Annotated in this window: 46 protein-coding genes and 2 pseudogenes (1 of these 48 running past the window's edge); 30 read left to right on the top strand and 18 right to left on the bottom strand. The window is 72.3% G+C overall.

The genetic code is table 11. The features are described 5' to 3' along the window. The 4 genes from KDL28_RS26005 to KDL28_RS26020 all read left to right on the top strand — a co-directional run. Positions 1-150 (top strand): arginine deiminase family protein (locus tag KDL28_RS26005; protein ID WP_252442644.1); only part of this gene is annotated, 150 nt, incomplete at its 5' end. 45 nt (positions 151-195) lie between these two features. Further along, entirely contained in the window at positions 196-1,731 is a 1,536-nt protein-coding gene (locus tag KDL28_RS26010) for a basic amino acid/polyamine antiporter (RefSeq protein WP_252442487.1), read from the top strand. 10 nt (positions 1,732-1,741) lie between these two features. Then, a complete protein-coding gene (nhaC, locus tag KDL28_RS26015) occupies positions 1,742-3,241 on the top strand; it encodes a Na+/H+ antiporter NhaC (RefSeq protein ID WP_252442489.1) in 1,500 nt (499 codons plus the stop codon). Between the two features lie 91 nt (positions 3,242-3,332). Continuing rightward, the gene (locus KDL28_RS26020) at positions 3,333-4,400 is read left to right on the top strand and encodes a S1C family serine protease (protein WP_252442491.1); all 1,068 of its coding nucleotides are present in this window, start codon (positions 3,333-3,335) and stop codon (positions 4,398-4,400) included. Positions 4,401-4,465: 65 nt separating this feature from the next. On the opposite strand, the gene KDL28_RS26025 is transcribed toward KDL28_RS26020, so the two are convergent. From KDL28_RS26025 to KDL28_RS26035, 3 genes are all read right to left on the bottom strand, one after another. Further along, complete coding sequence (locus KDL28_RS26025) at positions 4,466-6,187, bottom strand: alpha/beta hydrolase (protein ID WP_252442493.1); 1,722 nt, start codon at positions 6,185-6,187, stop codon at positions 4,466-4,468. Positions 6,188-6,816: 629 nt separating this feature from the next. After that, positions 6,817-7,119 (bottom strand): MBL fold metallo-hydrolase, encoded by a 303-nt coding sequence (locus KDL28_RS26030; protein WP_252442495.1) that lies wholly within the window; start codon positions 7,117-7,119, stop codon positions 6,817-6,819. Between the two features lie 364 nt (positions 7,120-7,483). Next, the gene (locus tag KDL28_RS26035) at positions 7,484-7,969 is read right to left on the bottom strand and encodes a hypothetical protein (RefSeq protein WP_252442497.1); all 486 of its coding nucleotides are present in this window, start codon (positions 7,967-7,969) and stop codon (positions 7,484-7,486) included. A 284-nt stretch (positions 7,970-8,253) separates the two neighbouring features. Between KDL28_RS26035 and KDL28_RS26040 the strand changes: the two genes are divergently transcribed. From KDL28_RS26040 to KDL28_RS26060, 5 genes are all read left to right on the top strand, one after another. Next, complete coding sequence (locus tag KDL28_RS26040) at positions 8,254-9,216, top strand: LacI family DNA-binding transcriptional regulator (RefSeq protein WP_252442499.1); 963 nt, start codon at positions 8,254-8,256, stop codon at positions 9,214-9,216. 369 nt (positions 9,217-9,585) lie between these two features. Next, positions 9,586-10,566, top strand: a complete 981-nt coding sequence (locus KDL28_RS26045) for an ABC transporter substrate-binding protein (protein ID WP_252442646.1) — start codon at positions 9,586-9,588, stop codon at positions 10,564-10,566. A gap of 771 nt (positions 10,567-11,337) precedes the next feature. Then, the gene (locus KDL28_RS26050) at positions 11,338-12,393 is read left to right on the top strand and encodes a family 43 glycosylhydrolase (protein WP_252442501.1); all 1,056 of its coding nucleotides are present in this window, start codon (positions 11,338-11,340) and stop codon (positions 12,391-12,393) included. Positions 12,394-12,588: 195 nt separating this feature from the next. Continuing rightward, the gene (locus KDL28_RS26055; protein ID WP_252442503.1) at positions 12,589-13,662 is read left to right on the top strand and encodes a glycoside hydrolase family 43 protein; all 1,074 of its coding nucleotides are present in this window, start codon (positions 12,589-12,591) and stop codon (positions 13,660-13,662) included. A gap of 437 nt (positions 13,663-14,099) precedes the next feature. Then, a complete protein-coding gene (locus tag KDL28_RS26060) occupies positions 14,100-15,002 on the top strand; it encodes a glycoside hydrolase family 43 protein (RefSeq protein WP_252442505.1) in 903 nt (300 codons plus the stop codon). A gap of 1,334 nt (positions 15,003-16,336) precedes the next feature. On the opposite strand, the gene KDL28_RS26065 is transcribed toward KDL28_RS26060, so the two are convergent. The 6 genes from KDL28_RS26065 to KDL28_RS26090 are packed head-to-tail and all read right to left on the bottom strand — an operon-like array spanning position 16,337 to position 24,903. Next, on the bottom strand, positions 16,337-17,569 hold the full coding sequence (locus KDL28_RS26065) for an aminotransferase class III-fold pyridoxal phosphate-dependent enzyme (RefSeq protein ID WP_252442507.1): 1,233 nt from the start codon (positions 17,567-17,569) through the stop codon (positions 16,337-16,339). Then, entirely contained in the window at positions 17,566-18,600 is a 1,035-nt protein-coding gene (locus tag KDL28_RS26070) for a transketolase family protein (protein WP_252442509.1), read from the bottom strand. Before KDL28_RS26070 ends, KDL28_RS26065 begins: the two co-directional genes overlap by 4 nt. Then, on the bottom strand, positions 18,597-19,436 hold the full coding sequence (locus KDL28_RS26075; RefSeq protein WP_252442511.1) for a transketolase: 840 nt from the start codon (positions 19,434-19,436) through the stop codon (positions 18,597-18,599). Before KDL28_RS26075 ends, KDL28_RS26070 begins: the two co-directional genes overlap by 4 nt. A 9-nt stretch (positions 19,437-19,445) precedes the next feature. Beyond that, on the bottom strand, positions 19,446-21,623 hold the full coding sequence (locus KDL28_RS26080; protein WP_252442513.1) for a N,N-dimethylformamidase beta subunit family domain-containing protein: 2,178 nt from the start codon (positions 21,621-21,623) through the stop codon (positions 19,446-19,448). Beyond that, entirely contained in the window at positions 21,620-23,860 is a 2,241-nt protein-coding gene (locus tag KDL28_RS26085; RefSeq protein ID WP_252442515.1) for a N,N-dimethylformamidase beta subunit family domain-containing protein, read from the bottom strand. The genes KDL28_RS26080 and KDL28_RS26085 overlap by 4 nt, the downstream gene beginning before the upstream one ends. Then, entirely contained in the window at positions 23,857-24,903 is a 1,047-nt protein-coding gene (locus tag KDL28_RS26090) for an extracellular solute-binding protein (RefSeq protein WP_252442517.1), read from the bottom strand. The genes KDL28_RS26085 and KDL28_RS26090 overlap by 4 nt, the downstream gene beginning before the upstream one ends. Positions 24,904-25,156: 253 nt before the next feature. Between KDL28_RS26090 and KDL28_RS26095 the strand changes: the two genes are divergently transcribed. From KDL28_RS26095 to KDL28_RS42200, 7 genes and pseudogenes are all read left to right on the top strand, one after another. Further along, positions 25,157-26,056: an ABC transporter permease gene (locus KDL28_RS26095; RefSeq protein WP_252442519.1), complete on the top strand. Its 900-nt coding sequence runs from the start codon at positions 25,157-25,159 to the stop codon at positions 26,054-26,056. Next, positions 26,053-26,841 (top strand): ABC transporter permease, encoded by a 789-nt coding sequence (locus tag KDL28_RS26100; RefSeq protein WP_252442521.1) that lies wholly within the window; start codon positions 26,053-26,055, stop codon positions 26,839-26,841. Before KDL28_RS26095 ends, KDL28_RS26100 begins: the two co-directional genes overlap by 4 nt. Further along, the gene (locus KDL28_RS26105) at positions 26,834-27,943 is read left to right on the top strand and encodes an ABC transporter ATP-binding protein (RefSeq protein ID WP_252442523.1); all 1,110 of its coding nucleotides are present in this window, start codon (positions 26,834-26,836) and stop codon (positions 27,941-27,943) included. Before KDL28_RS26100 ends, KDL28_RS26105 begins: the two co-directional genes overlap by 8 nt. Continuing rightward, the gene (locus tag KDL28_RS26110; RefSeq protein ID WP_252442525.1) at positions 27,940-28,587 is read left to right on the top strand and encodes a class II aldolase/adducin family protein; all 648 of its coding nucleotides are present in this window, start codon (positions 27,940-27,942) and stop codon (positions 28,585-28,587) included. Before KDL28_RS26105 ends, KDL28_RS26110 begins: the two co-directional genes overlap by 4 nt. Then, positions 28,584-29,525: a carbohydrate kinase family protein gene (locus tag KDL28_RS26115; protein ID WP_252442527.1), complete on the top strand. Its 942-nt coding sequence runs from the start codon at positions 28,584-28,586 to the stop codon at positions 29,523-29,525. The genes KDL28_RS26110 and KDL28_RS26115 overlap by 4 nt, the downstream gene beginning before the upstream one ends. A 33-nt stretch (positions 29,526-29,558) precedes the next feature. Continuing rightward, positions 29,559-30,335 (top strand): IclR family transcriptional regulator, encoded by a 777-nt coding sequence (locus KDL28_RS26120; RefSeq protein ID WP_252442529.1) that lies wholly within the window; start codon positions 29,559-29,561, stop codon positions 30,333-30,335. Between the two features lie 48 nt (positions 30,336-30,383). Next, a pseudogene (locus KDL28_RS42200) lies at positions 30,384-30,620 on the top strand (helix-turn-helix domain-containing protein); the annotation flags it as partial. 97 nt (positions 30,621-30,717) lie between these two features. Here KDL28_RS42200 and KDL28_RS26130 read toward each other — a convergent pair. From KDL28_RS26130 to KDL28_RS26150, 5 genes and pseudogenes are all read right to left on the bottom strand, one after another. Then, positions 30,718-31,287, bottom strand: coding sequence for a hypothetical protein (locus tag KDL28_RS26130; protein WP_252442648.1), 570 nt, complete (start codon positions 31,285-31,287; stop codon positions 30,718-30,720). Between the two features lie 795 nt (positions 31,288-32,082). Further along, on the bottom strand, positions 32,083-32,673 hold the full coding sequence (locus KDL28_RS41695; protein ID WP_252442531.1) for a KH domain-containing protein: 591 nt from the start codon (positions 32,671-32,673) through the stop codon (positions 32,083-32,085). 368 nt (positions 32,674-33,041) lie between these two features. Further along, positions 33,042-34,295, bottom strand: a complete 1,254-nt coding sequence (locus KDL28_RS26140; RefSeq protein ID WP_252442533.1) for a glycosyltransferase family protein — start codon at positions 34,293-34,295, stop codon at positions 33,042-33,044. A 238-nt stretch (positions 34,296-34,533) separates the two neighbouring features. Then, positions 34,534-35,314 (bottom strand): annotated as a pseudogene (locus KDL28_RS26145) (IS3 family transposase); the annotation flags it as partial. Positions 35,315-35,400: 86 nt separating this feature from the next. Beyond that, positions 35,401-36,201 carry an IclR family transcriptional regulator gene (locus KDL28_RS26150; protein WP_252442535.1) on the bottom strand — a complete coding sequence of 267 codons (801 nt, stop codon included), beginning with the start codon at positions 36,199-36,201 and terminating at the stop codon, positions 35,401-35,403. 116 nt (positions 36,202-36,317) lie between these two features. Here KDL28_RS26150 and KDL28_RS41700 point away from each other — a divergent pair, with 116 nt between their 5' ends. From KDL28_RS41700 to KDL28_RS26175, 5 genes are all read left to right on the top strand, one after another. Continuing rightward, the gene (locus KDL28_RS41700) at positions 36,318-37,109 is read left to right on the top strand and encodes a hypothetical protein (protein WP_252442537.1); all 792 of its coding nucleotides are present in this window, start codon (positions 36,318-36,320) and stop codon (positions 37,107-37,109) included. Continuing rightward, positions 37,102-38,808 carry a thiamine pyrophosphate-binding protein gene (locus tag KDL28_RS26160; protein WP_252442539.1) on the top strand — a complete coding sequence of 569 codons (1,707 nt, stop codon included), beginning with the start codon at positions 37,102-37,104 and terminating at the stop codon, positions 38,806-38,808. The genes KDL28_RS41700 and KDL28_RS26160 overlap by 8 nt, the downstream gene beginning before the upstream one ends. A 23-nt stretch (positions 38,809-38,831) precedes the next feature. Then, positions 38,832-40,202: a sodium/glutamate symporter gene (locus KDL28_RS26165; RefSeq protein WP_252442541.1), complete on the top strand. Its 1,371-nt coding sequence runs from the start codon at positions 38,832-38,834 to the stop codon at positions 40,200-40,202. Then, positions 40,199-41,521, top strand: coding sequence for an aminotransferase (locus KDL28_RS26170; RefSeq protein WP_252442543.1), 1,323 nt, complete (start codon positions 40,199-40,201; stop codon positions 41,519-41,521). The genes KDL28_RS26165 and KDL28_RS26170 overlap by 4 nt, the downstream gene beginning before the upstream one ends. Before the next feature lie 334 nt (positions 41,522-41,855). After that, complete coding sequence (locus tag KDL28_RS26175; protein WP_252442545.1) at positions 41,856-42,887, top strand: IS110 family RNA-guided transposase; 1,032 nt, start codon at positions 41,856-41,858, stop codon at positions 42,885-42,887. 112 nt (positions 42,888-42,999) lie between these two features. Here the strand turns inward: KDL28_RS26175 and KDL28_RS26180 are convergent, their stop codons facing one another. Together KDL28_RS26180 and KDL28_RS26185 are read right to left on the bottom strand one after the other, a co-directional pair. Further along, positions 43,000-43,170, bottom strand: a complete 171-nt coding sequence (locus KDL28_RS26180) for a hypothetical protein (protein WP_252442547.1) — start codon at positions 43,168-43,170, stop codon at positions 43,000-43,002. 340 nt (positions 43,171-43,510) lie between these two features. Then, on the bottom strand, positions 43,511-44,407 hold the full coding sequence (locus KDL28_RS26185) for a LysR family transcriptional regulator (RefSeq protein ID WP_252442548.1): 897 nt from the start codon (positions 44,405-44,407) through the stop codon (positions 43,511-43,513). A gap of 237 nt (positions 44,408-44,644) precedes the next feature. Here KDL28_RS26185 and KDL28_RS26190 point away from each other — a divergent pair, with 237 nt between their 5' ends. The 8 genes from KDL28_RS26190 to KDL28_RS26225 all read left to right on the top strand — a co-directional run bounded on the left by KDL28_RS26190 (position 44,645) and on the right by KDL28_RS26225 (position 53,174). Further along, on the top strand, positions 44,645-45,781 hold the full coding sequence (locus KDL28_RS26190) for an ABC transporter ATP-binding protein (RefSeq protein WP_252442550.1): 1,137 nt from the start codon (positions 44,645-44,647) through the stop codon (positions 45,779-45,781). A 23-nt stretch (positions 45,782-45,804) separates the two neighbouring features. Further along, complete coding sequence (locus KDL28_RS26195) at positions 45,805-47,196, top strand: ABC transporter substrate-binding protein (protein WP_252442552.1); 1,392 nt, start codon at positions 45,805-45,807, stop codon at positions 47,194-47,196. Then, positions 47,193-48,047, top strand: coding sequence for a metallophosphoesterase (locus KDL28_RS26200; RefSeq protein WP_252442554.1), 855 nt, complete (start codon positions 47,193-47,195; stop codon positions 48,045-48,047). Before KDL28_RS26195 ends, KDL28_RS26200 begins: the two co-directional genes overlap by 4 nt. Next, a complete protein-coding gene (locus KDL28_RS26205) occupies positions 48,044-48,979 on the top strand; it encodes a carbohydrate ABC transporter permease (RefSeq protein ID WP_252442556.1) in 936 nt (311 codons plus the stop codon). The genes KDL28_RS26200 and KDL28_RS26205 overlap by 4 nt, the downstream gene beginning before the upstream one ends. Next, complete coding sequence (locus tag KDL28_RS26210) at positions 48,976-49,794, top strand: carbohydrate ABC transporter permease (protein WP_252442558.1); 819 nt, start codon at positions 48,976-48,978, stop codon at positions 49,792-49,794. Before KDL28_RS26205 ends, KDL28_RS26210 begins: the two co-directional genes overlap by 4 nt. Positions 49,795-50,283: 489 nt before the next feature. Continuing rightward, complete coding sequence (locus tag KDL28_RS26215) at positions 50,284-50,841, top strand: hypothetical protein (RefSeq protein WP_252442560.1); 558 nt, start codon at positions 50,284-50,286, stop codon at positions 50,839-50,841. 175 nt (positions 50,842-51,016) lie between these two features. Beyond that, the gene (locus tag KDL28_RS26220; RefSeq protein ID WP_252442562.1) at positions 51,017-51,931 is read left to right on the top strand and encodes a TIGR03619 family F420-dependent LLM class oxidoreductase; all 915 of its coding nucleotides are present in this window, start codon (positions 51,017-51,019) and stop codon (positions 51,929-51,931) included. A gap of 379 nt (positions 51,932-52,310) precedes the next feature. Next, on the top strand, positions 52,311-53,174 hold the full coding sequence (locus KDL28_RS26225; protein ID WP_252442564.1) for an alpha/beta fold hydrolase: 864 nt from the start codon (positions 52,311-52,313) through the stop codon (positions 53,172-53,174). A 728-nt stretch (positions 53,175-53,902) separates the two neighbouring features. Here KDL28_RS26225 and KDL28_RS26230 read toward each other — a convergent pair. Then, complete coding sequence (locus tag KDL28_RS26230) at positions 53,903-54,499, bottom strand: TetR/AcrR family transcriptional regulator (protein ID WP_252442566.1); 597 nt, start codon at positions 54,497-54,499, stop codon at positions 53,903-53,905. Between the two features lie 62 nt (positions 54,500-54,561). Here KDL28_RS26230 and KDL28_RS26235 point away from each other — a divergent pair, with 62 nt between their 5' ends. After that, the gene (locus KDL28_RS26235) at positions 54,562-55,650 is read left to right on the top strand and encodes an amidohydrolase family protein (RefSeq protein WP_252442568.1); all 1,089 of its coding nucleotides are present in this window, start codon (positions 54,562-54,564) and stop codon (positions 55,648-55,650) included. Positions 55,651-56,707: 1,057 nt separating this feature from the next. Here KDL28_RS26235 and KDL28_RS26240 read toward each other — a convergent pair. Continuing rightward, positions 56,708-57,671: the 3' portion of a sensor histidine kinase gene (locus KDL28_RS26240; protein ID WP_252442570.1), read on the bottom strand. It continues 614 nt past the right edge of the window; the window shows 964 of its 1,578 coding nt (coding positions 615-1,578); its start codon lies beyond the right edge, outside the window; it ends in the stop codon at positions 56,708-56,710.

Consider the following 57,671-nt stretch of genomic DNA (forward strand, 5'->3'; position numbering starts at 1 on the left):
TTCGCCTACGACCGCAACACCTACACGAACTCGCTGCTGCGCAAGGCCGGCATCGAGGTCATCACCATCGTCGGCGCCGAGCTGGGCCGGGGCCGGGGCGGCGGGCACTGCATGACCTGCCCGATCACCCGCGACGCCGTCGACTACTGAGACGTCGACTACCGAGCAGCCAGTACCGAAGGGGAGTAGCTGACGATGGTTGACACGGCTTCCCGGGTCGCCGGGCCCACCGATCCCAGCGAGCCCAGCGGGCCCAGCGGGCCCAGCGGGCCCATCGACCCCACCGGGCCCACCGATCCCCCGGTCGAGACCCCGGGCAAGATGAGCCTGCCCACGCTGACCGGCATGGTGGTCGGCAGCATGGTCGGCGCGGGCGTGTTCTCGCTACCGGCGCGCTTCGGCGTGGCGACCGGCATCCTCGGGTCGCTGATCGCCTGGGCGGTCGCCGGGGCGGGGATCCTGATGCTCGCGTTCGTCTTCCAGAACCTCGCCATCCGCAAGCCCGACCTCGACTCCGGGGTCTTCATCTACGCCAAGGCCGGCTTCGGCGACTACGTCGGGTTCAACTCCGCGATCGGCTTCTGGGCCAGCGCGATCGCCGGCAACGCCTTCTACTGGGTGTTCATCACCGCGACCCTCGGCGCGTTCTTCCCCGCCTTCGGCGACGGCGACACCATCCTCGCGGTGGCGGTGTCCACGGTCGGGGTCTGGCTGTTCCACTACCTGATCGCGCGGGGCGTGCGCGACGCCGCGGCGATCAACCGGATCGTGACGGTCCTCAAGATCGTGCCGATCCTCGTCTTCATCGTCGTGCTGCTGCTCGCCTTCGACGCCGGCGTGTTCGCCGACAACTGGATCGCCACCGGCTACGGCGACCTCGGCTCGCTCGACGAGCAGATCCGCAACACCATGATCATCACGACGTTCGTGTTCCTCGGTGTGGAGGGCGCGAGCGTCTACTCCCGCTACGCGAAGAAGCGCGAGGACGTCGGCCGGGCGACCGTGCTGGGCTTCCTGAGCGTGCTGTCGATCTTCGCCCTGGTGACGCTGGCCAGCTACTCGGTGATGGCGCAGCCGGAGATCGCGGCGACCCGCCAGCCCTCGATGATCGGCCTGTTCGAGCACGTCGTCGGCGACTGGGGCCGCTGGTTCATCAGCGCCGCGGTCATCATCTCCGTCCTCGGCGCCTACCTCGCCTGGACCCTGATGGCCGCCGAGGTGATGTACATGCCGGCCCGCAACGAGGACTTCCCGGCGTTCCTCGGGCGGGAGAACGAGCAGAAGACGCCGATCACGGCCCTCGTCGTCAGCTCGCTGGCGGTCCAGGCGCTGCTCGGCGCGACCCTGGTCCTGACCGACGCGCTGAACTTCATGCTCGACCTGTCCACCAGCCTGGCGCTGATCCCGTACTTCTTCGCCGCCGCGTACGCGCTGAAACTCGGCCTCACCGGCGAGTCCTACGAGGGCGTGGCCCCGCGGACGCGCCGCAAGGAGGCGATCATCGCGGGGATCGCGACCGCCTACACGTTGTTCCTGTTCGAGGCCGCCGGCCTGCAGTTCCTGCTGCTGTCCGCGGTGCTCCTCGCGCCGGCCACGCTGCTGTACGTCAAGGCGCGCAGCGAACGGGGTAGGCGGCTGTTCAGCCCCACCGAGATCGCGCTCTGCGCGGTGATCGTGCTCGGCGGGATCACCGGCGTCGTCGGTCTGTGGACCGGCTTCATCGCCATCTGACGCGCCGTCCATGACCGCCACCGAGGGCGACCGCACCGTCCGCGATCCGTCGCTGGCCGACGCGATTCTCCCGCTCGTCACGCTCGTGGTGCTGATCGGCGGGTCGCTCGCGCTCTTCGGGCTGGACGCGCTGGACGGCCCGATCCAGGTCGCGCTGGTGATCTGCGCGATGATCGCCGCGCTCATCGTGCTGAAGAACGGCCACCCGTGGGAGAACGTCCAGGCCGCCGGTCAGCGGGCGGTGGCCTCGATCACGAGCGCGGTGTTCATCCTGCTGGCGGTCGGTGCGCTGATCGGCACCTGGAACATGTCCGGCACCATCCCGACCCTGGTCTACTACGGGATCCAGGTGCTCTCGCCCACGTGGTACTACGCGGCGACGGCGCTGATCTGCGGGATCGTCGCGATGTCGATCGGCAGTTCGTGGACCACCGCGGGCACCATCGGCGTCGGGCTGGTCGGCATCGCGGCGATGCTGGGCATCTCGCCGGGGATCACGGCCGGGGCGGTCATCTCCGGCGCCTACCTCGGCGACAAGCTCTCGCCGCTGTCGGAGACGACCGTCCTCACCGCGCAACTGGTCAAGGTCGACGTCTACCGGCACATCAAGCGGCAGGCGTGGACGTCGGTGCCGGCGTTCCTGATCGGGTTCGTGCTGTTCGGGCTGATCGGGCTGTTCTGGGGCCCGGCGGCGACCGACGCCGGCGACACCGGCAGCGAACTCGGCGCCCTCGGGGACATCTTCTGGATCACCCCGCTGAACCTGCTGCCGCTGGTGCTGCTGGCCGTGCTGTCGATCCGCAAGGCCCCGGCCTCGATCGCGCTGATGATCTCGGCGATCTTCGCCGGCGTCCTCGGCGTGTTCACCCAGTCCGACGTCGTCCGCGTCTTCATCGCCGAACCCGGTCTCAACGGCGTCCTCGCCGGGATCAAGGCCGTGTGGCAGGCGATGGCGACCGGGTTCACCATGGACTCCGGCATCGCCGACATCGACTCCCTGCTGTCGCGCGGCGGTATGGACAGCATGCTGCTCACCCTCTGGCTGATCATCGGCGCGGTCACGTTCGGCACCCTGCTCGAGGAGTTCGGGCTGATCAGCCGCCTGATCGACCCGATGATCCGGGCCGCGAAGGGCACCGGACGGCTGTTCCTGACGGTGTTCGCCACGGCGTTCGGGCTCAACGTCGTCGCCGGCGACCAGTACATCGCGCTGGTCATGCCCGCGAAGATCTACCGGGCCGAGTTCGCCCGCCGCGGCCTCGCCCCGACGAACCTGTCGCGGCTGACCGCCGACAGCGGCACCGTCACCTCGCCGCTCGTGCCGTGGAACTCCTGCGGCGCGTTCATGGGCGCCGTGCTCGGCGTGCCGACGCTGGTCTACCTGCCGTTCTGCTTCTTCAACATCGCCAGCCCGCTGCTTTCGGTGATCTACGGGTTCACCGGGTTCAAGATCGAGAAGGTGGAGCCGGTCGAACCCGAACTGCCCGGCACCGATCCGGCCGGAACCTGAACGAGGCGTCGTGGTGACCACCGGAAACGGGGCGACCGCGGCCGCGCGGCCGACACGCCGGAGAATCCACCGGGGTGGGGTCCCGTCCCGGGTGTCGGTCCTCGTGATGGGTGTGGTCACCGTGATCGCGTTGGTCGTCGGTGTCGTCGTCGGCATGGTCGTCGGGCCGTCGATCGGGGTGGGGGCCACGACTGACGGACCACCTGCAGCGTGCTCGGCGACGGCGGTGGCGGCCACCGGCCTGCCGTCCGTGGTGACGGTCGCGGCGCAGACGAGCACGGGGGCTACGGGCGGAACCGGCTCCGGCGTGATCGTCCGGCCGGGCGGGGTCATCGTGACGAACGACCACGTGATCTCGCCCGCGCTGAACGGCGGCTCCCTCGTCGTCCGCTACAGCAACGGCCGCTCGTCCCCCGCCGCGGTCGTGGGGCGTGACGTGCTGACCGATCTGGCGGTCCTCAAGGCTGCCGACCAGGCGAGTGGTCTGCCGGTCAGCGCGCTCGGCTCGTCGCAGAACCTCCTGGTGGGCGAGCCCGTGGTGGCCCTCGGTGCCCCGCTCGGGCTGGTCGACACGGTGACAGCGGGGATCGTGAGCGCATTGGACCGCGAGGTCGCGGTCCCCGCAGCGGACGGGCAGACAGCGCATCTGGTGGGTGCGATCCAGACCGATGCCGCCATCAATCCGGGCAACAGCGGCGGCGCCCTGGTGAACTGCCGAGCCGAGCTGATCGGCGTGAACACGGCCATCGCGACTGTTCCCAACGACGCCGGTGAGGGCGGCGGAGGCAGTGTCGGCCTCGGCTTCGCCATCCCGGTCGATATCGCCATGCCCATCGCCGAAGAGCTCATCTCAACCGGCACGGTCACCCACTACACCGTGGGTTTGCAGGTGCAGGCCGTGCCAGCCGCGATCGCCGAGCAGCTCGGCCTTCCCGGCCGGCTGCTGGTCGGCTCCGTCGCCAGCGGTGGCCCGGCCGACCTGGCCGGGCTACGGCCCAACGACGTGATCACCCAGGTCAACGGACAGCCCGCGGCAAGCGTCGAGCAGATCACCGTTGCCGAACTCGGGGCCCGGTCGGGCCGCCCGGTCGAGATCGCTTATCTGCGCGGCGCAACGCCCATGACGGTCACCCTCGTGGCCGTCCGGGTACAGCCATGACCCGCCGCACCGCACCTCCGAGACGAACGTCAAACCCTCGGCCCGCCCTGCGGGAACGCGGACGTTCAGGGCTCTGACTCTCCTGCTGTTCCCTGGCCGAGGAACTGCTCCAGGCGTTCTTTGTCGGCGTCGGTCCAGCCATCGGGGGGCAGGACCTGTGCCCACCCGCTGACGTAGTCCGTTGCGTAGTCATGTCCGAAGCCCGGTGGCGGGCTGAGCTGGAGGACCAGATCGCTGACTGCCTGGACCGCGGTGACGATCGGGAACCAGCGGGCGCTTTCCGGTACGTCGTACCCGCGGGGTCGATCCATCCATTCCGGGGGCCGCCAGAGTGCCTCGACACCCCAGAAGGACACCGGGTCGGAGGGGTGCTGGAGGTAGCAGATCCGGGGGGCCGACCAGGCACCGCCGGGCGGGCGCTGGTTCGGGTCCCGATTGAGGAACCGCACGGTGCGCCCCTGGTCGAGGATCGGCTGCCAGACGGGCGATCCGGGATCCCGGGCATCGGTGATCTGGGAATGGATCGGGTTGACGTGTTTGGCGCCCACGATCAGGGCCCCGTCTGTCCGGGCGACCAGGTTGCCGATCGATGACCGGGCGTCGACGGCGGCGAAGATCGCCTCGACCCCGGCCGTGCCGAGGCTCTTGCCGAAGAGCAGCAGCCGCGGGCGCCTGTCGGACGGGAGCTGGTTCCAGTGCGCCTCCACTGCGTTGAACAACGCGGATCCCGCCTCGACCGCCAGCCCGTCGTCCAGGAACACCGAGAGGAGGCTGGGCAGGTAGGAGTACTGGATGCCGACGATGGCGGTGTCGCCGTCGTACAGCTGCTCGAGCGCCTCCGCGGCTTCGGGGATCATCCAGCCCGTGCCGGTGGGCACCCACACCACCAGGACCTCCCGGTCGAACCCGCCGGCCCGCTCGAGCTCGCGCACGGCGAGCTCGGCGCGGGCGTCCAGCGAATCCGCGGAGCGCACGCCGACGTACACCCTCACCGGGTCGACCGGCGGGCCGCCGGTCCCGGGGAACGCGGCGAGCTCGTCGGCGGTGGTGACCCCGGCGACGAAGTCGCGGCCCATGCGTCCCAGCGTCTCCCAGGGAACCAGCGACTGAGGGCTACCGGAGACCGTTGCTCCTTCGGGTCTGACGATCCCTTCCGCTGTCTCCTCGTTCATCGCGCCGTAGGCGGAACTCGCGAGCTCGGTGACGCCGCGGAAGGCCAGTCCGCCGAAGAGGAGGACCGCCAGCACCACGCCGAGCAGGATGGTGGTCGGGGCCGCCAGGCGTCCCGGGACGCGGCGGCGGATGCGCCGGTCGAGCGCCCGCAGGCCCTTCTGGATGGCCCGACCGACCACGACCAGCAGCGCCGCGAGTACGGCCGCTCCCGTCACCATCGGCACGACGTCCGACCAGCCCACCGGCGGCATCCCCATCAGGGTGCGTTGGTCGTTCTGCCGGTCGAGCCAGAGAACCGAGCCACCGAGGACTCCCGCCGGCCACCCGACACCGAGGAGGAGCCACGACCACGACCGGGTCCTCGGGCCCGGCGAGTCACCCCACCGGACCAAGGCCCGCTGTACCCCGTGTCCGACCAGAGCGCCGATCCCGTACCCGACAGCGATACAGACACCGCTGACCGCCGCCTGGGCCGCCCAGGGCCGGGGAACCAGCGTCGGCGTGAGCGACTCCCACCAGAACAGCAGCGCCAGCAACACGCCGCTGAAGGTCGGAGCTGCGAGGACCGACCCGTGCCGGCGAGCCACCGTGCCCTGGTTGTCGAGGTCCGGCATCGATCTACCACCCTCGCTCGAGATGTTCACGGCGGTTCATCGTGACGCTCGGCGGCTGCCAACGTCCATCCCGGCGTCCTTGTGCTGACGGGCGGCCGTGCGGCCATTTCGCGTCTGGGCTCCCAGGGCGGCCCTCATGGCGAGGATTCGAGGTTGAGTTGGTGGTCCCTGGGAGCGCTGGTGCGGTGGGTGCGAAGTAACTCGACGAACGCAGTCGTGGTCGCTGCCCTTGTTCACCTCCCAGGACGCGCGGGCGTAGCCCAGCGGCGACGGCGCGGATCAGCAGCGCTCGTTCGAGGTCTTGTTCGGCCAGGTCGATGCCGCAGGTTCGCGCGGCGAGGTCGATCAACCACGCAGCCGAGCCGGTCCTCGTGGCCGGTGCTGGGTTGGCGTGAGCGGTTGGAGGGTGGGGACCCTCCTCGGCTCGGCTCAGCTACCGGTGACGAGGACCTGAACTTCTCCAACCGCGAGGGACGCCTCGCTGGTGATCCGGGCGATCTCGCTTCCTGCGACTGGCGCGCCTGCTGAGGTCCCTGCGAACCGCCGCGGTTACCGCTCCGGTGAGCTCCCATCCACGCCGCCGGAGCCGAGGGACTCGGCCGGGTGATCTCGCCGGGCCAGGCCGGTCCTCACGCGCCGACCGTGACCCGGGTGCCGAGCGGGAGCCACCGGAAGCCGCGGGTGAGGTCCGCCGGTGCCCGGGCGAGGTCGCGCTCGATGGCGGCGCGGTTTTGCCGGAAGTGGCGCCATCCCTCGTAGTGGACGCGTACCGCGGTGCGAGGACGGAGCAGTCCGCAGAGTTCGTCGGCGTCGGCGCCGGTCATCGTGTAGCGAAGCGGTCCGGTCAGCGGGAACCGCACCCCGCCCAGGTGCAGGCTCGCGACGTCGACCTCCACCATGTCGGCGACCTTCCGGACCCCGTCGTACAGCACGGTGTCACCGGAGATCCACAGGACACCGTGGCGCTGGCTGTCCCAGCGCAGCGCGAACCCGACGACGTCACCGACGACCGGGTGGCTCAGTGGTGGGCCGTGCCGGCAGGGGGTGGCCGTGACCTCGATCGTCGGGCGGCCGGGCGCGTCCAGTGTGGTGGTGGCCCACGGGACCAGGCCCCGCGCTCGGCCGCCGAGCCTGCCGGCCCCGGGACGGGGTGGTGATGACGACGGGGGCGGACGGGAGCAGGGCGCGTCCGGCCGTGTCGAGGTTGTCGCCGTGGTGGTCGTGGGTGAGCAGCACGGCGTCGATCGGGGGGAGGTCGGCGACGGCGACGGCGGGGACGATCGCCCGTCGAGACGCCTACGCCTGCTGGACCACGACGCTGACCGTCCGGTTCACGGCCGGGTCGTCGCCGGGCCGAACCGGCCGGCCGTCGGTGGTGGTGGTGGGGAAGTCGCTCAGCGGCCGCGAGCCGGCCTCGGCCAGTTCGTGGGCGGCCGCTTCGGCCCGCCGCAGCCCGATCCCGCGGTCGTCCTCGCCGCCGGTCGTGCCGGTGACGTCGGCGGTGTGGCCCACCACGACGAACCGGACGGTGGTCCCGGCCGCGCCGAGCCGGGTGCCGACCTCGCGCAGCCGGGCCCGGGCGTCGCCCGCGAACCGGACGCTGCCGTCGAACAGGCCGACGGGGAAGGTGAGCACCAGCCGGTCCGACAGTTGCTCGACGGCAACCGGCGCGCCGTCCAGCGCCCGCACGACGGCGCCCAGGGCGGGTGCCCCCGGATCCTGGCCGGCCCGATCCAGCTCGGCAAGTCGGCGGGCGAGGTCGCGGTGCTGGTCGGGCCACATTGTTAACGTCAATATTCTCTGCGGTCAAGCCGCCTTGAGTAATGACTTCGAGCTGGCGGGAAGGCGTCAGAGACGACTGTGAACGTCAACAAGAGCTGCCCCCAGTGAGGAGGAGGCGGGCGGTTGCGGCTCGGCACGGGGGTGACGAGCTGGAGCCGTATTAAGCTCCGGTCGGGCGCGCGGCCGCCCTGACAAGGCGACGACATCGATCGGTGGTGGGGATGGGCGTGGAGGCCGGACCTGCGCGTGAGCCGTCCATCATCGACGTGGCCCGGCGAGCCGGGGTGTCGCACCAGACCGTGTCGCGGGTCCTCAACGGTCACCCTCACGTCCGGGAGGGCACCCGGCACAAGGTCCTCTCCGCCATCGGCGAGCTCGGCTACCGGCCCAACCGGGCGGCCCGGGCGCTCGTCACCGGCCGCTCCCAGGTGCTGGGCGTGGTCGCCCCGCGGACGACGCTCTTCGGCCCCGTCTCACTGCTGGCGGCCTTCGAGGAGCAGGCCGCCGAGGCCGGCTTCACCGTCATCGTCGCCCGCCTGCGCACCTTCGACCAGGCCTCGACCGGCAACGCGGTGCGGCGACTGCTCGATCAACGCGTCGCCGGCATGGCGGTGATCGCGCCGGTCGCCTCGGCGATCGACGCCCTGCGCGAGCTGCCGTCCGGCGTCCCGATCGTCACCGTCGACAGCGGCCCCGACCGCCTGCGGCCGGCCGTGAACGTCGATCAGGCCGAGGGGGCCAGGCTCGCCACGCAGCACCTCCTGGACGCCGGGCACGCCACGGTGTGGCACGTCTCCGGCCCCTCGGACTGGTTCGACGCCGCCGAGCGGATGGCCGGGTGGTCGGACACCCTGCGCCGGGCCGGGCTCGAACCACCCCCGGTCGTCCCCGCGGACTGGACGTCCGCCGCCGGGTACCGGGCCGGCCAGCTGCTGGGGCGGATGCCCGAGGTCACGGCGGTCTTCGCCGCCAACGACTCGCTCGCCCTCGGGCTGCTGCGGGCCCTGCACGAACTGGGTCGCAGCGTTCCGGACCAGGTCAGTGTCGTCGGGTTCGACGACATTCCGGAAGCGGAGTTCCTGGTGCCGCCGCTGACCACCGTGCGCCAGGACTTCGAGTCCGTCGCCCGGCAGGGTCTGGACCTGCTGCTCGCCCAGCTCGAGCTCCGCGACGGGCAGGAGAGCCGGATCATCGCCCCGGTCCTGGTCGAGCGGGCGAGCGTCGCTCCGCCAGCGGCCCAGGGCTGAGCTCCGGGCACGTACTCCGCACTGCGGGCCGGCGGTGCCTCACTCCCACCGGCGCCGCCCGCCGAGGTTCGCGCGCGTTCGGCTCCCGTTGGGAGAGCGTTGATTGAACGCGCTTCGTCGACCCTTGACACTGCCTCCACGCGCAATCATGATGGCGCGAATCTTCGGTGTGATCGTTAACATGCTGCTTCCGTCGGACGCCCTCCCCGCGTCCAGCGCCTTACTCAGTGGAGAGTGAGTCCGCATGCCCCCGACGGCATGATCGACCCAGCGGGCCGTTCCGTGGCAGCGACGACCGACAGGTCGCGCACAGCTCGACCGGCCTCGCTGCGCCGAGCGCGATCCACCCATCCCTTTCAGGAGACACGCATGCGCGTACCACGGAGGTTCGCTGCGGCAGCCGGGTTGTTGGCACTCGCCCTGGCTGGATGCGGAGCGGACACGGGCACAGCCGTCGACGCCTCGGACGCCAGCCCGATCACGATGGGCTTCTCACAGGTCGGCGCGGAGAGCGAGTGGCGCGTGGCCAACACCAGGTCGGTGCAGGAGGCCGCCGCTGCTGCCGGCATCGAGTTGGTGTTCTCCGATGCCCAGCAGGACCAGGACCGGCAGATCGAGGCCATCCGCTCCTTCATCGCGAAGGGGGTGGACGTCATCGCCTTCAGCCCGGTCGTCGAGACCGGGTGGGACCCCGTGCTGCGGGAGGCCAGGCGGGCCGGCATCCCGGTCATCCTCACGGACCGGGCGATCCGGACGGCCGACCCCGGCCTCTACCGGACCTTCCTCGGCTCGGACTTCCTCGAGGAGGGCAACAAGGCGGGGACGTGGCTGGACGACCGCCACATCCGGGCCGAAGAACCGGTTTCGATCGTGGAGATCCAGGGCACGGTGGGCTCCGCCCCGGCGATCGAGCGCCAGCTGGCCTTCGCCGAGGCCATCTCCTCGAACCCGCAGCTGAAGATCGTGGCCTCGACGTCCGGCGACTTCACCCGGGCCGGGGGCCGCGCGGTGATGGAGGACTTCCTCGCCGACCTACCGGACATCGACGTCCTCTACGCGCACAACGACGACATGGGGCTGGGTGCGATCGAGGCGATCGAGGCGGCCGGCAAGGTGCCGGGGCGAGACATCGAGATCATCTCCGTGGACGGGGTGCGGGAGGGGTTGCAGGCCCTGATCGACGGAAAGATCAACTACATCGTGGAGTGCAACCCGCTGATCGGCGAGCAGCTGATGGAGCTGGCCGTGAAGATCGTTGCGGGGGAGCAGGTGCTGTCCCGGGTGGTCACCAAGGAGACCGTCTTCGAGCGATCCGCAGCTCTCGCGGCGTTGCCGGACCGCCGGTACTGAAGCCGCGGGATGCCGAGTTCGGGCCCGAGTCGATCCTGGTCGCGGTGGTGCCGCTGGCGGATCTCAGCCGCCGCACCGTCATCGATCGCTCAGGCGAGGAACGCCCCGAGCTGACAGCTGTCGATCTTTCCGGTGGTGCCGGTGCACCGGCGCTGCACCCGCGGAGCGGCGACCCTGCTTGATGGGCTGGTCTCATCGACCACGAGTACCTGGCCTCGGGGTGGCTCAGGTGGGCCGGTGCCGTAGCCGCGGACGTCGGCTCGGACACCCTTGACGCTCCGGTCCGCGATGCGCAGCAGCCGCTGCATACCGTTCGGGCACGCCGCGCCGGCCTGCTCGGCCAGTGTCCGCCGGGCTCAGCATTCCACGGACGCCGCGAAACCCGCCGCTGCGCGAACTAATCAACATCAACTGGCCTCTGCCGATGGCCGGCCTTGACAAACCGAGTGTTAACGTTAACATCTTTGTCACCGAACTGAATCCGAGGATGCCATCATCCGGCGCCGGGATCCCTGTGGAGTGGAAACCCCTGGCTCCCCGACCTCTCATCGGTCAACGTACCGAACGCAGCCCTGTTGCCAATCGGTCGGTGCCGCGACCGGCACTCGGTTGCCGATTTCTCCGGTCCATCAACCGCCGTTCCAGCTCTGGCCTGACCCTGGCGACTTCGGGGCGGCGGTATGGGCTCGTCGTCTACAGCATCCCGACGGCGCATCTGCAGTACGTACCTGTCGCCCGAATGACCACCCCCAACTCGATGGAGGTCATGCCATGAGCAGTCATCGCCCCACGATCTCAGGCCCACCGGCGCAAGGTGAGGCCAACGCACGACCCACCGAGAAGGTGGGACTCGCTCCGAGCTCGGCCGCGCGACCCCGGCACATGACGCGTCGGCGTGCCTGCGGGTACCTGCTGACAACGACTCTGGCGACGACGGTCGCACTGGTCGCCGGGCCCGCCACGCCCGCACAGGCGGCGAACCCGCTCATCCAGCGCTTCGCCGCGGACCCCTCGATCCTCGTCGCCAACGGCCGCATGTACATCTACGCCACCGATGACCAGGGCAACAGCGGCACGTACTGGGATTCCAGCGCCTGGCGGGTGTTCTCGTCCAGCAACCTGGTCGACTGGACCGACCACGGCGCACCGTTCTCGGTCAGTGGATTCTCCTGGGCGACGCAGTACGCCTGGGCGCCTTCCGCGGTGCAGCGCAACGGCACCTACTACCTGTACCTCCCGACCGACCGCACCAAGATCGGTGTCGCTCGCAGCAGTTCACCCACCAGCGGATTCAGCGATGCTCGGGGCAACCCGCTGATCGAGCGGGGACGCGACGCCAACACCGGCGATGAGCCGATCGACCCGGCCGCATTCGTGGACGACAACGGGCAGGCGTACCTCTACTTCGGAGGCGCCCGCGCCCCGAAGGTGGTTCGGCTCAACTCCGACATGACCTCTACTTCCGGCGCCGTCCAGAACGTGGTCATCAACGGCGGCAGCGCTTACGCCGAGGCCGGACACATGCACAAGCGCAACGGGCTCTACTACTACTCGTACTCCACCGGCTGGCCCGGCCAGATCGCCTACGCCACGTCCAGCAACCCGCTCGGCCCGTTCACCTACCGCGGCGTCATCCTCGACTCCGTCAACATCAACACCAACCACCAGTCCATCGCCGAGTACAACGGCCGCTGGTACATCGCCTACCAGCGCAACGCCCGCCCCGGTGGCGGTAACTACCGGCGATCCCTGGCGATGGAATACCTCAACTACAACTCCGACGGCACCATCCAACGGGTGGCCCAGACGAGCAACGGCGTCGGCTGACCTACGAGCAGGATCGTATCCCGGGATCGCTCCGGGAAAGTATTCAGGCGCAACACCCCGGAGGCGGTGTACGCAGTCTCGAAGGTTACGTTGACGATCACCGTGCCTCGATGAGAAGCGTCACCGCACGCACGGACCGGTCTCAGGCCGACGACGCCGCTCATCCCTCGGCGCAGTCCCGAAGAAGGGAATTCCATGCTGGACAACCACGGACGGAGAGCGGCGCGGCTGCTGCTCGGCTTAGCCGGCGCTGCCGTGCTCGCGGTGGGCCTGGGCGTTGCGATCCCGGCCTCCCCGGCGCGCGCAGCGCCCGCAGCGCCCGGGCCGTCGTTCACCAACCCCCTCGTTGGCACCCCCAACAGCGCGGACCCCTCAATCGCCTACTCCAACGGCAACTGGTACTACGTGGCCACCACCTGGTCCAACAGAATCATCATGCGCAGGGCATCCACCATGGCCGGCCTGAAGACCGCGGCGGAAAAGACGATCTTCACCCTGAGTGCGGGGCCCGGCTGCTGCACCATGTGGGCCCCGGACATCCAGTTCACCAACAACAAGTGGTACATCTACTTCTCGGCCGAAGCCTCTCCGGGTCAGGGTGAACGCCGCACGTCGGTGCTGGAGAGCAACACGACCGACCCGTACGGTGCCTACACCTACCGGGGCATCCTCAATCTCGAGCCCGACAACGGATGGGCGATCGACGGCAGTGTGGTCCGGTTCAACGGCCGGCCGGACCACTTCGTCTACTCCGCGTTCCGCGGCGGGGAACAAGGACTGTTCATCGCTCCGATGTCCTCGCCGACACAGGTCTCGCGCAACGGCGTGCGGATCTCGTCACCGACCCTGCCATGGGAACGGCAGGGCGGAGCGGTCAACGAGGGCCCGTACGCCATCTACAACGCCGGCAAGACATTCCTGACCTACTCGGCGAGCTCCTGCCAGACACCCGACTACAAGCTCGGGCAGCTGACCTGGACCGGCGGCGACCCGATGTCGGCCAGCTCGTGGACGAAGAAGCCGACCCCCATCTTCGAGCGCAGTGACGCCAACGGCGTCTACGGCCCGGGCCACGCCTCCTTCGTCAGGTCACCCGACGGTGCGGAAACGTGGGTCGTCTACCACGCGAACTCTGCCACCAGCCAGGGCTGCGGCACCACCCGTACCACCCGGGCACAGAAGATCAACTGGAACTCCGACGGCTCGCCCAACTTGGGAACCCCAGTCCGAACCGGAGTCTCGATCGCCGGCCCCTCCGGCGACTCGTAAACCACCACCTGTACAGCCTCGGCGGGAAGCTCCGTCAGGGGCGCCCTACCGGCGAACCCGGCCAGCCCCGGAGCAGGGCGGCAGCCATCACGTCAAATAGGACAGTCGATCTTACTGGGCGGGCTCTGCAGAGCTGGTTGATCCAGGTCTGCTCGGGCAGGCGCGGTGGGCGGCCCGGCGTGCGAACCGCGCTCGAATTGCTGCGTGTGAGCCGGTCGAAGGTGGCCTGACGGTGGGCCTGACCTGGAGCGCGGTACGAAGTAGACCGATGTCGAGGAGCCGCTTCCGGCCGGTCGGATCGAATTTGTTCCGACATTCACCCGCATCTCCGGTTCGCACGACTCATCCCGGGAGGGAATGAACGCCGCTGCGCCTCGCTGTAGCGGTAACAAACCGGTCGACCAGCCCTCCGGTCGGCCCGACGGTAAGGAGAGAAAATGAAGTCCTGGAAGGAACGGACGGCGACACGCCCCCGCCTGGTCGTTGCGGTGCTCGGCGTCGTCGCCTTCATCCTCGGCGGCTTAGCGCTGCCGCAGTCGGCGTCCGCTCAGCCGGCAGCTGCGGCGACCACGATGATCTACGCGACGTTCAAGGGTGACGCGGCTGCGGACCAGGAGCTGTGGATCTATCAGTCCACCAACGGGGGCACGAGCTACAGCGTCCTCCACGACACGAACTTCCGGGGTCCCACGGGCGTGCTCCGCGACCCGAGCATCGTGAAGCGGGGTAGCGCCTACTACATCGCGTACACGGTGCAGTCCTGGACGACGAACTCGACCTACTTCGCCGTCGCACGGAGCACGGACCTGCGGAACTGGACGAACATCGCCACCGTCCCGTCGGGCCTTTCCAACACCCAGAACGTCTGGGCGCCGGAGTTCTACATCGAGGGCAGCACGGTCCGGGTCATCGTGAGTGTCCGGCAGACGACGAACTCGAGCGGTTTCCGGCCGTACGTCTACACCGCACAGAACTCGGACCTCACGTCGTGGAGCGGCCCGCAGCAGATGGGTGGCCTCGGCTACAACTATATCGACACCTACGTCGTGAAGTCCGGCAGCACCTACCACGCCTTCACGAAGAACGAGAGCACGAAGTACATCGAGCGCTGGACGAGCAACAGCCTGACCAGCGGCTGGGCTCGCCAGGGCACTCTGTGGAGCTCCGGCTACGAGGGTCCGTCCCTCGTGCGGCTGGACAACGGCCAGTACCGGATCTACGTCGACAAGTACACGAACGGTGGTATCTGGACGGCGACGAGCTCGGACCTCACGTCGTGGACCGGCCTCAGCTCGGTGGGCTGCTCCGGCTGCCGCCACGGCACGGCCATCCCGAACTGACCTGACGGGGTCGTCAACGGACTCGCGAAACCCCCCAGCGCAGCGTCGACCATCGGCGCTGCGTTGGGGCAGGGCTTCCCGACTGCCGGCATGGCCGAACCGGTGTGACCCCTGCTGCCGGACACAGATGTCCGACAGCAGGGCTCACGCCGGACCCCGACGCTGCCAGCGGGTCGCCACCGCGCCGCAGTCGGACACGGAGGACCACGGTGCGGCCCGCGTCGTCACCCGCTGCTCTGCACCGAGCAAGGACGCACCTCGACGCGTCGTCCACGTAGTCGTCATCGCCTCAGCTTGATCTTCAACCTCTGAGGGTTCGACGCCGTTGGCGAGGTCGGTGTCCTCCCAGCGGAGGGCGGCGATCTCTCCACGGCGCATCCCGTAGACGAGTGCGAGGGTGAAGAACGGGTGTGCGGCGTCGGCGGCCGCGAGGATCGCGCGGGCCTGCGCGGCGGTCCAGGCTGTGCGTCGGGATCGCTGCTGGGCGGACAGGGTGGTGAGCGACGTCGCGGGTGATCGGTTCCTCGCGAACGGCGCGGCCGAGCGCGGAGCTGAGCACCTCGCGGATCATCCGCAGCTTCTGTACCGAGTCACCTGCCGCCCGTCGCGCATTGAGGTAGCGCTGCACGGTCGCGACGGTGAGCTTGTCCAACCTTTGGCCCCAGCCCGGGGCGGAGGTCGAGCTCTGCCGCCGTGCGGTACTTCGCGACCGTCGTAGGGCGGAGTTCGGCCCGGGCGGTCAGGGTTGGCCCGTCCTACTCACACGTGGACGGGCAGAGAAAGCCCGTTTGTCCGCGCCGGGCCGGCGGTACTCAATCCGTCGAGTCGATTCGATCGGCACGGGGAGGTGCCGCGGTGGGTGATCGACCGGTCCTGGTGGGGCTGCTCCACTACGTCGCCATCGCGGTCGCCCCGACCGTGGGTCCTCTGGCTGGGCCTGCGCGCCCTCCCCGCCGCCGTCGCGGCGTTCTACGAGCGCCGTCGATGCCACGACCCGGCAACCGGGCCGTGCCTCGAGTCGGTGGTCGCGACCCTGCGCCGGCTGCACCGCCAGGTGCGCGACTGCCGCCCGCCCACGCAGGTGCGCGCCGTCGCGCTGCTGGCCCGCCTACGACGAGACGCTGCCGAGGAGACCGGGCCTTCGCGCGGCTGCTCACGGAGGCGGCGCTGGAGGACGCCGGCATCGCCCTCGACGCGCCCGGCTGAGCGGCACACCGACTGGTGGCACACCGACTGGTGGCACACCGACTTCGGTGCCGGCACACCGACTGCAACCCGACTGCAACCGGTGTGCCGGCACCACGATCGGTTTGCGAGCGTGCACGGCCCGTGCGTCAGGGGCGCACCGCGGCGAACGCGTCGTCGGTGCGGGCGAGGATCGCGTCGATGTCCTCGTCGGTGTGGGCGGCCGAGAGGAACCAGTTGTGCCACGGGTGCAGGTACACCCCGCGCTGCACGGCGGCCTCGGCGAAGGCGGTGGCCAGCCGGAAGTCCTCGTCGCCGGCGAAGGAGAGCATCGGCATCTGCACGGGGCCGGTCTGGCGGATCTCGACGCCGTGCGCGGCGGCCTGGGCCGCGAGGCCCTCGCGCAGCCGGGCGCCGGTGCGGGCCATGGCCGGCAGCGCCACGCCGTTGCGCAGCTCGGTCAGGGTCGCCAGCCCGGCGGCGAGCGGCACCGCGGCCGTCCAGAACGACCCGGTCACGTAGATCTTCCGGACCGCGTCGCGCAGCGCCTCGACACCGGTGACGGCGCCGAGCGCCTGCCCGTTGGCGATCGCCTTCGACCAGGCCGACAGGTCGGGCCGGACGCCGAGGGGCTCCCAGCTGCCGCCGAGGTCGAGCCGGAAGCCGCAGCGGACGTCGTCGAGGATCAGCACGGCGCCGGTGCGGTCGGCCAGCGCCCGCAGGCCGCGCGCGAAGGCGGGGTCGACGAGCTCCTGGTCGCGCTTGATGTCGTGGCGCATCGGGCAGACGACGATCGCGGCGAGGTCGTCGCCCGCCTCGGCCGCCGCGGCCTCCGCGGAGGCGAGGTCGTTGTACTCGTAGTGCACCAGGTGCGCCTGGTCCTCGGCGGTCACGCCCGAGCCGCGCAGCGAGCACCACGGCACCGCGCCGTGGTAGGCGCCGTGGGCCACCAGCAGCTTCCGCTTCCCGGTGGCGGCGCGGGCGATCGTCACGCTCGTGGTGGTGGCGTCCGAGCCGTTCTTGCAGAACATCGCCCAGTCCGCGGACGGGATCGTGTCCACCAGCAGCTCGGCGAACTCGACGGCGACGGGGCTGGTGCCGTCGAGGCAGTCGCCGCGGTCGAGCTGGTCGAGGACCGCGGCGGTGACGCCGGGGTGGCGGTGGCCCAGGACGACCGGGCCCCAGCCGCACATCAGGTCGAGGTAGGTGCGCCCGTCGGTGTCGGTGACCCGGCAGCCGTCACCGGAGGCCATGAACTGGGGGTGCGCGGCGCTGAACGCCTGCACGGACATGTGGCCGTACATCCCGCCGGGGATCACCTGGCGGGCCCGCTCACGCAGTGCGAGCTCGCGCTCGCCGAGGACGGTCGGTGCGGTGGTCATCTCTGGGTTTCCTTGCCGGAGTCGAGCAGCTCGCGGGCGACGTCGGCGATGCCGGGTCCGTCGAGGCGGTAATGGGCGTAGAGGCCGGCGGGCGGGCCGACGGGCACGTGCTCGTCGGGCACGCCGTGGCGGCGGAACGGGACGTGGACGCCCGCCTCGAACAGGCACTCGGCGACCGCACTGCCCAGCCCGCCGGTGACGTTGCCCTCCTCGACGGTGAGGACGGCTCCGGTGGCGCGCGCGGCGTCGAGCACGGCGTCGTGGTCCAGCGGGGCGATCGTGAACATGTCGACAACCCGCGTGGAGACCCCCGCACCGGCGAGCTCGTCGGCGGCCTGCAACGCGGGGTGCACCTCGGAGCCGGTGGCGATGATCGTCAGGTCGGTGCCGTCGCGGACGGTCTCGGCCCGCCCGATCGACAGGTCCGGCACCACGTCGTAGACCTGCGGGTCGCGGCCCCGGCCGAGCCGGATGTACATCGCGCCGGGGTGGTCGAGCGAGAGCCGCAACAGCGCGCGCAGGTGGTTGGCGTCGGTGGCGCAGACGACGGTGAGGTCGGCGATGCAGCGCATCATCCCGAGGTCTTCCAGGCTGTGGTGGCTCGTGCCGTAGAAGCCCATGGACATGCCGGAGTGGTGGCCGACGACCCGCACCGGCATCCCCGGGTAGGCGCAGTCGGTGCGGATCTGCTCGGCGCACAGCAGCGCCGCGAACGCGCCGAACGTGGCGGCGAACGGGACGTAGCCCGACGCCGCCATACCGGCCGCCATCGTGATCATGTTCTTCTCGGCGATGCCGACGTTGACGAACCGCTCCGGGTGCCGGTTCGCGAAGTCGGTGGCCCGGTTGGAGCGGGCCAGGTCGGCGGTGAGCACGACGATGCGCGGGTCGTGGTCGGCGAGGCGGGCGAGCTCCTCGCCGAAGACGAACGCGGGGATCGCCCGGGTGTCGGTGCCGTCGGCGGAGCGGGCGTCCTTGAGCCCGACGTTCGCGGTGCCGTTGAACAGCTCGGACTGGTCCTGGGTGCTCACGCCCGTCCCCCCAGCTCCATCAGCACGTCGTCGTAGTCGGCGCCGACGAGGTTGCCGACGTGCCAGTCGGGCGACAGCTCCATGCGCGCCACCCCCTTGCCCTTCACGGTGTCCGCGACCACGAGCTGCGGCGGGCCGTCGGCGGCGGCCGGCAGCCCGGCGAACAGCTCCAGCAGCGCGGGGATGTCGTGGCCGTCGACGCGGTGGGTCTGCCAGCCGAACGCGGCGAAGCGCCGGTCGATCGGCTCGGCGGCCATCACGTCGCGGACGAAGCCGTCGATGCCGAGCTGGTTGGCGTCCACGATCGCGACGAGGTTGCCGAGCCGGAAGTGCCCGGCCGACATCGCGGCCTCCCAGATCTGGCCCTCGGCCAGCTCGCCGTCGCCGAGCATGCAGTACGTGCGGTGGTCGGACCCGGACATCCGCCCCGCCAGCGCCATGCCCGCGGCGATCGACAGGCCGTGCCCGAGCGAGCCGGAGGAGAAGTCGACGCCGGGGATGCGGCGCATGTCCGGGTGGTCGCCGAACGGGCTGCCCAGGCGCGTGTAGGTGTCGAGCTCGGAGGGGTCGAAGAAGCCGAGGTCGGCGAGCACCGGGTAGAGGCCGATCGCGGCGTGCCCCTTGCTGAGCACGAAGCGGTCGCGGTCGGGCCAGTCCGGCCGGGCCGGGTCGAGGCGCAACTGCGCGTAGTAGAGGACCGAGAACAGCTCCGCGCAGGAGAACACGGCGCTGTAGTGGCCTGCACCTGCGATCCGGGTGAGCCGGACGGTCTCGGTGCGCACGAACCTCGCCCGGTCGGTGAGGTGCGTGAGCTGGTCGGTACTGGTGACGGGCACTCCTGCTCCTTACTGCTGCTCGCCGAGCACCGGGCCGGGCTCGTCCCGGAACCGGTCGAGGACGTTGGCGGTGATCCGCGAGACGTCGTTGTCGCCGTCCTTGTGCGTCATGGCCGTCGACCAGGCGATCGAGCCGACGGAGAAGACTGCGCCGCCGCCGGGCCGCTCGAGCAGGACGACGTCCGCGCGGACTTTCGGGTGGGTGCCGGGCGGAGGTGCGGCGTAGCCGTGGTCGACCTCCTCGGGCACCAGCGCGATCTTCTCCGAGTGCCCGACCGACGAGGCCAGCACGACGGCGCCGGCCGGCGTGCCGAGGGTGACGTCGGCGCGGTCCAGCTCGTCGCCCGCCGCGCCACCCAGTCCGGGTCCCTCGGTGCCGAAGACCTCGCCGACGCCGGCGCCCACGCCCTCGAACACCCACGAGACCGACGGGTCCGCGCTCGCCGCGGAGCGGGCGTACCCGTAGCCGGAGTCGAAGCCCTGCGCGGTGAACCCGACGCCGACCAGCAGGTTCGGCGCGCGCCCGCGCATCCGCCAGAGCCCACCGGGCTCACCGGTCGCCGCGAGGTGCTCCTCGCCGGGTTCGGAGACCCAGGTGGCCACCCCCGCGTGCCCGCGGCGGATCTCCACCGCGTCCGGGTGCCCCGGGTGCCGCGCGGTGACCTGGTAGAAGCCGTTGCCGCCCAGGTACATCAGCCGCCCGCCGGCCCGGGTGTAGCCGAGGTAGGCGTCGAGCATGCCGGCCGAGCAGTACTCGGGGTGGCTGCCGGTGAGCACCACTTCGTAGCGGGAGAGCAGATCGGCGCCCTCGCGTTCGACCTCGTCGTCGGTGACCACGGCGTAGTGCTCCCCGCGCCGATCGAGCCAGTCGAGCAGCAGCAGGTCCTGCGCGTAGTGGCGGAACCCGCGGGTGGTGGGGGTGAAGTAGTCGGGGCGGATGTTGACGATCGGGCGCAACCGGGTCGAGTGGCAGACCCCGCTGCCGTCGGTGTGCACGTCGTAGAGCGAGCGGCCGAGCTCGGGGTGCGCGACCAGCCAGCGGTCGCGCTCGTCGATCCCGCGCGCCTCCCCGTAGATCACCAGCCGCTCGGCCTCGTACTCGGCGTAGGTGCGCCAGTTCGCGTAGGCGAGGTAGGTCCAGGTGGGCAGCACGACGAGCACGGGGGCCCCGTGCCGCGCCGGGGTGACGACGAACGGGATCCGGTCGACGTCCCCCTCCGCGCTCGTCCTCAGCGCGTAGACGCCGCTGGGCAGGTCCGCGGGGACGGTCCACGTGAGGTCCGGCGCCCAGCCGGCGTCGGCGAGGTCGTCGTCGTGCAGGTGCAGCGCGTCGAACTCGGCGGGGGCGCGGCGGAAGTCGGTCTCCGCGCCGGCCCAGAACGGACCGGGCACGCCTCGGGTGGGCAGGTGGCGGACCGTCGCGCCGCCGGTGAGCCCGCCGCGGTCGGGCAGGCGGGTGCCGCCGGGGTCGGCGGCGAGGTCGAGCGCGCTCGTCGTGGCGGGGACCAGCAGGCCGATCGGGTCGGCGCCGCCGGCGAGTGCCGCCGTCGTCGCCTCCGGCCAGGCCGTCGCCGCGACGACCGGGCGTGCCACCTTGCCGTTGAACGTCCGCCCCAGGCCGCCTGTGGCGGTGCCGTCCGAGCCGATCCGCAGCACGCCGGCCATCGGGGCCGGCTCCGCGCGGGACGCCACCGTGGCGACCGGCAGGTCCGGCCGGTGCAGGTGCAGACGCACCTCGCCGGCGGCGTCGAGGGTCGCGACCGCGAACGCCCAGCGACGCTCGGTGGGCGGCGCCGCGAGCGCGGCCAGCACGGCGTGGCCCCGGCGCAGGGCGATCCCGGCGGCCGAGACCTCGAGGACGAGGTCCCCGACGGCCAGCAGCGGCCGGGGCTCGTCGCCGGGCAGGGTGGGCAGGAACCAGATCGCGAGGCCCAGCTCGTCGAGGGGGCCGACGGGTGCGGCCTCGACGAACGAGCCGGAGGTGGTGGTCTGGACCCGACCCGGCAGGGTGTCGGGCAGCCCGGCCGCGACCGGCTCCTCGACGAGCGCGCTGCCGTGCCGCTCCGAGCCGCCGCGCCGCAGCCGCACGATCTCCGGGCGGTAGGCGGCGTGCTCGCAGCTGACGCAGAACGCGATCTCCTCGCCGGCGCGGGCGGAGAGCCGGTCGGCGTACCCGACGATCCTCATGCACCCACCACCGGGTCGGGGTGGTCGCGGAAGCGGTCGAGGACGTTGGCGGTGATCCGGGAGACGTCGTTGTCGCCGCCCTTGTGCGTCATCGCGGTGGACCAGGCGATCGAGCCGACCGCGAAGACGGCCCCGCCGCCGGGCCGGCCGAAGACCACGATGTCGGCCCGGACCCGGGGGTCGGGCGAGACGGGTGCCGCGTAGGAGATCGTCCGGTCGTCGGCGACGAGCACGATGCTGGACGAGTGTCCGACCGAGGTCGCGAGGACGACGGCGTCGGCCGGGGTGCCGAGCGCGACGTCGGCGCGGTCGATCTCGTCGCCCGCCGCGCCGCCCAGGCCAGGCCCCTCGTCGCCGAAGATCTCGCCGACCGCGACGTCCACCCCGTCGAAGACCCAGTCGACGGCCCGGCTCTGGGGGGTCCGGCGGTAGCCGCTGGCCTTGTCGAAGCCCTGCGCGGTCATGCCGACGCCGAACGCCCGCTGCGGGGCCCGGCCGCGCCAGCGCCACAGCCCGCCGGGCTCGCCCGTGCCGGACAGGTGCTCCTCGCCCGCGCCGGACGCCCACGCCGTGGTGCTGCCCCGTGCGCGGCGGATCTCGATCGCCCCCGACGGCCCGGGGTGGCGGTTGGTGACGTGGTAGAAGCCGTTGCCGCCCAGGTACATGAGCCGCCCGCCGTGCGCGGTGAAGTCCTCGTAGGCGTCGAGCATCCGCGCCGAGGAGTATTCGGGGTGGCTGCCGGTGATGACGACGCGGTGCCGGGCGAGGGCGTCGGCGCCGCGGTCCTCCAACTCGTCGTCGGTGATCACGGCGTAGTCCTCGCGGCGCCCGTCGAGCCAGTGCAGCAGCGAGAGGTCCTGCGCGAAGTGGCGCAGCCCGCGGGTGGTGGGGGTGTAGTAGTCGGGCCGGATGTTGATGATCGGCCGAGCCCGCGAGGAGTACATGACGCCGCTGCCGTCGGTGTGGACGTCGTAGAGCGACTTCCCGAGCTCGGGATGGCGGGCGAGCCAGCGGTCGCGCGGATCGACCCCGCGGCGCTCCCCGTAGAGCCCGACGCGCTCCTCCTCGAACTCCGCGTACGTGCGCCAGTTCGCGTAGGCGAGGTAGGTCCAGGTCGGCAGGACCACCAGGACGGGGGCCGGGCGGGCGCCCGCGGCCGGGGTGACGACGAACGGGACGCGGTCGACGTGCTCGCCCGCGCGGACCTTCAGGGCGTACGCGCCGCTGGGCAGGTCCGCCGGCACGGTGAGCGCGACGTCGGTCTCCCACCCGGCGTCGTCGAGGTCGTCCTCGTGCAGGCGCAGCGCGTCGTACTCGGCGGGGACGCGGCGGACGTCGGTCTCGGTGCAGCGCCAGAACGGGCCGGGCACGGCGCTCGCCGGCCGGTTGACGACCGCGCCGCCCGTCGTCAGGGCTCCGTCGTCGGTGACGGTGACGGACGCGGGGTCACGGCCGAGCGCCAACGCGGAGACACCGGCGCTCCCCAGGACGGTCATCGCGTCCGCGCCCGCAGCGAGCCGTGCCGTGGCCCCGGGGGACCAGCCGGTGGCGGACACGAGCGGTCGGGCGAGCTTGCCGTTGAAGAACCCGGTGGGCGCACCGCGCCCGCCGGCACCGACGCGGAGGAGCCCGCCGCGCCACGCCGGCGCCGCGCCCCTCGCGGGTTCAGGAAAGCCAGTTCCCTGAACCCGGGGGACAGGGAGGTGGCTCTCCTGAACCTGGGGCGCGGCCTGGCCCGGGCGGTGCAGCTCCAGGCGCACCTCGCCCTCCGGGGAGACCTGCCCCGCTACCCACGACCACTGCCGCAGCACCGGCGCCACGTCCAGGCGGGCCAGCTCCGTCCCGGCCGCGTCGCGGAGCGCGCAGCCCTCGGCCGTGACGGTGAGCCGGTACCCGGCGCTGCCGTCGGGTGCGGTGAGCGCGAGGACGGTCTGCTCCCCGTCCAGGAGTGTCGGGAAGATCCACGCCGCCAGTCCGGCACCGTGCACGGTGACGTCCTCGCGCACCGCCGCCTCGACGTAGGAGCCCGCGCGGGCGACCTGGACGCGGCCGGGGACGCTCGCGGGGAGGTCCGCCGCGACGTCGTCCTCGAGCAGGTCGCACTCGTGCACGGGCGACCCGCCGCGGCGCAGCCGCACCAGCGACGGCGCGAACTCCGGCAGCTCGCAGCTGACCTTGAACTCGATGCGCCCGCCCGCGGGTACCGACAGCCGGTCGGCGTAGCCGAGCAGCCTCACCGGTTCACCCAGTTCGTCCACCGCTGGGTGGCCTCGTCGAGGTTCGCCGCCCACCACTCGTTGTCGCGGTGCACCTCGGTGCCGGTGACGTTGCTCGTCGCGATGAACGAGTTCAGCAGCGGGTCGTCGGAGGGCCGGGCGTTCGCGTTCGCCGCCCCGTAGGGCTGGCGCTTCATGATCTCTTCCTGGGTCGGCACGTCGATCAGGGCGTTGATCAGCTCGTACGCCTCGTCCATGTTCGGGGCGCCCTTCACGATGCCCAGGGAGTCGGTGTAGTAGAGCGGCTGGTTCCAGACGACCTTCAGGTTCGCGCCGTTCTTCGCCGCCTCGTAGGCGCGCCCCGGCCAGGCGAGCATCATGTCGACCTCACCCGACTCCAGCGCCTGGGTCTGCTGGGCGCCGGTCTCGTAGAACCGCACCGAGGGACGGATCGTGTCGAGGGTGGCGAAGGCGCGCTCGTAGTCGAGCGGGTAGAGCTGGTCGCCGGGCACGCCGGAGGCGAGCAGTGCCGTCTCCATGCCCGCGTCCTTGGCGTAGTTCATGATCCCGCGGGTGCCGGGGAAGTTCGCGGTGTCGTAGAAGTCCGTCCAGCTCTGCGGCGGCCGCTGGCCGTAGGTGTCGGCGTTGTAGACCAGCAGGAAGGCGGACTTCAGCACGGGCACGCCGCACTCGGAGGTGAGCTCGGGGTCGAGGCCCTCGGTGTCGATCCGCGACATGTCGAGCTTCTCGAACAGGACGTCGCACTTGGCGACGGTGCGGTAGGGCGAGGCGTAGAAGACGTCCCACGTCGGGGTGCCCGACTCGACCATCGCCGTCAGCTTCGCCTCGTTGTTCGGCGACTCCTCGGCCACCTGGATGCCCAGCTCGGCGAGCTGCTTGTAGGCGGTGTCGGCGAAGATCGAGGCGAGGGCGCCCCCGGTGTTGCTGAAGACGACGGTCCCGCCGGCTCCCGCGTCCCCGCCGACCGTGGCGAAGCACCCGGTGGCGCTGACGGAGACGGCCGCGCAGAGGGCCAGTGCGGACAGGAGCCTGCGGTTGCGCACGGGGACCACCTTCGTTGACGGGGTGAGACGTCAGGCCGTTTCACCATCCAGAACGCACTTCGCGATGTGGTACCGGCAGGATGGCCGGGCGGTCGAGAGGCGTCAAGAGGGTGAACGGGGATTGGCTGTTCGCTCGCGTCTGGATCCCGCAACCGGCGCAGCCGAGGGTTGACAACGCGGGCCGTGACCCCGACGCTCCCATTTCGGTTGGTGAAACTCGTACCGGATTGCGTGATCGAAGTGGGGTGTGTCCATGGTGTCGGTCAGCCCGGTCGACGCGGCGCCCGCCGTGCCCGCGGCGGCGCGCCGCAGACCGCGGGGCCGTCCGCTGCTGCTGCTCGCGCTGCCCGCGGTCGTCGTGCTCGCGGTCTTCTTCGTGGTGCCCGCGGCCCGGCTGGCCTGGCTCTCGGTGAGCGAGCCCGCCCTCGGGTTCGGCAACTACACCGCGATGGCCTCGGACGGCGTCGTCGTCACGGTCGTGCTGCGGACGCTGGGGATGGCCGCCGTCGTCACGGTGCTGTGCGTGCTGTGCGCCTACCCCTACGCCTACCTGATGACGATGGTCGGGCCCCGGTGGCGGGCGGTGCTCACGGCGCTGGTCCTGCTGCCGTTCTGGACGTCGTTGATGGCGCGCACCTTCGCGTGGGTCGTGCTGCTGCAGGACACCGGCCTGGTCAACGGGCTGCTCGCGGCGGTCGGCCTGGGGCCGACCCGGCTGCTGGGCACCACCGCCGGGGTCAGCGTCGCGATGGCGCAGGTGATGCTGCCGTTCATGGTGCTGCCGGTGTACACGGCGATGCGGGGCATCGACCGGCACCTCGTCGACGCCGCGATGGGTCTCGGCGCCACCCCGCTCGCCGCCTTCCTGCGCGTCTACCTGCCGCTGTCGCTGCGCGGCGTGGCCGCCGGCGCGACGCTGGTGATGGTGCTGTCGCTCGGCTTCTACGTCACGCCGTCGCTCGTGGGCTCGCCGCAGCAGTCGATGCTCGCGCAGCTCATCTCGGTCCAGGTGAACCAGCTCGTGAACTTCGGCGCGGCCGGTGCCCTCGCCGTGACGCTGCTGGTCGTCACGCTCGTTCTGGTGGCCGGCGTGCAGCGGCTCACCCGCACCGGCGGGGCGCCGGTCGGTCTGGTCGGAGGTGCGGGGTCGTGAGGTCCGTGCGCCTGCGCCGGGCGCTGGTCGCGATCGGGGTCCTGATCGGTGCCTGGCTGCTCGTGCCGACCCTGATCGTCATCCCGATCAGCTTCTCCGGCGAGGACAGCTTCGCGTTCCCGCCCAGCTCGTGGAGCATGCGCCACTACGCGACGTTCTTCACCGAGCCCAGCTGGCTCAACGCGCTGCTGGTCTCGGTCCAGCTCGCCGTGATCGTCACGGTCGTCGCGACGGTGCTCGGCACGGCCGCCGCGTTCGCCCTCTCCCGCACGGCCTTCCACGGCAAGGGCGCGGTGAACGGGCTGTTCCTGGCGCCGCTCATCGTGCCCGGCATCGTCGTGGCCGTCGCCGTCTACGCGGCCTTCCTGCAGTGGGGGCTGATCGGCACCCCGACGGGCTTCGTCCTCGCGCACACGGTGCTCGCGATCCCGTTCGTCACCGTCAACGTGGGTGCGGCGCTGGGCGGGTTCGACCGCACGCTCGAACGTGCGGCGGCCGGTCTCGGCGCCTCGTCGCTGGCCACGTTCCGCAGCGTCACGCTCCCGTTGATCATGCCGGGAGTGCTGTCCGGGGCGGTGTTCGCGTTCGTCACCTCGTTCGACGAGGTGGTGGTGTCGCTGTTCATCCAGTCGCCGCAGCTGCAGACGCTGCCGGTGCGGATGTTCACGTCCGTGACGAACGAGGTGGATCCCACGATCGCCGCCGCCTCGACGGTGGTCATCACCGTCACCACCGCCCTGCTGGCCCTGGCCACCGCTCTGAGGAGGAACCGCCGTCATGCCTGACACCGCAACCGGAGCCCGGATCGAGGTCGAGGGCCTCACCAAGCTCTTCCCGGGCGCGGCCGCGCCGGCGGTCGACGGGATCGACCTGGAGATCCGGCCCGGCGAGTTCATGACCCTGCTGGGCCCCAGCGGGTCGGGCAAGACGACGACGCTGAACATGATCGCCGGGTTCGAGTCGATCAGCGCCGGCCGGATCGCGCTCGACGGCGGCGACATCGCCCAGTTGCCGGCCTACAAGCGCAACCTGGGGATGGTGTTCCAGAACTACGCCCTCTTCCCGCACATGACGGCGGCCGAGAACGTCGCGTTCCCGCTCAAGCAGCGCAAGGTGGCGAAGACCGAGATCGCGCGGCGCGTCTCGGAGGCGCTCGAGCTGGTGCACCTGGGCGGGCACGGCGAGCGCCTGCCCTCGCAGCTGTCCGGCGGGCAGCAGCAGCGCGTGGCGCTGGCCAGGGCCGTGGTCTTCGAGCCCCGTGCGTTGCTGCTCGACGAGCCGCTCGGGGCGTTGGACAAGAAGCTGCGCGAGTCGCTGCAGCTGGAGATCTCGCGGCTGCACCGCGAGCTGGGCATCACCTTCGTCTTCGTCACCCACGACCAGGACGAGGCGCTGGCCCTGTCCGACCGGATCGCGGTGTTCCGCGACGGGCGCATCGAGCAGGCGGGCACGCCCGCCGATCTGTACGAGACCCCGTCGTCCCGGTTCGTCGCGACCTTCCTCGGCGACTCCAACGTGTTCACCGGCCGGGTGCGGGACGGCCTGCTCGACACCGGCTGGTGCAGCCTGCGCGCGCCGGGTGGCCCGGAGGGTGCGGTCGCGCTGGTCGTGCGCCCCGAGCACCTGCGCCTCGCCGTGCCGGGTGGGCCGCGGGCCGAGGGCAACGTGCTGTCCGCCACCGTCACCGACGTCGTCTACCAGGGGGCGTTCCGGCGCGTGCTGGTGCGGTTCGACGGCGGCGGCAGCGGGCAGGTGCGCGAGGCCGCCGGGGTGAGCCGCTCGGTCTCCGTGGGCGAACGTGTCGAGGTGTGCTGGTCCGAGGACGCCGGTGTGCTCGTACCGGACGGCGCGGAGCCGCCGGCGAACCAGCCGGTGGGTGCCCGATGAGCGACGAGCTGGACGAGGCTCGCCGGCAGGTCGCCGAGTGCGGGCGCCGGATGGTCGCGGACGGGCTGGTGCTGGGCACGGCCGGCAACGTGAGCGTGCGGGTCGGGGAGCTGGTGGCGGTCTCGCCGTCGGGCACCCCCTACGACCGGATCGCCCCGCAGGACGTGTCGGTGGTCGACCTCTCGGGGCAGCGGGTCGACGGGCCGCACGCCCCGTCCTCGGAGACCCCGATGCACCTGGCCGTCTACGCCGCCACCGGCGCGGGCGCCGTCGTGCACCACCACGGGCTGCACAGCGCGGCCGTCTCCACCGTGCTCGACGAGCTCCCGGCACTGCACTACTACGTCCTGCAGCTGGGCGGTCCGGTGCGGGTGGCGCCCTACGCGACGTACGGCACCCCCGAGCTGGCCCGCTCGGTGCGGGCGGCCCTCGAGGGACGGACCGCGGCGCTGATGCAGAACCACGGCGCGGTCGCGCACGGCGACACGCTCGAGGTCGCCTACGACCGGGTCCGGCTGCTGGAGTGGTTGTGCGCGCTGCACGTCATGGCGACCGGGATGGGCAGCCCGCGCGTCCTGAGCGGTGAGGAGCTCACCGCGGTCGCGCGGCGGCGTGCCGGGAACGTCACGGCGGTGCGGGTGTGAAGGTCGTCTGCCTCGGGGCGCACATCCTCGACGTGCTCGGGCGCCCGGTCCCGGACATCCCGCCCGGGCAGGGCCGCCGCGTCCTCGACGAGATCCGGATCACCGCCGCGGGCACGGCCGGCGGCACGGCGGTGGACCTCGCGAAGCTCGGCGCCGAGGTCGTGAGCATCGGCCCGGTCGGTGACGACACCACCGGCCGCCTGCTGCTCGACCTGCTCGCCGGGCACGGCGTCGACGTGCGCCACATGGCCCACCGGCCCGGGCAGGCCACACCCGCGACCATGCTGCCGATCCGGCCGAACGGCGAGCGTCCCGCGCTCCACGCACCCGGCGCGATGGCCACGCTGACGGCGGCCGACGTCGACCGGCAGCTCGTCGCGGAGGCCGACGTGCTGCACGTCGGCGGCCCGGACGTGCTGGGCGACTTCACCCGCGACGCCCTGCCGGACCTGCTGCGCTTCGCCGCCGCCCACGGCACGGCCGTGAGCATGGACCTGCTCAGCGTCGGGCGACCCGAGCTCGTCGACGTGCTGGCGCCCGCATGGGAGCACACCGGCTTCCTGCTCCCCAACGACGACCAGATCCGCGGCGTCAGCGGCCGCGACGACCTGGTGGAGGCCGCCGGGGTGGCGCGCGCGTGCGGCGTCGGCACCGTGGTCGTCACGACCGGGGCGCAGGGCTGCCTGGTCGTGACCGAGGACGGGGCCGAGCGCATCCCCGCGTTCGACGTCCCGGTGGTGGACACGACCGGCTGCGGTGACGCCTTCACCGCGGGGTTCCTCGTGGGGTTCGGGGCGGGTCGCTCGCTGCCCGACGCGGCGCGGCTGGGCACCGCCGCCGCCGCACTGGTCGCGCAGGGCCTCGGCTCCGACGCCGGCATCGTCGACCTCCCCTCGACCCTCGCGTTCGGCGCCGAGCGCTCTCCCGGGGTCGCGTAGCGTGGTCGAGCGTGGACCACAGGAGGCGCACTGATGGCCGAGAAGGCCGGCGGCACGGGTGAGCCCGTCCGGGTGCTGGTGAAGGCGATGGCGGTGCTGGAGCTGCTGGCCGAGGCCCCGGACGAGCTGAGCCTGGGCGACATCGCCGCGCGCCTCGACCTGAACAAGAGCACCTGCCACCGGATCCTCACCACGCTGGCGGCCGGTGACTTCGTCGAGCGGCCCTCGCCGGGCACCTACCGGCTGGGCATCGGCGCCTTCCGGGTCGGCAGCGCGATGGCCCGCCGACTGAGCGTCCGCGAGCGGGCCCAACCGGCCATGCGCGAGCTGTACCGCCGCTCCGGTGAGACGGTGTTCCTGCTGGTCCTGCGCGGTGACGAGGCGGTGTGCGTGGAGCGCCTCGACGGGCGCTACGCGTCCACGCACACCCTGCGCGTCGGCGGCACGCTGCCGCTGCACCTGGGCGCCGGGCCGCGGCTGCTGCTGTCCGCCCTGCCCGACGAGCAGGTGGAGGGCTACCTCGCGGGCCCCCTGCAGCGGCGGACCTCGCCGACGCAGGCCACCGCCGAGCAGCTGCGCGAGGAGATCCGGCGGATCCGCGCCGACGGGTACGCCACGAGCCGCGACGACGTCGAGCTCGGCGTCAAGGCGCTGAGCGTGCCGGTCCGGGACCACACGGGCGCCGCCGTCGCGGCGTTGAGCCTGAGCGGCCTCACCGCTCACCTGCCCGACTCCGAGCAGGAGCACCAGCTCACGCTGCTGCGCACCGCAGCGGCCGAGGCGTCGCGGGCGCTGGGGCTGCGCGTCTAGTGCAGTGCCCAGCGTCTGAAGTTCGCCAGCTCATCGCAGGCGTTGGCGATGCGCTGCCGGATCGTGCTGGGCTGCGCCGATGGGTTATCCAATCGGGAGATTGCCGAGAAACTGCAGGTCAGCAGCGACATGGTGACCAAATGGCGAACCAGGTCCGTCCGCTTTCGTCCCGACGGACTGGCCGATGAGGACCGGCCCGGGCGTCCGCCCTCGATCACCGTGGGCCAGGTGGAGGAGGTGATCGTGGCGACTCCGGAGGAGATCCCGGCCAATGCCACGCACTGGTCGCGGGGCTCCATGGCGGCGCGGTCCGGGCTGAGCCAGTCCACAGCGGGCCGGATCTGGCGAGACTTCGGACTCAAGCCCCACCGAGCGGAGACGTTCAAGCTGTCCACCGACCCGTTGTTCGTGGAGAAGGTCGTCGAGGTGGTCGGGCTCTACCACAACCCGCCCGAGCGGGCGGGTCGTGCTCTGCGCCGACGAGAAGTCCGAGGTCCAGGCGCTCGACAGATCCCACCGGTGTTGCCGATGATGCCGGGCATGCCCGAGCGGCGGGACGGACCCGGGGCGGGTGGGTGGCCTGAGCGCGGCGTTCCCGGCTCTGCCCGGCGGCGCGGGCGATCCGGTACATGCTCGACTGCGAGCACCAGAACCGGCCCTCGTCCAGCTCGCGGGCCCACACCTGCGGGATCGCCAGGTCCCGGTAGGCCTCGGAGTTCAGCACCGCCAGCACCGCGGCCCGCTGCTGGTCGGTGATCGTCGAGGGCGGCAGCTGTCGCGGCCGGCGCGGACCGTGCACCGGGCCCAGCGCCACCCCGGCCGGGTCGGCGTGGCGGTAGTGCGTGGCCCGCGACCGACCGGACTTCTTCCACGGCGCCGACAGTTCCTGGCGGTCCTTGCTGTCGTCCGCGTTCTCGGAGAGCTGTTCCGAGAGCGCGTGTGCTTTTCCCATGATGTCCAACGCGATCCGGGTCTTCAGGTCCGTTTCCAGTTTCGCGTTCCGCGCCCGGAGCCGATCCAACTCGACGGTCCCGGGCGACTTCTTCGGCCGCTTCTCCGATCGCCGCGAATCAGCGGCCGGTGACCTGGCGCTGTCCAACGCGCCGGAGTCCCGGGCGCGGTCCACTCGATCACATGCGACGAGTACAGACCTTCCCGGCGAAGGACCGCACCCTTCTCGCCGTTCGGCGCGTTCTCATACTCGGCAACGATCGCCGGCTTGTAGTCCGCGCTGAACGACCGACGCGACGGACGCGGCGACGGACCATCATCTGACCGCGGACCCGACGACGATGACGCCGTCGACCCACGACCGGTCGCCGCGTCGCGGCGCTCCTTCGACGACATCAGCACGAGGATCTCCGATCACGCAACGCTGAGCTCGGGTGACGACCGGGGCGGCCACGTGGCCGGGTGCGGGCGCGCCGGCAGGCCAGCAGTCTGCGGGATGCTGAAGTCGAGGGCGACGTAGATCATCAATTGCGTGACCAACCGCGTGACTACAGGTACGGCAACGAACGGATTCCAGCGGACGCCGACGGACACGAGCGCGGTCCTGACCTGCTAGAACGTATTGATCGGTGGTCTGCCCGGATTGCTTCACACCGACGAGGTCACCGTGCTGTGGCCAGGGGGTCGGCAAAGTCCCGTGTGTGAGGATCGGGCTCGGCCGACCCCCGGCGCGGCGTTCGGCCGCCAGGCCTACAGGGCCCGGGGAGTGGCCTTCGCCGGAGGACGTCGGCTCCGGTCAGCCCGCGCGCTCGGACCCTTCGTTCCCGGGTCCCTCCGGCGGGCTGGGCACCTCCCAGATGCCCAGCCGCACCCGCCTGCCGGTCAGCTCCTCCAGCTCGCTGCGGAGCCTGTCGGCCTCCGCGCCGTACCGTCCGGCCAGCAGGATCGGCCGGGCGGCACGGATATCGACGCTCAGCCGATCCGCGGTCCGGCCGATCTCTACCGCAGATACCCCGACCGCCCGATCGATGCCCCGCTGCACCGCACCGTGGATCGCGGCATCCTCCGCGTCGGCACGCGGCTCCCCCGTTACGATTCTCGAGTCGGCCGCGACCCCTGCCTCCCCGGACCCGGCCCCCTCGATGTGGTCCGCCAGCAGCTGATTCGCCATCTCCCGCCGACCTGCCTCATCCGCCGCCGCGTATGCGCGGGCCGTCTCGACGGTCAGCTCCAGGTCCACATGCGAAGCCAGGTCCACCCGCAAAGTCACCGGCGGCCGGCTCGGGTCGTGCCCCGCGATGACCTCGCGGCGGGCCTGCGTGTACTTCTCGCCGGTCTCGGTCATCCGGGCCCGAACCTGCTTCTTGAACGCGCTGTCGTCAGTCACGCCATGTCCCTCGCGGCGACGCTGCCCCGCGCCCTGATCGCCTGGCTGAGCAGTGACCGGTCTACCGACAGCGCGAACCAGCGGCCCTTGTCCTCACAGCCGTCACGGGCGCGGGCCGCAGCCGGCTCGGAGTGCGGCAGGCGCTCCTGCCGGGAGCCAGCCTACCCAGCGTCCCCGCCACTGCACACCAGGACATCCCGCACCGGCCCACTCACCGCGACTTCGCCGACGCCCTGGTGCTGTGGCTGGCCGAGGTGTTGGCCGCGGGGGAGCACGACGGAGCGGAACCGGTTGGCGGCCTCGTCGATCGGCCGTGGTGGTCCGGTCAGGCCCGGTGCGCCAGCGGTGGTGCCGGCACGGACCCGTGGTCAGGCGAGTCGCCGGAGCTCGGCGACCGGCCAACGACGATCGAACAGCGAGTCGTCGTCGAGTGTCCGAAGTCCTTGGATCAGCCGCACGTAGCCGTTCAGGTCGAGATCGCGGAGGAAGCCGAGCAGATCGGCGGCCTCGCCGGTGGCGGGTGCGACGGGTGCCACGAATCGGTCGTGCAGGTCGACCACCTGCCGGACCATGGCCAGGTGTCGGGCGCCGGGGTCGATGGACGGGAAGTTCGTCGCGGCGAAGTCCTCGGTGAACACGATCGGCTGCACGGCGATCGCCGCCCGGCCGTACCGCTGGGCCAGGTGGATGAGCAGCTCGACGTCGAAGGTCTCGTCGAACGAGGTCATCTCCGGGAGCACCGGCCGCAGCGCTGCCGCGTCGAACGCTTTGAACCCGGCCTGGGTGTCCAGCACGTGCGCGAGGTCGGGGATGAGCAGAGCACGGACGAAGTGCCGGAACAGGATGATGAGTTTGTCCGGCTTGTCGCCGGTGCTGTGCGGTTCCTCGACCGGCCCGTCCGCCTTGACCAGCACGGCGCCGGGCATGCCGTAGCGCTGGCCGAGGACGGCTGTGGCGTCCTTGTCCAAAACGGGCGCGGCCAGCGAGCCGAGTTGGGCGAGGTTCGCGGACAGGTCGGCGTCGGTGTAGCAGACGACATGCCGGGTGTCGCGCGGCTGATCGACGGCCGTGTCGATGGCGGCGGCCAGCCCGGCCAGGATCGAGCCGCCCTTGCGGGACTGGTCGGTGCTGGTCAGTGTGCGGAGGTGGGTGGTGCTCGGGCCGGTGCCGTCGATGACGTCGGCGAGTCGGATGACCCGGACGTTGCGGTAGCCCTGCTCGGCGATGATCCCGGTCATCACGTCGGCGGAGGACGGCCGGTCCGGGCAGCCGTCGTCGCACGCGACGATGTCCCAGGTCACGTCGTCGAGGCCGGCGGTGAGCCAGTCCAGCTGACGGACCTTGGCCCGGACGAAGTCCTCGCCGTGGGGATGCTCGCGGCGGTTGGCCATGCGGCCGGTCTCGCCGTACATGGCCCAGACGACACTCAGGTGCACCGGCTGGTTCGCCGCCGCCAGTCGGTGCCGCGACAGCGCCGCGGCCCGCGCCTCCGCGGCCACGGCGGGGCGGTGGTCCCCGGTGTCGTGGTGGTCCCCGGTGTCGTGGTCGTCGGCGTAGCGGGTGGCCAGGTCGAGAACCGCCTGATTCTCGATGTCGTCGGTGAGATCCCGTGCGTTGTTCACAGAGCGTGGATGCTACGGCTGACCCGGCGGTGCGGTGCACGGACGGTGGCCACCGCCGCGATCACCGCTGAGATCGCCTCGGTGAGTGCCTTGAACGACCAGGGCGTGGAGTTCGCGGTCCGGGCTGACGTGTCGTTCGTAGAGCGGGGCTGCAGGGTGTCCGGGCGAAGACCATGCCGAGTTCGGTCAGGTGGGCCTTGACCCCGGTTCATCGACATGGGGTGGATTACGCAGCGGCTCACAGGACGGTCGTTGTGTGGGTCTTCGCGTAGGTGTTCGGGGTCTGGTAGCGGCACAGGGAGTGGCGCCGGCGGGTGTTGTAGCGGGTCAGCCAGCGGAACGGCTGCCGGCGGCAGGTCGGGGCATCGGGCCAGGCCGGGGCGTCTCGGAGTACCTCGTGTTTGACGGTGGCGTTGAACGACTCGGCGAGGGCGTTGTCGGCGCTGGGCCCCCGATGGCGCCCATGGACTGGGCCACCCCGAGTTGCTGGCAGAGCTGGGCGTAGGCGCGTGAGGTGTAGACCGAGCGTGGTCGGATTGGAAGACCGCTTCGGCCAGGCACCGCGGGTGCCCGCGGCAGCGCGCAGGGCGTCGCTGACCAGCTCGGTGCGCATGTGGTCGGCGATCGCCCAGCCGACCAGGCGCCGGGAGAAGCAGTCGATGACCGTGGCCAGGTAGAGGTTGGTGCCGTCGGCCAAGGGTAGGTAGGTGATGTCACCGACGTAGACCCGGTCCGGTGCCGGCGCGGTGAACTCGCGCCCGAGCAGGTCGGCACCGCGATGTCGGCGGGCTCGGGGATCGTGGTGCGGACTCGGCGGCGGCGTCGGTAGCCGCGGATGCCGTGCTCGCGCATGACCGGGCGACCCGCTTGTGGATGACCCGCCGCTCGGGTGGTGCGCCGTCGTTGAGCTCGGCGGTGATTCCGGGTCGCCCGCAGGCGGTGGACACTGCCGCGGCGCGTCCGAGGTCGGCGGCCGGCGCCGGCTGAACCGGCTCTCCCCGTCGAGCAGGCGACCCTTGCGGACGCTCCCCGGTCGGGTCGTCGCCGACCGGACCTGATCGGTCCCGAAGTCCCACCTAGAGGAACTTGGTTCCGACCGAACAGCTCAGCTGATGGCCGGCAACAGGCGCCGCACGTCGGCCTCGCCCACGTGCGGCGCCAACTCGGACAGCGTGCGCTCCAGTTCGGTCGCCTCGCGCACCAGCCAGCGCACCACCTGCGCCCGGCGCGGTTCGGCCAGCCGGGAGTCGATCGCGGCGACGCTCAGCGCTGCGACGGGGCGGCCGTCGTCGCCGCGGACCGGCACCCCGACGCCGCTGGCCCCGGGGACGATCATGCCGGCGTTCAGCGCGTAGCCCTGGGCCCGGGCCTCGCCGATGAGCTGGTGCAGCACCGCGGGGTCGCCCAGGGGGCCGGGGCCCGCGGAGCGCTCGACCAGCCGCTCGGCCTCCTCGTCGGGTAACCAGGCCAGCAGCGCCAGGCTGCCCGCGCCGGTGCCGAGCGGGCGCCGGTCGCCCGGGCGCAGGGTGAGGGTCCGGATCGGGAACTCGCCGGTCACCCGGTCGACGCAGACGGCCTGCGCCCCGATCCGGACCGAGAGGTAGACGGTGTCGGCGGTGAGCTCGGCCAGCCGCAGGAGGTGCGGGTTGGCCAGTTCGAGCAGGCCGTGCCGGGTGGACGCCGCGGTGCCCAGCGCGACCAGGGCGAGCCCCAGGTGGAAGGCGCCGGTTGCGGTGTCCTGCTCCAGCCAGCCGAGCTGCACCAGCGTGCCCAGCAACCGGTGCGCGGTGGTCTTCTGCAGGCCGGTCGCGGCAACGATGTCGACCAGCCGGGCGCCGTCCGCCCCGCGGTCGGCCACGACCTGCACGACCGCCACGGCCCGCTCGACGCTGCGGATCCCCTCCATCGGCCCAGCCTCCCACGCTTGACTCCGGGTTCCGTTCCGGTCACATTGGGTCCGGCTCGTGGAACAGAGTACCAACAGACGGACCATCTGGAGGCGCGGGATTGAACGTTCTCGTGGTGGACAGCGTCACCGATCTCGACGGCAGGGCTCCGGGCGCCGTGCTGGTCAGCGGCTCGCACGGGGGTCTGTTCAGCGGTCGGGCCGCGGCCGCGGCCGGGGTCCGCGCGGCGGTCTTCAACGACGCGGGCGGGGGGCGCGACGGCGCTGGTGTCGCCGGTCTGGCGCTGCTCGCCGGTTGCGGGGTCGCCGCGGTCGCCGTCGGTGCGGACAGCGCGCGGATCGGCGACGGCCGCGACGTCTGGCACAACGGGGTGACGACGGCGTGCAACGCGGTCGCTGCCGAGTGCGGCGTCACGCCGGGCATGGCCTGTCGGGCGGCGGTCGAGGCGATGGCGGCCAACGACCGGCGGGTCACGGTCCCGGACCCGCCGGCGCGACCGGCGCGGGCGCTGGTCGTCGGGGCTCCGGTGCGGGTCTGGGCCCTCGACTCGGCGTCGCTGGTGCGATCCACCGACGACGGGGCCGTCCTCGCGACCGGTTCGCACGGCGGGCTGCCGGGGACCGACCCGGCGCGGGCGCTGCGGTGCCGCCCGGCGCTGGTGGCCTTCAACGACGCCGGGGTGGGCAAGGACGGCGCCGGGACGGGCCGGCTGGCGGTGCTCGACGACCGCGGCGTGGCGGCGGTGACGGTCGCCGCGGCGAGCGCCCGGATCGGTGATGGGCGCTCGACCCTGGTCGACGGCGTGCTGTCGCGGGTCAACGGCGCCGCGGCCCGGCTCGGGGCGGTCCGCGGCACGGCACTGGCGGAACTGGTGGACGAACTGGTGGGGGGTGGGGGTCGTGGTTGAGCGCACCGGCGGGCACGCGCTGGCGGAGATGGTCCGGCGGCACGGGCCGGGACCGGTCTTCGGCATGGGCGGCTTCCAGCTGCTGCCGTTCTACGAGGGGTTGCGCACGCTCGGCGTGCACCACGTCCTGGTCAACGACGAGCGGGCCGGGGCGTTCGCCGCCGACGCCTACGCCAGGGTGAGCGGCCGGGTCGGGCTGTGCGACGCGACGCTCGGCCCGGGGGCGACCAACCTCGTCACGGCGCTGGTCGAGTCGTCCAACGCGGGCATCCCGCTGGTGGCCGTCGTCGGCGACGCGCACCGCGGCTACGCCCGGCGCAACATGACCCAGGAGACCTGGCAGGAGCGCCTGCTCGGGCCGGCGGTCAAGGAGTACCTGCGGGTCGAGGACATCGCCCGGATCCCCGAGCTGGTGCGCCGGGCGTTCGCCGTGGCCACCTCCGGGCGGCCCGGACCCGCGGTGCTCGCGGTGCCCGAGGACGTCGCGCACGCCGAGCACGACTTCGCCGACGCCGACCTCTGGGTCGATCCCCGGTGCGCGGCGGTGCCGGCGCTGCGCTCGCGCCCGTCGCGGGCCGCGGTGGCCCAGGCCGCCGAGCTGCTGGCCGGCGCGTGGCGCCCGGTCGTGCTGGCCGGTGGCGGCGTGCACCTCTCCGGCGCCTACCGCGAGCTGGCCGAACTCGCCGAGCTGCTGGGCGCGCCGGTGGCGCACACGCTCAGCGGGAAGGGCGCGGTGGCGTGCACCGATCCCTCCTCGATCGGCCTGTTCGGCCGCTACGACCGGTTCGCCAACGAGGTCATCGCGCAGGCCGACGCGCTGCTGGTGGTCGGCTGCAAGCTCGGCGAGATCGCCACCCGGCGCTACGCGCTGCCGCCCCCGGACGTGCCCATGGTCCACCTCGACGTCGCCGCCGAGGAGATCGGAAGGTGGGCGCGCGTCGCCGTGGCCCTGCACGGCGACGCCCGGGAGGGCCTGCGCGACCTGGTCGAGGCGATCGGGGAGCTCCCGCAGGCGTCCCGGGAGCCCTACTGGGAGCCGTTGCGGCAGCTCTGGGCGGCCACCGCCCGACCGCGGTACACCAGCACCGAGCGCCCGGTGCACATGGCGCGGCTGATCGGTGAGCTGAACGCCGTCCTGCCACCGGAGGCGGTGCTGGTCGCCGACGGCGGATTCGCCAGCCACTGGGCCGGGCTGCTGCACGACACCAAGCGGGCCGGGCGCGGCTTCGTGGCCGACCGCGGGTTCGCCTCCATCGGCTACGGGCTGCCCGCCGCGATCGGCGCGAGCCTCGGCGCACCCGGCGCGCCGGTCGTGGCGATCACCGGCGACGGCGGGTTCAACATGGCCGCCGGCGAGCTGGAGACCGCCCGCCGGCTCGGCCTCGACTTCGTGCTCGTCGTGGTCAACAACGCCGCCTCCGGCTACGTCAAGGCCCTGCAGCACGCCGTGTACGGGCCGGGCGGCTACCAGTCCAGCGACCTGCTGGAGCTCGACTACGCCGCGGTGGCCACCGCCTACGGGTGCCGCGGCATCCGCGTGGAGGACCCCGCGGAGCTACGCCCGGCCCTGCTCGCCGGGCTGGCCGAGACCGGCCGACCCACCGTGCTGGACGTCGTGGTCACCCGCGACCCCGCCCGGATGCTGCCCGCCGCCGACAGCCGCGCGCTCACCGTGCGCCCCGGTGACCGACCCGCCTGACCCGCCTCGACAAGGGAGCGACCATGCAGTTCACCGTCTGGTCGGTGCTGACCGACCTGGGGATCATCTGCGCCCTGCTGCTGCTCGCCCAGGTGCTGCGCGCCTGGGTCCGGCCGCTGCAGGCGGCCCTGCTGCCGGCCAGCATCCTGGCCGGCTTCCTCGGCCTGCTGCTCGGGCCCAACGCGCTGGACCTGCTGCCGTTCTCCGAGCAGCTCAGCGCCTACCCCGGGGTGCTGATCGTACTGATCATGACCGCGGTGCCGATCGGCCAGGCGCTGCGGCCACGACGGATGGCCCGCCGCGTCGGTGCGCTCTACTCGTACTCGCAGGCCGGCGTGGTGCTCATGTGGGGCCTCGGGCTCGCGTTCGGGCTCGCGGTGCTGGGGCTGTTCTGGGACCTCAACGACGGCTTCGGCCTGCTGCTGGCCCTGGGCTGGGCGGGCGGGTTCGGCACCGCCGCGGCCGCCGGCTCGGCCTTCGGGCAGCACGGCTGGGCGGAGGCCACCTCGCTCGGCTACACCGCGGCCACCGTCGGGGTGGTCGTGTGCGTCATCGGCGGGCTGATCGCCACGAAGTGGGCGACCCGGCACCGGCTGACCACCGACCACGCCGGGCTCGACGAGCTGCCCCCCGAGCTGCGCACCGGGCTGCTGCCCGAGGACAAGCGCGAGCCCATCGGGACGGCGACGCTGTCGTCGAACTCGCTGGAGTCGCTGAGCCTGCACCTGGGGCTGGTCCTGCTGCCGGCGGCCGCGGCCTACCACCTCAACGAGTGGTTCGCGGACCTCTGGCCCGGGGTGTCGATCCCGCTGTTCAGCATCGGCTTCCTGCTCGGCCTGCTGCTGCACGTCGGGCTGCGGGTCTCCCGGGCCACCCGCTACGTCGACCGGCCCACGATCAGCACCCTGACCGGCACGTTCTCCGACCTGCTGGTGGCCTTCGCGATCACCTCGATCGTGCCCCGCGTGGTGGCCGACAACCTGGTGCCGCTGACCCTGCTGTTCGCCTTCGGCCTGGTCTTCTGCGTGCTGCTGCTGCGCTACGGCGCCCCGCTGTTCTTCCGCGACCGCTGGTTCGAGCGCGGGATCTTCACCTGGGGCTGGATGACCGGCTCGGTGCCCACCGGCATCGCGCTGCTGCGCATCGCCGACTCCCGCAACCGCAGCTCGACCCTGGAGGACTTCGGGCTGGCCTACCTCGGGGTGGTACCGGTGGAGATCCTGCTGATCAGCACGGCCCCGATCGTGGTGGCCGCCGGGTTCGCCTGGGGCCTGGTCGGCGCGACGCTCGCGTTCGGCGTGCTGACCATCGTGCTGGCCCGGGTGCTGGGCTGGTGGTCGGTGCCGGTCGAGGAGGAGCGCCCGGTCGCGGTGCACGAGGAGGCCGGGCGGTGACCGTCTGGCACCCGATGTCGGGCTATGACCCCGACCGGCGCCGCCGGACGGTGGTCGGCGGCGACGGCGTGCACGTGACCGACGCCGACGGCACCCGCTACCTCGACGGCAAGTCCGGGCTGTGGTGCGTCAACGTCGGCTACGGCCGCGACGAGCTGGCGAAGGCGGGCTACGAGCAGCTGCGGACCCTGCCCTACTACCCGCTCACCGAGTCGCACCCGCCCGCGCTGCAGCTCGCCGAGCGGCTCGACGACCTGCTCGGCGGCGGGTACGTGTGCTACTTCTCCACCTCCGGCTCCGAAGCGGTCGAGATCGCGATCAGGATCGCCCGCCAGTACCACCGCAACACCGGTGCCGCCGACCGCTGGAAGGTCGTCTCGCGCTACCGCGCTTACCACGGCGGCACGCCGAACGCGCTGGCCGCGACCGGGCAGAACCAGCGCAAGCTCGGCTACGAGCCGCTGCCGGCGGGGTTCCTGCACGTCGCCCCGCCCGACGAGTACCGCTGCCACCTCTGCGCGGGGCGCTGCGACCAGCGGTGCGCGGGCGAGGTGCAGCGGGTGATCACCGCCGAGCTGCCCGACACCGTGGCCGCGGTGCTGGTCGAACCGGTCATCGGGGGCGGCGGGGTGATCCTGCCGCCCGACGGTCACCTGGCCGAGCTGCGCGCGGTCTGCGACCGCAGCGGCGCGTTGCTCGTCGTCGACGAGGCGGTGTGCGGGTTCGGCCGGACCGGCAGGATGTTCGGCTTCCAGCACGACGGCGTCCGGCCCGACATCGTCACCCTGGCCAAGGGCGTGACCGGCGGCTACTTCCCCCTGGCCGTCACCGCGGTGCGGCAGGAGGTGCACGAGGCGTTCCCGGCCACCGGCCCCGGCGCACTGCGCCACATCAGCACCTTCGGCGGCCACCCCGTCGGGTGCGCGATCGCGCTGGCGAACATCGACGTCATCGAGCGGGAAGGGCTCGTCCAGCGCTCCGCCGAACTCGGCCACCGGCTCCGCGCGCTGCTCGCCCCGCTGGCCGAGCTGCCCCACGTCGGCCAGGTCCGGGGGCGGGGTCTGCTGGTCGGGATCGAGCTGGTCGCCGACGAGCGGACGCGCGAGCCGGTCGACGCCGCCGCCACGCAGGCGGTGGCCGCCGAGTGCCTGCGCCGGGGCCTGATCGTCGGGACGAACACCACGACCGCGGCCGGGCTCGGCAACGTGGTCAGCGTCGGGCCGCCGCTCATCGCGAGCGAGGACGATCTCGCGTTCATCGCCGCCACCCTCGGCGAGGCGATCAGGGGCCTGCGCGCCGCGCCGACGGGGCGCGGCTGATGCGGGCGGTCCGGAAGGTGCGTCCCGAACCGGGGTTCGAACTGCAGGACGGGTGGCGGTCGGGGCGCTGGTCGCGGTGGAGACCCATGTCTTCTGCGGGCACTGAGATGCTCCTGACTTATTGGATGAGTGCAGGCCGCTGGGTCTGCAGCCCATAGCGTGCCGAGGGTGACGGTCGGCTGGCTCGGATGCTTCTTGCCGCTCACGGGCTGGCTCACCCATAGCGTGCCGCCGGCCGTCGCCCGCCCGTGGTGTGGCTCAACAGAGGCGTGCTCAGACCTGAAGTCAGGCTGCCCACCGCGGGGCTCCCCATCCCCTGGTCGGAAGGCTGGCTGTGATCACGATCGGTATCGACCCGCATAAGAGCTCCCTGACCGCGGTCGCCCTTGATCCCTCCGGGCAGATCGCCGACTCGATCCGGCTCCCGGTCGACGGGGCCGTTGTCGGGCAGCTGCTGGCCTGGGCGCAGCGGTGGGGTCCTCGCCGCTGGGCGGTAGAGGGTGCGGCCGGGCTGGGCCGGGGCGTGGCGCAGGGCCTGGCGGTGGCCGGGGAGTGCGTGGTGGACGTGCCGGCCCAGCTGGCCGCGCGAGCACGGCTGCTCGACACCGGGCATGCCCGCAAGACCGACGCCATCGACGCCGCTTCGGTCGCGGTAGTCGCCCAGCGCAGCCGCCGGCTGCATCGGGTTCATCCCGAAGATCAGAGCGTGGTGCTGCGGTTGTTGTCCGAGCGGCGCGACGACCTGGCCGGTGAACGCGTCCGGGTGGTCAACCGGCTGCATGCGCTGCTGCGCGATCTGATCCCGGGTGGGGCTCGCCGCAACCTCACAGCGGAGCAGGCCAGTGCGCTGCTCGACGGGGTGCAGGCGATGACCGCCCCCGATGCCCAGCGCCAACAGCTGGCCGTTGATCTCGTGGCTGATCTTCGCCGGCTCGACGCCGCGCTCGCGGCCAACACCACCGACATCGCTGCCGCGGTCGAGGCCCAGGCGAGCACGCTGACCCAGATCCACGGGATCGGGCCGGTACTCGCGGCGAAGATCATCGGCCAGACCGGTGTCGTGCAGCGGTTCCCGACGCGGTATCACTACGCCAGTTACTGCGGCACCGCGCCGATCGAGGCCTCCAGCGGCGAGCAGCGCCGCCATCGCCTGTCGCGGGCCGGCAACCGCCAGCTCAACCGGGCCCTGCACCTGGTCGCGGTCTGCCAGATCCGCACCAAGAGCCCGGGCCGGGAGTTCTACCAGCGCAAACTCGCCGAATCCAAGACCGCAGCCGAAGCCCGTCGAGCCCTCAAACGCCGGCTCTGCGACACGATCTACCGCCACCTCACCCGTGATCACCTCGCCCGGCAACCACAACCTTGATCGGCCTACTTGACATACAGAGGCGCTATGCCTGTCAAGTGGTTCTTGGCTGTGGGTGGGTGGCGGTCCAGGACGGCGTTGTACTCGACCCGGTAGGCCTCGGCGTGCGCGATCAGGTCCAGGGCGTCCGGGATGTCTCGAGGAACAGCCGCTCGTACTTCAGCGTGCCGAACCCGCGCTCGCGGGAGCCCGTCCTGGCCCGCCCACCGTCGCCGCCGAAGCCGTCATCGCGTGGCTCGACGCCGGCCGCCCCGCCGACGCCCACATCGGTCGGGTGGTCCACGGCCTCATCAAGGCCGCCGCGGAAGGGGCCTCGCCTCGGCCGGGTCGGGACTGAATCACTCCGGCGTGTCTGGAGGACTACGGGGCCGAGGACGCCGCTCGCAGGTCACAAAGTCGGGTTTCCGGACACGCGGGGCCGATCTGGTCCGGATTGAAACCGCTACGCGAGCGTCTCCAGAAGACGCCGTGACCGCGCTCGCGGTGTACAAAACCATGCGGAACCACACGCTTCGCGACGAGGCCCGCCCGAGGAGACAGCCGCCGGTCCGCAGCCCGGAGGTAGGCGTCTGCCGCGCCTCGCACCAGCGTGTCGCGGCAGTGTCGGGCGGAGCCGCCACCGGTCAGTCGGCGCCGGCGGCGACCGCGCAGACAGCGGTCACAAACGTGGCGATCAGTTGTGACCGGTCGTCGCGGCGCCGGACGACGTGCACGTCCAACCGGGGCGTGGGGTCGGTGAGCGCGAGCGAGGTCAACGCGTTGCCGGTGCCGTGGCGGGCCCGCGGCGCGGAGGCGAATCCGACCAGGCGGCGGGCGTTGAGGACGACACCGGTGGCGGCCGGGTCGTCGATCTCCTCGGCCACATTCAGCCACACACCCGCGGCCCGGGCGGCGCCGGTGATGGCGTCGTGCATCGCCGGGCTCTGCGCGCGCCGGAACAGCACGCACTGCTCGGCGGCGAGCCGGCGCATCGGGACCGAGCCCTGGCTCGCCAGCGGGTGCGCTGCCCGGCCGACGACGGCGACGACGGGCACGGCCAGCAGCGGTGTCGAGACCAGCTGCGGGTCGTCGACCGGTCCGTAGACGAACCCGACGTCGAGGTTCCCGTCGCGCAGGGCACGCAGCTGCGGGCCGCTGCGGCGCTCCCAGAGCCGGGTCGCCACTGCGGGGTGCACGGCGGCGAACCGGGCCAGCGCAGCGGGCAGCAGGTGCTGGCCGGCGGGGAAGTTGAACCCGATGGAGAGCGGGCCGGCGCACCCGGCGGCGGCCGCGCGCGCGGCCGCGCGGGCCGTGCCGGCCTGCTCCACCAACCGCGTGGCCTCGGCCCGGAAGGCCTCGCCGGCCGCGGTGAGCCGGACCCGGCGGGGCCCGCGGTCCACGAGCACGACGTCGAGGTCGCGTTCCAACCTGCGCAGCTGCTCGCTCACCGAGGACTGGGCCAGGTGCAGCCGGGCCGCGGCGCGTCCGAAGTGCAGCTCCTCGGCGATGGCCAGGAACGCCCGGACCTGACGCAACTCCACGGCGCGACCCTAGGCCGGGTAGGTGTGTGCGCGGCGAACTCCGGGTGTCGATCGATCGGCATCTCCGATCGCGATGGGGCGGGTTCCGATCGCTGCAGGTCGACCGGGGTCCGTCCGGCCCGGGTCGGGAGCGAGGGACCGCGTTGTTCACCGGCCCGCCATGCCCGGCTGCTGCCATCCCCGGCACACGGAAGTACGACGAGCGGGCGGTCAGCGCCGGCAGCGGGGGTGTGTGGGGTGGCGCGGATCCGGATCGAGCGGGTGAGCAGGCGCTTCGGCGGCGTGACGGCGCTGGAGGACCTGTCGCTGGACATCGCCCACGGCGAGTTCCTCGTGCTGCTGGGGCCGAGCGGCTGCGGCAAGTCGACGCTGCTGCGCACGATCGCCGGCCTGCTGGCCCCCGATTCGGGACGGATCCTGCTCGACGATTCTGACGTCACCGACCTCCCGGCCCGCGACCGCGGGGTGGCGATGGTGTTCCAGAGCTACGCGCTCTACCCGCACCTGTCCGTGGCCCGCAACATCGCCTTCCCGCTGCGGGCGCGGCGGACCGACCGCGCCGAGCGCGACGCGCGGGTCGCCGAGGTGGGGGCGGCGCTGGGCCTGTCCGGCCTGCTGGACCGCCGGCCGCGCGAGCTGTCCGGCGGGCAGCGCCAGCGCGTGGCGCTCGCTCGCGCGCTGGTCCGCGACCCGGCGGCGTTCCTGCTCGACGAGCCCCTGTCCAACCTCGACGCCCGGCTGCGCACCTCGACCCGCGCCGAGCTGACCGAGCTGCACCGCCGACTCGGGTCGACGTTCGTGCACGTCACCCACGACCAGGTGGAGGCGATGACGATGGCCACCCGGATCGCGCTGCTCGACGGCGGACGGCTCGAGCAGGTCGGCGCGCCGCACGAGGTCTACGACCGGCCGGAGTCGGCGTTCGTCGCCGGGTTCCTCGGCGCGCCGCCGATGAACCTGCTGCCCGCCCGGCTGGCCGAGCGCGACGGGGCGCTGCACGCGGTCGCCGACGGCGTCGACATCCCGGTCGGCCTGCCCGTCGAGCAGCCGGAGGGCAGTACGGCCGCCGAGGACTCCGGGCGCGACGTGCTGCTGGGCGTGCGCCCCGAGCAGTTGAGCGTCCGCCGCGACGGTGCTCCCGGTGGCGGCCTGCGCGGGCGGGTGCGGTTGCTGGAGAACCTCGGCGGCGAGGAGGTGGCGCACTGCCTGGTCGGCGGGATCCGGGTGGCGGTGCGCGGCACCCGCCCGCTCGGCGTCGCCGTCGACGACCCCCTCGCCCTGGACTGCCCGAGCGAGTTCGTCCACCTGTTCGCCCCCACCAGCGGGCGCCGCCTGGAACGGCGCGCCCGCGACCGCATCCACGTCCCCATCTGACCCCCCCGCCCACAGGAGCTGCCATGCCCCGGATCCTGCGGCAGATCGCGCTCGCCGCGGTCACCGCCACCGCCCTCGCCACCGCCGGATGCGGTTTCGGCGCGCCCGCCACCACGGCGGCCCCGTCCGCACCCGTCGCCCGCGCCCCCGAACTCGCCCCCGACCAGCCCGTGTCACTGGTGTTCGAGAGCTACAACCTGGGCCAGGCCGGCCCGTGGAGCGACACCTTCACCGAGCTGCTCGACCAGTTCCACGCCGAGCACCCGAACATCACCGTCACCGCCCAGAAGCCCCAGGGCGCCAGCTCCAACCCGGCCGCCGACGCCGTGTCCAGCGTGCAGACCCAGCTCAGCACCGGCACCGCCCCCGACGTCGTCCAGCTCGGATTCAGCGACATGGCCTTCACCGTCGACCAGCTGCGTGCCAAGCCGCTCGACGACCTGGTCGGCGCCGACACCGTGCAGGCGCACTTCGACGCCGGGCACCCGTTCGCGCCCACCGCGCGGACCCTGGCCCAGGTCGACGGCCGGACCTACGGCATCCCGTTCGTGTTCTCCACGCCGATGCTCTACCTGAACGCCACCCTGTTCGCGCAGGCCGGGCTGGATCCGGCGACGCCGCCGACGACCTGGGACGAGGTGCGCCGGGCCGCACTCGCGATCCGCGCCGCGACGGGCAAGGACGGCGCCTACGTCGACTGCGTCACCACCACCGCCAAGGACTGGTGCCTGCAGAGCATCGTGCGGTCCAACGGAGGGCGCGTTCTCTCCGAGGACGGCGCCCGGCTGACCTACGCCGAGCCGCCCGCCGTCGAGGCCGTGGCGATGCTGCAGGACCTCGTCACCTCCGGGGCCGCGCCGAAGCTCACCCAGCAGCAGGCCGTGGAGGCGTTCACCCGCGGCGACCTCGGCATGGTCCTGGAGTCCAGCTCGGTGCAGGGCACCTTCGCCGAGGGGGCGGCCGGGGCCGGCTGGCAGCTGACCGGGACGGCGGTGCCCTCCTTCGGCGACCGGCCGGCGGTGCCGACCAACTCCGGCGCCGCGCTCTACGTGATCTCCGACGATCCGGCCCGCCAGCGCGCCGCCTGGGAGCTGATCACATTCCTGACCAGCGACCGGGCCTACACCCTCATCGCGCAGAAGATCGGCTACCTGCCGCTGCGCACCGGGCTGGTCGACGACCCCGCGGCCCTGCGCAGCTGGGCCGCGCAGAACCCGACAGTCGGGATCAACGTCGCCCAGCTGGACCGGATGGAGCCGTGGGTGGCCTTCCCCGGGGACGACTACCTGCAGATCCGCGACGGCATGATGGACGCCGTCGAGCGGGTGGTGCTGCAGGGCGCGGACCCGGCCACGACGCTGGCCGAGGCCCAGCAGCGCGGCACAGCCCTCATGCCCGCGCAGAACGGTCGATGACCGTGCCCCCGACGACGCTCATCGTGATCACCGACGTGCACCTGCCGGGACCGGACGGGGCGGACGCCGCGGATCGGCCGGACGCGGCGGCCAACCTGCGACTCGCGCTCGACGCGGTCGCCGCGGCGGCGCCGGAGGCGGCGGCGCTGGTCTTCGCCGGCGACCTCGCCGCCGACGGCCACCCGCACGCCTACCGGGCCCTGCGCGCCGCCGTCGCACCGGTGAGCGCTTCGCTGGCCGCCCCGCCGATCTGGGTGATGGGCAACCACGACGAGCGGGCGCCGTTCCGCGCGGAACTCCTCGACGACGGCCGCGACCCCACCGCCCCCTGCGACAGCGTGCACCGGACAGGCGGATTGCGCGTCGCCGTGCTCGACAGCACGGTGCCCGGTCACCACCACGGCGAGCTCGACGACGCCCAACTCGACCGCCTCGCCGTCGAGCTGGCCGAGCCGACCCCGGACGGGACCGTGCTGGTCCTGCACCACCCGCCGGTGCGCTCCCCGGTCGGCTCGGTCGACCTGCTGCGACTGCACCGGCCCGAGCGCCTGGCCGCCGTGATCGCCGGCAGCGACGTCCGCATGGTCGTCTGCGGGCACGCCCACTACGCCGGCGCCGGGGCGCTGGCCGGCATCCCGGTCTGGGTCGCGCCCGCGACCTGGTACCGCACCGACGCCCTGCCACCGGCCGGCACGCTGCGCGCCGCCCGTGGACCGAGCGTGAGCCGGGTCGACCTGCTCGACGGCAGTGCCGTGGCCACCGCGATACCGCTCGGTGGCGAGCCGGTCTACCAGGTCGACGCCGCGGCCCGGCTGGCGTGGATGCGCGAGCGCGTTGCGGTGCCGGGGTGAGCGCGCTGGTCGAAGTGGCGCGCCCGGCGCCCCCGGGAGCGCTGCTCCCGCAGCGGGTGCGGCGTCGGCGTCGGACCGTGGCGCCCTACCTGTACCTGGCTCCGGGGCTGGTGCTGCTGGCGGTGTGGGTGTACCGGCCGCTGGCGCAGACCGCGCAGCTGTCGTTCCTGTCCTGGAACCTGCTGCCCACCAGCCCGGCCGTGCCCGTCGGGTGGGACAACTACGCGCGGCTGTTCGCCCTGCCCGACTTCGGTGCCTCGGTGCTGCGCACGCTCGGCCTCATCGCCGGACTGCTGCCGTTCACACTGCTCGTCCCGGTGCTCGTCGCCCTGGCCGCCCGGCGGGTCAGCGGCCGCGCGGCCCGGGCCTACCAGGCGCTGGTGTTCGCCCCGCTGCTCGTCGCGCCCGTCGCCGGCGCGGCGGTGTGGTCCTGGCTGCTGGAGCCGCGGGCCGGCCTGGTGAACCGGGCGCTCGGCACCCAGGCCAACTGGCTGCAGGAACCCGGCCCCGCCCAGCTGGCCATCGTCGTGATCACCGGGTGGCACGTCCTCGGCTTCGCCGTGCTCATCGTCTCCGCCGGGCTCACCGGCATCAACGCCGACTACGCCGACGCCGCGGCCGTCGACGGGGCGACACCCGGCCAGACCACCCGGTGGGTGGTCCTGCCGCTGCTCTCGCCCACACTGGGGTTCCTCGGCCTGATGACCGTGCTGCTGGCCGCGCAGTGGAGCTTCCCGCTGGTCGACACGCTCACCGGTGGCGGTCCGATCGACGCCACGACCACCGTCTACTACCTGCTCTGGGACTACGCGTTCGGCTCCTTCGACGCCGGCCTGGGCGCCGCCGCCGGCATGGTGTTCTTCGCCGGCTTCGGTGTGGTCGCGCTGCTGCTGGTCGGGCTCACCGAGCGCCTCGTGGTGCACGACTCGTGACCGGGAAGGCGACCACCTGGACCCGGGCGGGTGGGCATCTGGTGCTCGGCGGGCTCGGGGTGCTGTGCGCGGTGCCCATCTACTGGCTCTTCGCCACGTCCCTGCGGCGACCGCAGGACGTCTCCTCGGCAGCCCTCCTGCCCTGGCCGCTGTCGCTGCAGAACTACGCCGACGCCTGGGCCGCGCTCGACCTGCCCACCCTGCTGGGCAACACGGCGCTGATGGCCACCGCGATCGCGGCCGGGCAGCTGCTGATCGGGCTGCTGGCCGGCTACGCCTTCGCCGCCTGGGACTTCCGGTTCTCCCGCGCCCTGCACCTGGCCTTCGTCGCGACCTGGCTGGTGCCGTTCCAGGTGACGATGCTGCCCAACTACGTGCTGCTGCACCAGCTCGGCCTGCTGAACACGATCGCCGGTGTGGTGCTGCCCCAGCTCTGCTCGGCCCTGGGCGTCGTCCTGCTGCGCCAGCACATGCTCGGCTTCCCCCGCGAGCTGCTCGACGCCGCCCGGATGGACGGGCGGGGGTCCTGGCGGATCCTGTGGACCGTCGTCGTGCCCAACCTCGGTCCGCCACTGGCGTCGCTGGCCGTGCTGCTGTTCATCAACGCCTGGAACGAGTACTTCTGGCCCGCGCTGGTACTGCAGCGCAGCAACGCCGTCCTGCAGCTGGGCCTGCGCAGCTTCATGGGCGCCGAGGGCAACGACTGGGGGCCGATGATGGCCACTGCCGGTATGGCCTGCCTACCGGTCCTGCTGCTCTACCTCGTCCTGCAGCGACGCGTGGTCGACGGCTTCGTGCGGTCCGGGCTCAAGTGACGGCCCTTCGGCCCCTGTGGACATGGCGCAGCTTGTTGGCCCAGATCAACTGGTAGACGGTCTAGCGCGACACTTGAAGGCGGTCAGCGACGTGTTGCAGGGTCAGCAGGTCCGGATCAGGCATGCGTAGCTCCCACGTCCCGGTGCCGTGAGCGGCCGGCGTTCGAGTAGGTCCGAGGTTCACGCTGCTCAGCAGTGTGGTGCTGACGTGGCCGGGACGTAGTGGGCAATCCGCTGAGGTGGTTGACGACGTGGTCGTCGATTGACTGCTCCGTTGCCGGGTTGTGGTCCCCCCGATGTTCGCGGTCGTGCTGCGGCCGGGGGCCGGGCTGCTCAGCAGCCGGTGTCACCTTGCGCCGCAAGGGTGGACCTTGCACTGGTTCACTCGCGGCTGTGCCGGGTTGACCCGGTGACTGAGCAGGTGGTCGAAGCTGCTGGCATCCCGTCGGGTGAGGCGGTCGGCCGGCCCTCCATATCGATGCGTGGCACATGTCGCTGCAGCATCTGTGGGCCGCCGAGCACTTCGCGCGTCTTGCCATCGAGTACGGGGCCGCTCACGCAGGTGAGCCCCAGCGCTGGGTTCGCCACCGGTCCTACGTGGTCACAGCAGTAGCGGAGTCGGTGGCGTTCCTCGAAGCCTTCATCGACGAGCTGTTCCAGGACGCGAAGGACGCCACGGACGGTGTCGCGGGGGCCCAAGCCCCGGAAGGGCTCGACCCTGAGGTGGTCCGGCTCATGGCCGCCTACTGGAACAGCACGAGGGACGGCGAGAGCATCCGGACGGTTGCCAAGTACGACGCGGTACGGGTTTTCGCTGGGCGTCCTCGATCCGTCGCCGGCTGCCTGCCGCACCAGGACCTCAATCGTGTCGTCGGGCTGCGCAACTGGTCGGTGCACCATCGCCCGACGACGTTCGGCCATGACGAGCCGGACCTGCGTCTCGAGGACGCGCGATCGCGCATCACGCCGGACAACGCCCTGATGAGCGAGACGACCAACCCCTGGTTCCCGGACAAGGCGCTCGGGCCGGGTGTGCTGAGGGTCTGACCTCGGGTCCGCCAAGTAGCTGCGGACGGTGATGGGCCGAGGTGTCCGGACCTACTCGGCGGAATCGGCGGGAGCGCCGCTGCAGGCCGCCGGCTGCGGTCGGGGCCGTTGTCGAATCCCGGCGCCACCGTTCGTCATCCCGTCGACGGGCGTCGTCGCGGACGGAGGAGGACGGATGGAGCTGGGACTCGGGCTGCCCAACGGCGGGGCGCGGGTGGACGCCGCGGAGCTGGTGCGCACGACGGTCGGCGCGGAGGGCATCGGGCTGGACGCGGTGTGGGTGGTCGACCGGTGGCTGCGTCCGCTCGCGACGGTGGCGATGCCGGGCGTGCCGGTGCCCGTGGAGATGCCCGCCGAGCACTACGCCGAGGTGCTCGACCCGATCGACCTGCTCAGCCACCTCGCCGCCCGCACCGCGCGGATCCGGCTGGGCACCAGCGCGGTCAACGTGCTGCTGCACCCGCCGGTGCTGCTGGCCCGCCGGTTCGCCACGCTGGACCGGCTCAGCGGCGGCCGGGTGCTCGCCGGGGTCGCGGCGGGGTGGATGGCCGAGGAGTTCGCGGTGGCCGGCGTCGCGGCGGGGGGCAGCGGCGAGCGGTTCGACGACCACCTCGCCGCGATGCGCGCGGTGTGGGCTGACGACCCGGTCCGCCACGACGGGCCGCACTACCCGATCCCGCCCTCGGACATCGGCCCCAAGCCGCTGCGCGGGCCGCTCCCGCTGCTGGTCGGCTACAACACCCGGGCCGGCCTCGAGCGGGCCGCGCGGATCGGCGACGGCCTGCACCCCTACCGCAACGACCTCGCCCGGCTCGCCGACGAGCTGCGGACCTGGCGCGACGCAGCGCGCCGCGCCGGGCTGGACCCGGCACGGATGCCGGTGGTGCTGCGCGCTGCCGCCGACCCGGACTCCCCGCGCGGGGAGGCGTTCACCGGCCCGGTGCCCGCGTGGGCCGACGACGTCGCGGCCGCCGCGGAGCTCGGGGTCGGCCACGTGCTGCTGCAGTTCCCACCGGGCGCGGACCCGGCCCGGGTGCTGGGCGCCATGGCCGAGCTGCGGGCCGCGGTGCCGGCCGGCAACGCGGGCTGACGCAGCCCCGCCCGCGCACACCGTGTGGCCCGCGCACACGCCCCACCTTGGCGCGGGCACCTCCGGACGCCGACAACCGTCACCGACGACCAGGTCCAGACACCGACAGCTCGGCCTGGACGGGACAAGGAAACTGTCCTGTCCGTCCCAGCCCTTCGGGCGTTGGGGCCTCTGACCTGCGGTCCGCAGGGTGCGTCGGAGGCCCGAGCGGTGATGTTGTTCGGGGCTAGGCTCGGATTGTTGGTTTCGGCGGCCGCGGTGGATGGAGGTCGTCGAACGCTGCAGGGCAGCATCCGGCTCGACGAGGTCGGGGACCCTCCTCGGCGTGGGCCCTGGCTCCTCGGCAGCGTGCGTGAGTGGGACTCGGTAGCGTGCGTCAGTGAGACTCACAGCCGAGGTCGACGGGTTCCGGCTCGCCTACGACCGGACGGGCGCGGGCCCTGCGGTGGTTGTGCTGCACGGGTGGCCCGGAGACCGCACCGAGTTCCGCGACGTGGCGCGACTCCTACCGACCGCCGACGTCATCGCTCCGGACCTCCGGGGCTTCGGGACGTCAGACAAGCATCCGGTGGACCCGTCCGTGTACTACAGCGCCGACGCGCAGGCGTGCAGCGTCATCGGACTGGTCGAGCAGCTCGGGCTGGATCGACCGGTCCTTGCCGGACACGACATCGGCAGCCGGATCGCGCAGGCCGTGGCGCGGCAGCGCCCTGATCTCGTCCGGGCGCTGGTGCTGACACCGCCGCTGCCGGGCATCGGTGACCGAATCCTCGCGCCGTCAGTGCAGGAGGAGTTCTGGTACCTGGCATTCCACCGACTCCCACTGGCCGACTGGCTCGTCGACGGCCGCCCGGACGCGGTGCGCCGCTACTTGCGTCACTTCTGGACGCGCTGGTCGGGGCCCGGTTTCACCGTTCCCGACGACCATCTGGACCACCTCGTCGCCAGGTACGCCGAGCCGGGAGCGTTCACCGCGTCCATCGGGTGGTACCGGGTCGGGAGCGGTGGGCTCGCCCGCGTCGTCGCCGAGCGCGCACCGGAGGCCGCGGAGCGGATCGCCGTTCCGACCACTGTGCTGTGGCCGTCGCACGACCCGCTGTTCCCGCGTGAGTGGTCCGACCGACTCGACGAGTTCTTCGCCGACGTCCGGGTGGAGCACGTCGACGGCGGCCACTTCCTCCCGCTCGAACGCCCACGGGAGTTCGCCGCGGCGCTGGCGGCCGCGGCGGGGCTCACACGCTGATCGCTGAGGCCAGCAGCAGGCTCGGGATGGATGACCATCGGGGAGCGTCCGCGTGGGGTTCGACCGCCTGGGTCCCCACGGCGGAGGTCCCCATGTCCCCAGCCCGTCTGCTGCCCGGTGCTCCGGTCGCCCAGCGCCTGCTGCTCGACGTCCGGGCTCGTGTCGAGGCCCTTCGCCGGCGCGGGGTGACACCCAGCTTGGCCACGGTCCTGGTCGGCGGCGACGACGCGGGTGCATCGAGGACCAGCTCCAGCTCGGGCACGCGCGGCATTCTCCAGACCAACCCTGGTGCCGCAGGCACCGGCCCGCCATGTACCTCCGAACTCCGCCACCACTCCCGCCAACTGGGTCCGAACACCCGCCGTCTTCCTCCGGAAGGGACAGCCTGTCCGTTCCGCTCGAAGGTGGCGGAAGGGTCGGGAGGCTGACCTGCGGTCCGCCAAGTAGCTGCGGACGGGCGGTGGGCCGCGTTGTTCGGACCTACTTGGCGGAATCGGCGGGAGCGCCGGGCTGCGGGCGGCCGGATGCGGCGTCTGGCTCGGTCTCCTGCGGTGAGCCGTGGTCGTGCCTCCGAGGAGCGTCCCGGCCTGGAGCGCTGAGTCCGCCCCCGCCGGCTGCGCCCCGCGCGTTACCTCCTGCGGCACCTGGCCCCGGCCGCCCGTCGCCGGGCTCGTCCGCACGGCAGTCCAGGGCTCCGACCACGGCGCGCCGCTCCGCTCGATCAGCGATCAGGGGGTCCTGTCGAGGCCGAGGAGGCCGCTGGTGACGTAGGTCAGGAGCTCGTCGAGGGACGCCCGGTCCGAGAGGACCGTTCCGCTCGACCACGCGATCGCGGCGAAGACGGTGCCGAGCGCGAAGCGCACCCGTGTCGCCCGTACCGGGGCGGGGACGGTCGGGAGGGCACGCCCGAGGAGGTCGTCGAAGGGACTCAGCCCGGGATCGGTGGCGAGCAGGTCGAGAGGTGTCGGTCGGGGATCACCCACGGTGACGAGCAGTCGCAGGAGCTCCGATGCGCCCGACCCGGAGTCGCGCTCCACGACCGCGAGGGGTTCGACGAAGGCCGCGACCACCGCACGCACGGGCAGGTCATCGTGTTGGGCCAGCACTGCGAACCGGCGACGCCGTTCCTCGTCGACGGGCTTCAGCACGCGCCGGAACAGCGCCTCGACCAGGGCGCTGCGGCCCCCGAACGCGGTGGTGACCGAGGCGACGTTGACTCCTGCCGCGGCCGTGACAGCGCGCACCGAGAACGCTGCTGCGCCCTCCTGGCGGAGGATGCGCTCAGCGGCGTCCAGTAGTCGCCCACGCATCTGCTCGCGCTCCAACGGCGCTCCTCCTCCTCAGGCTGCGGGTAGTGTAAACGGTGTTTAAGCGCAGGGGAGACGCCGTGGCGAGCACGATCATCAGGAACGTCCGGGTGTTCAACGGGAAGGGGCTCAGCGAGCCGACGGCGGTCGCGTTCGCGGACGGTCGGCTCGTCGACGCCGACCGTGCGGAGGGCGTCGAGGTCCAGGGCGGCGGTGGCACGGTGCTTCCGGGGCTCATCGATGCCCACGTGCACGTCGACGACCGCGAGCAGCTGTCCGAGTACGGGCGTTGGGGCGTCACCACGGTGCTCGACATGGGAGCGAGGGACTGGTCCGCTATGCGCGCGCTGCGGGATGCGCCGGGGGTGGCGACGGTGCGGAGTGCGGGATCCCCCGCGTGTGCGGTGAGGGGCACCGCGGTGCGGAAGATGGGCTATCCCGGCTCCGCTGCTGTCGCCGGACCCGCTGACGCGGCGAGGTTCGTCGCCGATCGGGTCGCGCAGGGCGTCGACCACGTCAAGATCGTCCTGGAGGAGAAGCTGCCGTTCCGGCCGAAGCCGCTCGACGCAGCGACGGTCGGGGCGGTCGTCGCCGAGGCTCACGGCGCGGGGTTGCTGGTCGCGGTGCACGCGACATCGCCGACGAGCTTCCGAATCGCGTCCGACGCGGGCGCGGACGTGGTGACGCATGCGCCGCTCGCCGGTCGCCTGGACGATGGACTCGCCCGCGAGATGGCACGGCGTGGCGCCGTGGTCTGTCCCACGCTGATCATGATGAAGACCCTGGTGGAGCACTTCCCGTTCCCGGTCAAGCCGCGGTCGATCAGCTACGCCAACGTGGTCGACGCGGTGCGTACGCTGCGGCGGGCCGGGGTGGCGCTCCTCGCCGGCACGGATGCCAACAGCGACCCGACCGCGCCGAACACGATCCCCCACGGGGTCTCCCTGCACGACGAGCTGGAGCTCCTCGTCCAGGTAGGACTCACTCCGGTGGAGGCGCTGCTGAGTGCCACGTCCTCGACGGCCGACGCGTTCGGCCTCTCCGACCGCGGGCGCATCCGGGCCGGGTCGAGGGCGGACGTGGTTCTGGTCGACGGCGACCCGACGACAGACATCACGACGACCCGGAACGTCCGCGGGGTCTGGATCGGCGGTGTGCGCATCCACTGACGCGGCAGCCGACGAGAGGATCGAGGCGGGCCTCGCGGATGACCTGGTCGTGCGATTGACCGACGAGTTCGGCCTCGGTGACGTGTGATGCGGGGTGATCTCTGATGTGGGAGTGCGGGGACTGCGGCAAGCCGGAGAGCTCCACCAGGAAACTCGACCGGATCTGCCACCACTGCGGTCTGCTCCTGTGCCCGGAATGCCGGTGCATCATCGTCGACCGCGAGTTCGGTGGCTCACTGGTCTCGGCGGACCGGATGGCGACGCACTGCCGGGCGTGCCGGTGGGCGCACCACCCCGTCGCCGCGCCGCTGGGAAGCGACTCCGGCGGATGATCGACATGTCGATCGAACCCCCGTCGGTGACAGCAGCGGTGTCGCGGATCGTGACGGTCCGCCTGGGCGGTGGTGCCGGAGCCGGGATGCGCACCAACGTGGTCGTCGGCCTCGACGTTCCCCCGGGACTCGGCCTGGAGCAGGGCCGCGGCGTGTTCGACGTCGCGAGACTGGCTCCCGGCGAGGTGCACGAGCACATGCTCCGCATCCGGCCGTCGTCACCGGGACGGTTCCGCGTCGGGGTGCGGAACCTCAGCTACCGCGACGAGCACGGGCGCAGCTGCCGGGAACGCGGCCGGTCCGTCGAACCCGTCGTCGAGCCCGCGGTGGAGGTTTCGACCGCCACGCCGGAGGAACCATCCGCTCGGGACCGGGTTCGCCCGCGACGATCGATCTTCGTCAGCTACCGCCGATCCGATGCGAAGATGATCGTCCCGGCCCTGGTCAGGGACCTCGGGCGGGAGAAGCCACCGCTCGGCGCCGGGGCATCCCTGTGCCGCCCGTCCTGGTCGAGGCGTCGATGCCCCGGGAAGCCGACCTGGCACCGGACATCCGCCCCCTGGCCAGGCGGCAGGGCTTCGCTTTCGACCTACCCCATTACGCGAGGAGCGTCGAGGAGCTCGCCACCGAGATCGGGTTTCACCTGCGGTAGCCCGCACGTCGGCTCCCGGCGGGACGACCGTCCATTTCACTGACACGAAACCTTCAGTGGAAGGCGCCGCCCCTCATTCCCGGGTGAGCGGTACCTCCTCGGCGTGCGACAGCGCCCCGTCGGTGAAGCACACCCGGTACATCGTCGGTGCCGAGGGCGCGGCGGTCGCGTAGAACCGGCACTCGTCGGTGTCCGGTGGGTCCGCGGGCGCGCGCTCCGGCCGCCCGTAGTAGCCGGCCTGGTACGGGGGCAGCCGGGCCTGCACCGACTCCTGCCCCTGGCCGGTGCGCAGCTGCTGGAACACCGCCGGGTCGAGCACGGAGCGGTCCGCGGTGTAGTGGTCGTAACCCACGGTGAGGGCGACCAGGGCGAGCGCTGCCGCGGTCGGCACCCAGATCGCCTCGATCGCGCTGCGGCGCACCCTGCGCCGGGCGCGGTCCAGCTCGCGGGTCGCGTCCTGCGGGGTGGCCGCCGCGCCCGGGGTCAGCGGCAGCCGGGCGGTGACCTCGAAGCCGTGCCCGGACGGTCCGGCACGCACCCTGCCGCCGGCCAGGCGGACCCGCTCGTCCAGACCCACCAGGCCGGACCCACCGGGGCCCGGTTCGGGCAGCGGACCTGCCGGCGGGGCCTCGTTGCGGACGCTGACCACCGCTTCGCCCGCGGTCGCGTCGGTGCTCAGCCGCACGGTGACCGCGGCGCCCGGGGCGTGCCGGGTGGCGTTGGTCAGGGCCTCCTGCACCACCCGGTAGGCCGCCCGGTCGGCGATCGGCGGCAGCGGGTCCAGTCCACCCTCCAATGCGACCGCCACCCCGGAGGCCCTGGCCCGCTCCACCAGCGCGACCACGGTGTCGTCGGCAGGCAGCACGGGGGCGGGCTCGCGGTCCTCGCGCAGCACCCGGACGGTCTCGCGCAGCCGCTCGGTCGCAGTCGCCGCGGATTCGCGCAGCTCGGCCGCGGCCGCGCGGGTGGGCCCGTCGACCCCGGCGCGCACCTGGAGCGCGGCGGCGCGCAGCGCGATCAGGCTCAGGTCGTGGCCC

This window comes from Pseudonocardia humida (assembly GCF_023898865.1).
In the GTDB taxonomy this organism is placed as follows: domain Bacteria; phylum Actinomycetota; class Actinomycetes; order Mycobacteriales; family Pseudonocardiaceae; genus Pseudonocardia; species Pseudonocardia humida.

Excerpts from the sequence above, each read along its gene's own strand:
- KDL28_RS26010 (WP_252442487.1), top strand. The coding sequence starts at position 196 with ATGGTTGACACGGCTTCCCGGGTCGCCGGGCCCACCGATCCCAGCGAG.
- nhaC (WP_252442489.1), top strand. The coding sequence starts at position 1,742 with ATGACCGCCACCGAGGGCGACCGCACCGTCCGCGATCCGTCGCTGGCC.
- KDL28_RS26025 (WP_252442493.1), bottom strand. The coding sequence starts at position 6,187 with ATGCCGGACCTCGACAACCAGGGCACGGTGGCTCGCCGGCACGGGTCG.
- KDL28_RS26035 (WP_252442497.1), bottom strand. The coding sequence starts at position 7,969 with ATGTGGCCCGACCAGCACCGCGACCTCGCCCGCCGACTTGCCGAGCTG.
- KDL28_RS26045 (WP_252442646.1), top strand. The coding sequence starts at position 9,586 with ATGCGCGTACCACGGAGGTTCGCTGCGGCAGCCGGGTTGTTGGCACTC.
- KDL28_RS26050 (WP_252442501.1), top strand. The coding sequence starts at position 11,338 with ATGAGCAGTCATCGCCCCACGATCTCAGGCCCACCGGCGCAAGGTGAG.
- KDL28_RS26055 (WP_252442503.1), top strand. The coding sequence starts at position 12,589 with ATGCTGGACAACCACGGACGGAGAGCGGCGCGGCTGCTGCTCGGCTTA.
- KDL28_RS26060 (WP_252442505.1), top strand. The coding sequence starts at position 14,100 with ATGAAGTCCTGGAAGGAACGGACGGCGACACGCCCCCGCCTGGTCGTT.
- KDL28_RS26065 (WP_252442507.1), bottom strand. The coding sequence starts at position 17,569 with ATGACCACCGCACCGACCGTCCTCGGCGAGCGCGAGCTCGCACTGCGT.
- KDL28_RS26080 (WP_252442513.1), bottom strand. The coding sequence starts at position 21,623 with ATGAGGATCGTCGGGTACGCCGACCGGCTCTCCGCCCGCGCCGGCGAG.
- KDL28_RS26095 (WP_252442519.1), top strand. The coding sequence starts at position 25,157 with ATGGTGTCGGTCAGCCCGGTCGACGCGGCGCCCGCCGTGCCCGCGGCG.
- KDL28_RS26105 (WP_252442523.1), top strand. The coding sequence starts at position 26,834 with ATGCCTGACACCGCAACCGGAGCCCGGATCGAGGTCGAGGGCCTCACC.
- KDL28_RS26110 (WP_252442525.1), top strand. The coding sequence starts at position 27,940 with ATGAGCGACGAGCTGGACGAGGCTCGCCGGCAGGTCGCCGAGTGCGGG.
- KDL28_RS26120 (WP_252442529.1), top strand. The coding sequence starts at position 29,559 with ATGGCCGAGAAGGCCGGCGGCACGGGTGAGCCCGTCCGGGTGCTGGTG.
- KDL28_RS26130 (WP_252442648.1), bottom strand. The coding sequence starts at position 31,287 with ATGGGAAAAGCACACGCGCTCTCGGAACAGCTCTCCGAGAACGCGGAC.
- KDL28_RS26150 (WP_252442535.1), bottom strand. The coding sequence starts at position 36,201 with ATGGAGGGGATCCGCAGCGTCGAGCGGGCCGTGGCGGTCGTGCAGGTC.
- KDL28_RS26165 (WP_252442541.1), top strand. The coding sequence starts at position 38,832 with ATGCAGTTCACCGTCTGGTCGGTGCTGACCGACCTGGGGATCATCTGC.
- KDL28_RS26195 (WP_252442552.1), top strand. The coding sequence starts at position 45,805 with ATGCCCCGGATCCTGCGGCAGATCGCGCTCGCCGCGGTCACCGCCACC.
- KDL28_RS26200 (WP_252442554.1), top strand. The coding sequence starts at position 47,193 with ATGACCGTGCCCCCGACGACGCTCATCGTGATCACCGACGTGCACCTG.
- KDL28_RS26215 (WP_252442560.1), top strand. The coding sequence starts at position 50,284 with ATGTCGCTGCAGCATCTGTGGGCCGCCGAGCACTTCGCGCGTCTTGCC.
- KDL28_RS26220 (WP_252442562.1), top strand. The coding sequence starts at position 51,017 with ATGGAGCTGGGACTCGGGCTGCCCAACGGCGGGGCGCGGGTGGACGCC.